At 64.6% G+C, this 57,315-nt stretch carries 47 protein-coding genes and 1 pseudogene (1 of these 48 only partly in view); 30 read left to right on the top strand and 18 right to left on the bottom strand.

All coding sequences use genetic code 11. The features are described from left to right. From AC1RBA_RS25945 to AC1RBA_RS25930, 4 genes are all read right to left on the bottom strand, one after another. Positions 1-1,082: the 5' portion of an ABC transporter ATP-binding protein gene (locus tag AC1RBA_RS25945; protein WP_492420264.1), read on the bottom strand. The gene continues 52 nt to the left of window position 1, outside the view; 1,082 of the gene's 1,134 nt are visible here — the first part of the coding sequence; its start codon is at positions 1,080-1,082; the stop codon falls past the left edge of the window. Positions 1,083-1,092: 10 nt separating this feature from the next. Further along, positions 1,093-1,932: a carbohydrate ABC transporter permease gene (locus tag AC1RBA_RS25940; RefSeq protein ID WP_070218105.1), complete on the bottom strand. Its 840-nt coding sequence runs from the start codon at positions 1,930-1,932 to the stop codon at positions 1,093-1,095. An 8-nt stretch (positions 1,933-1,940) separates the two neighbouring features. After that, positions 1,941-2,855, bottom strand: coding sequence for a carbohydrate ABC transporter permease (locus AC1RBA_RS25935; protein WP_492420262.1), 915 nt, complete (start codon positions 2,853-2,855; stop codon positions 1,941-1,943). A 111-nt stretch (positions 2,856-2,966) separates the two neighbouring features. Further along, complete coding sequence (locus AC1RBA_RS25930; protein ID WP_492420260.1) at positions 2,967-4,229, bottom strand: ABC transporter substrate-binding protein; 1,263 nt, start codon at positions 4,227-4,229, stop codon at positions 2,967-2,969. A 355-nt stretch (positions 4,230-4,584) separates the two neighbouring features. Between AC1RBA_RS25930 and AC1RBA_RS25925 the strand changes: the two genes are divergently transcribed. Genes AC1RBA_RS25925 through AC1RBA_RS25915 form a run of 3 tightly spaced genes read left to right on the top strand, consistent with a single transcriptional unit; the run spans position 4,585 to position 8,057 of the window. Next, the gene (locus tag AC1RBA_RS25925; RefSeq protein ID WP_240453600.1) at positions 4,585-5,913 is read left to right on the top strand and encodes an ABC transporter substrate-binding protein; all 1,329 of its coding nucleotides are present in this window, start codon (positions 4,585-4,587) and stop codon (positions 5,911-5,913) included. Beyond that, complete coding sequence (locus AC1RBA_RS25920) at positions 5,888-6,601, top strand: response regulator (RefSeq protein WP_492420257.1); 714 nt, start codon at positions 5,888-5,890, stop codon at positions 6,599-6,601. The genes AC1RBA_RS25925 and AC1RBA_RS25920 overlap by 26 nt, the downstream gene beginning before the upstream one ends. Next, the gene (locus AC1RBA_RS25915) at positions 6,594-8,057 is read left to right on the top strand and encodes an ATP-binding protein (protein WP_070218101.1); all 1,464 of its coding nucleotides are present in this window, start codon (positions 6,594-6,596) and stop codon (positions 8,055-8,057) included. The genes AC1RBA_RS25920 and AC1RBA_RS25915 overlap by 8 nt, the downstream gene beginning before the upstream one ends. Positions 8,058-8,073: 16 nt before the next feature. Here the strand turns inward: AC1RBA_RS25915 and AC1RBA_RS25910 are convergent, their stop codons facing one another. Next, on the bottom strand, positions 8,074-9,291 hold the full coding sequence (locus tag AC1RBA_RS25910) for a hypothetical protein (RefSeq protein WP_492420255.1): 1,218 nt from the start codon (positions 9,289-9,291) through the stop codon (positions 8,074-8,076). Between the two features lie 237 nt (positions 9,292-9,528). Here AC1RBA_RS25910 and AC1RBA_RS25905 point away from each other — a divergent pair, with 237 nt between their 5' ends. Together AC1RBA_RS25905 and AC1RBA_RS25900 are read left to right on the top strand one after the other, a co-directional pair. Continuing rightward, entirely contained in the window at positions 9,529-9,894 is a 366-nt protein-coding gene (locus tag AC1RBA_RS25905; RefSeq protein WP_492420253.1) for a type II toxin-antitoxin system RelE/ParE family toxin, read from the top strand. Continuing rightward, complete coding sequence (locus AC1RBA_RS25900; RefSeq protein ID WP_099408596.1) at positions 9,851-10,198, top strand: helix-turn-helix domain-containing transcriptional regulator; 348 nt, start codon at positions 9,851-9,853, stop codon at positions 10,196-10,198. The genes AC1RBA_RS25905 and AC1RBA_RS25900 overlap by 44 nt, the downstream gene beginning before the upstream one ends. A 15-nt stretch (positions 10,199-10,213) precedes the next feature. On the opposite strand, the gene AC1RBA_RS25895 is transcribed toward AC1RBA_RS25900, so the two are convergent. From AC1RBA_RS25895 to AC1RBA_RS25885, 3 genes are read right to left on the bottom strand one after another with little or no spacing between them, the layout of a single operon-like run. Continuing rightward, positions 10,214-11,236 (bottom strand): Gfo/Idh/MocA family oxidoreductase, encoded by a 1,023-nt coding sequence (locus AC1RBA_RS25895; RefSeq protein ID WP_492420250.1) that lies wholly within the window; start codon positions 11,234-11,236, stop codon positions 10,214-10,216. A gap of 28 nt (positions 11,237-11,264) precedes the next feature. After that, positions 11,265-12,251 carry an inositol 2-dehydrogenase gene (gene iolG, locus AC1RBA_RS25890; RefSeq protein ID WP_492420373.1) on the bottom strand — a complete coding sequence of 329 codons (987 nt, stop codon included), beginning with the start codon at positions 12,249-12,251 and terminating at the stop codon, positions 11,265-11,267. Beyond that, positions 12,244-13,110 carry a MurR/RpiR family transcriptional regulator gene (locus AC1RBA_RS25885; protein ID WP_326457795.1) on the bottom strand — a complete coding sequence of 289 codons (867 nt, stop codon included), beginning with the start codon at positions 13,108-13,110 and terminating at the stop codon, positions 12,244-12,246. Before AC1RBA_RS25885 ends, iolG begins: the two co-directional genes overlap by 8 nt. A gap of 259 nt (positions 13,111-13,369) precedes the next feature. Here AC1RBA_RS25885 and AC1RBA_RS25880 point away from each other — a divergent pair, with 259 nt between their 5' ends. From AC1RBA_RS25880 to cobA, 11 genes are all read left to right on the top strand, one after another. Continuing rightward, on the top strand, positions 13,370-14,419 hold the full coding sequence (locus AC1RBA_RS25880; protein WP_492420248.1) for a sugar ABC transporter substrate-binding protein: 1,050 nt from the start codon (positions 13,370-13,372) through the stop codon (positions 14,417-14,419). 174 nt (positions 14,420-14,593) lie between these two features. After that, entirely contained in the window at positions 14,594-15,727 is a 1,134-nt protein-coding gene (locus AC1RBA_RS25875) for an ABC transporter permease (protein ID WP_070218115.1), read from the top strand. 3 nt (positions 15,728-15,730) lie between these two features. After that, positions 15,731-16,516 (top strand): ATP-binding cassette domain-containing protein, encoded by a 786-nt coding sequence (locus tag AC1RBA_RS25870; RefSeq protein WP_121669170.1) that lies wholly within the window; start codon positions 15,731-15,733, stop codon positions 16,514-16,516. 8 nt (positions 16,517-16,524) lie between these two features. Continuing rightward, the gene (locus AC1RBA_RS25865) at positions 16,525-18,471 is read left to right on the top strand and encodes a bifunctional 5-dehydro-2-deoxygluconokinase/5-dehydro-2-deoxyphosphogluconate aldolase (protein WP_492420246.1); all 1,947 of its coding nucleotides are present in this window, start codon (positions 16,525-16,527) and stop codon (positions 18,469-18,471) included. Further along, positions 18,468-20,297 carry a 3D-(3,5/4)-trihydroxycyclohexane-1,2-dione acylhydrolase (decyclizing) gene (iolD, locus tag AC1RBA_RS25860; RefSeq protein ID WP_492420244.1) on the top strand — a complete coding sequence of 610 codons (1,830 nt, stop codon included), beginning with the start codon at positions 18,468-18,470 and terminating at the stop codon, positions 20,295-20,297. The genes AC1RBA_RS25865 and iolD overlap by 4 nt, the downstream gene beginning before the upstream one ends. 1 nt (position 20,298) lies before the next feature. After that, a complete protein-coding gene (iolE, locus tag AC1RBA_RS25855) occupies positions 20,299-21,213 on the top strand; it encodes a myo-inosose-2 dehydratase (protein ID WP_492420242.1) in 915 nt (304 codons plus the stop codon). Continuing rightward, the gene (iolB, locus tag AC1RBA_RS25850) at positions 21,210-22,004 is read left to right on the top strand and encodes a 5-deoxy-glucuronate isomerase (protein ID WP_492420240.1); all 795 of its coding nucleotides are present in this window, start codon (positions 21,210-21,212) and stop codon (positions 22,002-22,004) included. The genes iolE and iolB overlap by 4 nt, the downstream gene beginning before the upstream one ends. A gap of 14 nt (positions 22,005-22,018) precedes the next feature. Continuing rightward, positions 22,019-23,518 carry a CoA-acylating methylmalonate-semialdehyde dehydrogenase gene (locus tag AC1RBA_RS25845; protein WP_492420238.1) on the top strand — a complete coding sequence of 500 codons (1,500 nt, stop codon included), beginning with the start codon at positions 22,019-22,021 and terminating at the stop codon, positions 23,516-23,518. Positions 23,519-23,591: 73 nt separating this feature from the next. Beyond that, a complete protein-coding gene (locus tag AC1RBA_RS25840; RefSeq protein WP_070291249.1) occupies positions 23,592-24,230 on the top strand; it encodes an ANTAR domain-containing response regulator in 639 nt (212 codons plus the stop codon). A 157-nt stretch (positions 24,231-24,387) separates the two neighbouring features. Then, on the top strand, positions 24,388-25,566 hold the full coding sequence (locus AC1RBA_RS25835) for a CmpA/NrtA family ABC transporter substrate-binding protein (protein ID WP_492420236.1): 1,179 nt from the start codon (positions 24,388-24,390) through the stop codon (positions 25,564-25,566). A 14-nt stretch (positions 25,567-25,580) separates the two neighbouring features. Beyond that, positions 25,581-26,351 carry a uroporphyrinogen-III C-methyltransferase gene (gene cobA / locus AC1RBA_RS25830; protein WP_492420234.1) on the top strand — a complete coding sequence of 257 codons (771 nt, stop codon included), beginning with the start codon at positions 25,581-25,583 and terminating at the stop codon, positions 26,349-26,351. A 12-nt stretch (positions 26,352-26,363) separates the two neighbouring features. On the opposite strand, the gene AC1RBA_RS25825 is transcribed toward cobA, so the two are convergent. Beyond that, entirely contained in the window at positions 26,364-27,344 is a 981-nt protein-coding gene (locus AC1RBA_RS25825) for a cyclase family protein (RefSeq protein WP_492420232.1), read from the bottom strand. A gap of 108 nt (positions 27,345-27,452) precedes the next feature. On the opposite strand from AC1RBA_RS25825, the gene AC1RBA_RS25820 reads away from it, so the two are divergent. The 6 genes from AC1RBA_RS25820 (at position 27,453) to AC1RBA_RS25795 (ending at position 42,742) form a co-directional block, all read left to right on the top strand. Then, complete coding sequence (locus tag AC1RBA_RS25820) at positions 27,453-28,343, top strand: LysR family transcriptional regulator (protein ID WP_070291252.1); 891 nt, start codon at positions 27,453-27,455, stop codon at positions 28,341-28,343. 143 nt (positions 28,344-28,486) lie between these two features. Beyond that, positions 28,487-31,522, top strand: coding sequence for a CHASE domain-containing protein (locus AC1RBA_RS25815; protein WP_492420230.1), 3,036 nt, complete (start codon positions 28,487-28,489; stop codon positions 31,520-31,522). A 75-nt stretch (positions 31,523-31,597) separates the two neighbouring features. After that, positions 31,598-35,032, top strand: coding sequence for an exodeoxyribonuclease V subunit gamma (gene recC / locus AC1RBA_RS25810; protein WP_492420228.1), 3,435 nt, complete (start codon positions 31,598-31,600; stop codon positions 35,030-35,032). After that, entirely contained in the window at positions 35,029-38,700 is a 3,672-nt protein-coding gene (gene recB, locus AC1RBA_RS25805; protein ID WP_492420226.1) for an exodeoxyribonuclease V subunit beta, read from the top strand. The genes recC and recB overlap by 4 nt, the downstream gene beginning before the upstream one ends. Then, entirely contained in the window at positions 38,690-40,648 is a 1,959-nt protein-coding gene (recD, locus tag AC1RBA_RS25800) for an exodeoxyribonuclease V subunit alpha (RefSeq protein ID WP_492420224.1), read from the top strand. Before recB ends, recD begins: the two co-directional genes overlap by 11 nt. Positions 40,649-40,807: 159 nt before the next feature. Then, positions 40,808-42,742, top strand: coding sequence for a methyl-accepting chemotaxis protein (locus AC1RBA_RS25795; RefSeq protein ID WP_492420222.1), 1,935 nt, complete (start codon positions 40,808-40,810; stop codon positions 42,740-42,742). Positions 42,743-42,745: 3 nt separating this feature from the next. Here AC1RBA_RS25795 and AC1RBA_RS25790 read toward each other — a convergent pair whose 3' ends face one another. Next, entirely contained in the window at positions 42,746-43,645 is a 900-nt protein-coding gene (locus tag AC1RBA_RS25790) for a LysR family transcriptional regulator (RefSeq protein WP_121669182.1), read from the bottom strand. Between the two features lie 120 nt (positions 43,646-43,765). Between AC1RBA_RS25790 and AC1RBA_RS25785 the strand changes: the two genes are divergently transcribed. Continuing rightward, a complete protein-coding gene (locus AC1RBA_RS25785; RefSeq protein ID WP_070224831.1) occupies positions 43,766-44,698 on the top strand; it encodes a DMT family transporter in 933 nt (310 codons plus the stop codon). Between the two features lie 46 nt (positions 44,699-44,744). Here AC1RBA_RS25785 and AC1RBA_RS25780 read toward each other — a convergent pair whose 3' ends face one another. Continuing rightward, entirely contained in the window at positions 44,745-45,623 is an 879-nt protein-coding gene (locus tag AC1RBA_RS25780) for a serine hydrolase (RefSeq protein ID WP_034778183.1), read from the bottom strand. Positions 45,624-46,040: 417 nt separating this feature from the next. Here AC1RBA_RS25780 and AC1RBA_RS25775 point away from each other — a divergent pair, with 417 nt between their 5' ends. Beyond that, positions 46,041-46,271 carry a DsrE family protein gene (locus AC1RBA_RS25775; RefSeq protein ID WP_492420219.1) on the top strand — a complete coding sequence of 77 codons (231 nt, stop codon included), beginning with the start codon at positions 46,041-46,043 and terminating at the stop codon, positions 46,269-46,271. Between the two features lie 52 nt (positions 46,272-46,323). On the opposite strand, the gene AC1RBA_RS25770 is transcribed toward AC1RBA_RS25775, so the two are convergent. Both AC1RBA_RS25770 and AC1RBA_RS25765 read right to left on the bottom strand, forming a co-directional pair. Then, positions 46,324-46,542 carry a TOBE domain-containing protein gene (locus tag AC1RBA_RS25770; protein ID WP_034757699.1) on the bottom strand — a complete coding sequence of 73 codons (219 nt, stop codon included), beginning with the start codon at positions 46,540-46,542 and terminating at the stop codon, positions 46,324-46,326. A gap of 163 nt (positions 46,543-46,705) precedes the next feature. Beyond that, a complete protein-coding gene (locus AC1RBA_RS25765) occupies positions 46,706-47,761 on the bottom strand; it encodes a sulfate ABC transporter substrate-binding protein (RefSeq protein ID WP_492420217.1) in 1,056 nt (351 codons plus the stop codon). Between the two features lie 301 nt (positions 47,762-48,062). Between AC1RBA_RS25765 and AC1RBA_RS25760 the strand changes: the two genes are divergently transcribed. Then, complete coding sequence (locus AC1RBA_RS25760; protein ID WP_070291260.1) at positions 48,063-48,593, top strand: GNAT family N-acetyltransferase; 531 nt, start codon at positions 48,063-48,065, stop codon at positions 48,591-48,593. Positions 48,594-48,670: 77 nt separating this feature from the next. Here the strand turns inward: AC1RBA_RS25760 and AC1RBA_RS25755 are convergent, their stop codons facing one another. Then, complete coding sequence (locus AC1RBA_RS25755) at positions 48,671-49,483, bottom strand: class II glutamine amidotransferase (RefSeq protein ID WP_492420215.1); 813 nt, start codon at positions 49,481-49,483, stop codon at positions 48,671-48,673. Positions 49,484-49,717: 234 nt separating this feature from the next. On the opposite strand from AC1RBA_RS25755, the gene AC1RBA_RS25750 reads away from it, so the two are divergent. Together AC1RBA_RS25750 and AC1RBA_RS25745 are read left to right on the top strand one after the other, a co-directional pair. After that, complete coding sequence (locus AC1RBA_RS25750; protein ID WP_492420213.1) at positions 49,718-50,554, top strand: EAL domain-containing protein; 837 nt, start codon at positions 49,718-49,720, stop codon at positions 50,552-50,554. Positions 50,555-50,653: 99 nt separating this feature from the next. After that, complete coding sequence (locus AC1RBA_RS25745) at positions 50,654-51,403, top strand: YcbK family protein (RefSeq protein ID WP_373633025.1); 750 nt, start codon at positions 50,654-50,656, stop codon at positions 51,401-51,403. A gap of 124 nt (positions 51,404-51,527) precedes the next feature. Here AC1RBA_RS25745 and AC1RBA_RS25740 read toward each other — a convergent pair whose 3' ends face one another. Continuing rightward, positions 51,528-51,731 carry a DUF3460 family protein gene (locus AC1RBA_RS25740; protein WP_070224837.1) on the bottom strand — a complete coding sequence of 68 codons (204 nt, stop codon included), beginning with the start codon at positions 51,729-51,731 and terminating at the stop codon, positions 51,528-51,530. Positions 51,732-51,799: 68 nt separating this feature from the next. Here AC1RBA_RS25740 and AC1RBA_RS25735 point away from each other — a divergent pair, with 68 nt between their 5' ends. Beyond that, a complete protein-coding gene (locus tag AC1RBA_RS25735) occupies positions 51,800-52,681 on the top strand; it encodes a LysR family transcriptional regulator (RefSeq protein WP_070224838.1) in 882 nt (293 codons plus the stop codon). Here the strand turns inward: AC1RBA_RS25735 and AC1RBA_RS25730 are convergent. Beyond that, entirely contained in the window at positions 52,657-53,124 is a 468-nt protein-coding gene (locus AC1RBA_RS25730; RefSeq protein WP_070224839.1) for a PACE efflux transporter, read from the bottom strand. The genes AC1RBA_RS25735 and AC1RBA_RS25730 overlap by 25 nt on opposite strands. A 206-nt stretch (positions 53,125-53,330) precedes the next feature. Between AC1RBA_RS25730 and AC1RBA_RS25725 the strand changes: the two genes are divergently transcribed. Together AC1RBA_RS25725 and AC1RBA_RS25720 are read left to right on the top strand one after the other, a co-directional pair. Next, on the top strand, positions 53,331-53,783 hold the full coding sequence (locus tag AC1RBA_RS25725) for a hypothetical protein (protein WP_492420210.1): 453 nt from the start codon (positions 53,331-53,333) through the stop codon (positions 53,781-53,783). Between the two features lie 117 nt (positions 53,784-53,900). Then, positions 53,901-56,075 carry a putative bifunctional diguanylate cyclase/phosphodiesterase gene (locus AC1RBA_RS25720; RefSeq protein WP_492420209.1) on the top strand — a complete coding sequence of 725 codons (2,175 nt, stop codon included), beginning with the start codon at positions 53,901-53,903 and terminating at the stop codon, positions 56,073-56,075. Here the strand turns inward: AC1RBA_RS25720 and AC1RBA_RS25715 are convergent. Further along, entirely contained in the window at positions 56,060-57,160 is a 1,101-nt protein-coding gene (locus AC1RBA_RS25715) for a glycosyltransferase family 9 protein (protein ID WP_492420207.1), read from the bottom strand. The genes AC1RBA_RS25720 and AC1RBA_RS25715 overlap by 16 nt on opposite strands. A 45-nt stretch (positions 57,161-57,205) precedes the next feature. Further along, positions 57,206-57,315: pseudogene (locus AC1RBA_RS25710) on the bottom strand (IS1595 family transposase); the annotation flags it as partial.

The following is a 57,315-nucleotide window of genomic DNA, read 5'->3' as shown; positions in this document are numbered from 1 at the left end:
GTGCGCGCCACGCCCTGCGCATCGAACAGGTGGAAGGCGCTGCTGGCGGCCGAGACGGTGAACGGCTGGCCCAGCGGCACGCGGTTGTTGCCGTCGCCGCGTATCACCAGTTCCTGGCCGTTGTCCAGGCTCAGGTAGATGAAATTGGCTTCGCCCAGGTGTTCCACCAGGCTGACGACGCCCTGGAAGCGGGCGCTGCCGCCGCCGTTTTCCAGGATATGTTCGGCCCGCAGGCCCGCCGTGACGGCGTCGCCCGCCTGCAGGCCGGCCGGATCGACGAGGGCCGTGATTTCCTGGCCGCTGGCCAGGGCCACGCGCACGCCATCTTCCTCGGCCGCAATGACTGTGCCCTCGAAGAAATTCATCATGGGCGCGCCGATGAAGCCGGCCACGAAGCGGTTCGCCGGCTGCTGGTACAGCTCCAGCGGCGTGCCCGCCTGCTGGATATGGCCGCCATGCATGACGACGATCTTGTCGCCCAGGGTCATCGCCTCGACCTGATCGTGCGTGACGTAGACGATGGTGGCGTTCAGCTGGCGGTGCAGCTTGGCGATTTCCAGCCGCGTCTGCACGCGCAGGGCCGCGTCGAGGTTCGACAGCGGCTCGTCGAACAGGAACAGCTGCGGCTCGCGCACGATGGCGCGGCCGATGGCCACCCTCTGGCGCTGGCCGCCCGACAGTTCGCGCGGCAGGCGCTCGAGCAGATGGTCGATCTTCAGGATGGCGGCCGCGTGGCGCACGCGCAGGGCGATGTCATCCTTGCCGGCGCCGGCGATCTTCAGGCCGAACGCCATGTTGCGGAATACGCTCATGTGCGGATACAGCGCATAGCTCTGGAAGACCATGGCGATGCCCCGCTCGGCGGGCGGCAAGTCGTTGACGACCTTGCCACCGATGGATAGCGTGCCGTGCGAAATGCTTTCCAGACCGCACAGCATGCGCAGCAAGGTCGATTTGCCGCAGCCTGAAGGGCCCACCAGCACGACGAATTCACCGTCGCGGATGTCGAGGTCGATGCCGGCCAGCACGTTCGTGCGGCCGTCGTAGGATTTGCTCAGTTGTTGCAGGCTTACATGGGCCATGGTGCACCTATTATTTGACCGCGCCGGATGTCAGGCCGCGGATCAGTTGACGAGAGAAAATGACGTACATGACGAGCACGGGAATGACGGCCAGCGACAGCGCCGCCAGCACGGAGTTCCAGTCCGTTACGTATTGCCCGATGAATTGCTGTACGCCCAGGGTGACGGTCTTGGTGCGGTCCGACGGCGCCAGGATCAGCGGGAACCACAGGTCGTTCCAGGCGGGAATCATGGTGAACACGGCCACCGTGGCGATGGCGGGGCGGATCAGGGGCAGGATCACCTGGAAGAAGATGGCGAATTCGCCCACGCCGTCGCAGCGCGCCGCATCCTTCAGTTCGCGCGGCACCTGGCGCACGAATTCGGACAGGATCATCACGGCCAGCGGCAAGCCCTGCGCCGTGTACACGAGCACCAGCGCCGTCAGGGTGTTGATCAGGTCGAGCCGCACCACCAGTTCCAGGATGGACACCGTGCCCAGGCGAATGGGGATCATGATGCCCAGCGCCAGGTACAGGGTCAGCAGGCGGTTGCCCGTGAACGTGTATTCGGACAGTGCCCAGGCCGCCATGGCGCCGAACAGCACGATCAGCAGCAGCGACAGCAGGGTGACGAACAGGCTGTTGCCGAAATACAGCAGGAAGTCCGAATTGGCCAGCACCTTGTGAAAGCCCACGAGGGAAAAGGTGGCGGGCGTGGGCAGGGCCAGCGGATTGTCGAAGATGGCGGCCCGCGTCTTGACTGAGTTGATCAGGATCAAGACGATGGGGAACAGCGCGATCAGGGTGTAGCCGGCCAGGATCACGTGCACGGCGGCGCGGCCCAGGGGGCGGGTGGAAACGTTGCGCATGGCGGCCCTTACAGTTCGTAGCGTGTCAGCTTGCGCTGCACGAAAAAGAAATACACGCCGACGCCCGCGAGGATGACGAGGAACATCATGGTGGCCACGGCAGCGCCCATGGTGGGGCTGCCCAGCTGGGCCTGGTAACCGAAGAAGGTGCGGTAGAAGAAGGTGCCGAGGATGTCGGTGGCGTAGTTCGGCCCCGCCAGCGCACCTTTCACGGAGTACACGAGGTCGAAGGCATTGAAGTTGGCGACAAACGTCAGGATGGTCACCAGTCCCAGGGTGGGCCAGATCAGCGGCAGCTTGATTTGCCAGAAGATGCGCATGGCGCTGGCGCCTTCCGCGTGGGCCGCCTCGATGATTTCCTCGGGCACGGCCAGCAGGGCCGCATAGATCAGCATCATGGGAATGCCGATGTATTGCCAAACAGAAATGAGCGCGATGGTCAGCAGGGCCGTCGATTCCTGGCCCAGCCATGGCGCGAAATAGCTGCCGATGCCCACGCCATCCATCAGCGACTGGCCCACGCCCCACAGCGGCGACAGGATCAGCTGCCAGATGAAGCCGATGATCACCACGGACAATAAGGTGGGCAGGAAGATCAGGGTGCGGTAGCTGCGCTCGCCCTTCAATCCCTTGAGGCTGAAGAGGGTGGCCAGCAGCAGGCCGATGGGATTTTGCAGCAGCATGTGGATGAGGAAAAACTTGCAGTTGTTCCACATTGCATTCCAGAAACTTTGCGACCATTGCGGGTCGAACAGGATGGTGGCGTAATTGGCCAGACCGGCAAAATGATGGCGGCCGCCCTCATCGGTCGTGTACAGGCCCAGGCGCAGGGTATCGGCCAGGGGCAGGGCGCTGAACAGCGAGTAGATGAGCAGCGCCGGCGCCAGGAACACGGCCACGTGCCACGGGAAAGCTTTCTTCACGGCGAAACTCCAGACGAATAAAAGCACCGGCGGCGGGGCCGCCGGCAAAACCGCGCCACCGGGCCGCTGCATCGCATTGCTCAGGCCGGTTGCGGGGGGAGGATGGGGGGATTACTGCTGCGGCTTGTACCACTTGGCAAAGCCGGCCTGGATCTGGCGCGCCGCGTCCTTCGGCGCCAGCTTGCCGTTCAGGACTTGGGCGTTGACGTTCCACAGCTCGTTTTCCATGCTCGGTTCGCCCCGGTTGAGGATTTGCGCGTTCAGGCGGATGGTCGAGGCGCAACTGGCGCGCCAGCCGTTCATCTGCTTGGCCAGCGGATCCTTGATGGAAATCAAATGGTTCGACAGCGAGAAGAAGCCCGTCACCTTGTTGGTGTAGATGTCGGCGAATTCCTGCGAACCGAGCCAGGCGAGGAATTTGTAGGCATCTTCCTTGTTCTTCGACTTCTTGTTGACGCTCATGCCGATGTCCGTGTGGTCCGAGATATAGCACTTGTCGCCGGCCTTGCGCACGGGCGGGTTGAAGGCGCCCAGTTCCAGCTCCGGGTCCTGCTTGAAGTAGGCGATGTCCCAGGAGCCGGACGGATAGATGGCGGCCTTGCCCAGCGCGAACTGGTTCTGGCTGTCGCCATAGGTTTGCGCGCTGGCGCCCTTGGACAGATAGCTGCCCAGCCGGGCTTCATATTCCCAGGCGCCGACGAATTGCTGATCGGTAAACTTGGCCTTGCCGGCGATCAGCGCCTTGCGGCCATCCTCGCCCTTCCAGTAATTGGCGCCGATGCTGGTAAACACCACCTGGTTCGCTTCCCACTGGTCGGCCGTGCCCAGCGCCAGCGGCGCATACTTGCCGCTCTTCTTGACCGTTTCGAGCACCTTGAAGAATTCCTCTTCCGTGGCGGGCGGCTGCAGTTTCAGTTCGCGGAAGATTTTCTTGTTGTACAGGAAACCATGTATGACGGAGGCGATCGGCATGCAGAAGGTGTCCTTGCCATCGTCCGTCTGCCACGCCACCTTGGCCGAGGCGGGAAAATTCTCCATGCCGGCCTTGCCGTCGAGCTTTTCCAGCTGGCCCCGTTTGTACAGGGCCAGCGAGACGTCGAACGGGCGGCAAGCGAGCAAGTCGCCTGCCGTGCCGCCGCTCAGGCGCGCGTTCAGCGTGGAATCGTATTCGGTGGGGGCCGTGGGCGAAAACTTGATTTCGATGCCAGGATGCTTTTTCTGGAAGGCGGGGATGAGCACCGTTTCCCACAGGGTCTTGTCGTCCACGCGCCAGCTTTCGATGGTGAGCGTGCCCGCTTGCGCCGTGCCGCTGGCCAGCAGCAGGGCCAGCAATGTGTTGCGCGCGGCCACGCCGCCTTGTGCATGCAATCGCATGATGTCTCCTTGTTGGTGTTGGTCTTGTTTGGCTGCCTGATACGCTGCAGTTGGCGGACAGTAGCATCGGGGGAAATGTGACGCCAGCTCCCGGCATTGCGCTGACGATCATTTCTTATCTTGTTGATTTAAAAGGATAATATTGAAATGCGCAGGTGCGCTTGCTTACCTTTCCTTACCATTGGCCGCTGCCGTGGCGCGCCGTGCGGGGCGTCGGGCGGGCGGGACGCCCCGGGCGCCGTGCAAGATGGCGCAACAAAAGCTCACGTTTCTTTACAAATCAGGTGACTAAATTACCAACCTGCTGTTTTGTAGTTGGGCTATAGTTTGTCGCGACAAGAACAAGGGGACAGCATTGAAGACGCCACCGCGCAGCACCGCCGACCGCCATGCCGGGGCCGCCCGCCGTCGCGGCGTGGCGGCACTGGCACTGCTCTCACTGATGTGGACCGGCGTGCCCGTGCGGGCCGAGCCGCTGCAAGTGCTGCACTGGTGGACCTCGACCGGCGAGCGCCGCGCGGCCGACGTGCTGGTGGCGCGCCTGGCGCAGGAAGGCGTCGAGTGGCGCGACGCGGGTATCGCGGGCGGCGCCGGCGTCGGCGCGGGCAAGGTGCTGAAGAGCCGCGTGCTGGCCGGCAATTCGCCGGAAGTCATGCAGCTGATCGGCTACACGCTGGGCGAGTGGAGCGACCTGGGCCTGCTGCTGCAGCTCGACAGCGTCGCCGCCAGCAACAACTGGCGCGCAACCATGTATCCGACCGTGTGGGGCCTGCTGCAGAACCGCGGCCATACGATGGGCGTGCCGGCCGGCATCCACCGCATCAATACGCTGTTTTACAACCGCAAGATTTTCCAGCGCCTGGGCCTGGCCGTGCCGCGCAGCTGGAGCGACTTCGAGCGCGTGGCCGCCACGCTGCGTCAGGCCGGCATCACGCCGCTGGCGCAAAGCAGCGAGGCGTGGCAAGTGGCCACCCTGTTCGAGACGCTGGTGCTGGCCGAATCGGGGCCTGCCTACTACCGCGCCCTGTTTGTCGACAAGAAAGCCGAGGCGTATGCGGACCCCCGCCTGCGGCACGCCTTGCAGCGCTTGAGGTCGCTCAAGCAATGGATGGCGGCGCCGCTGCGCGAACAGAGCTGGCCCGAGATGGCGCGCCAGGTCGGTGATGGCGAGGCGGCCATGTACATCATGGGCGACTGGGCGAAGGGCGAGCTGAACGCCTGGGGCCGCGCCACGGACGAGGTCTTCGGCTGCGCCGCCGCGCCCGACACGGGCGAATATCACCTGTACAGCATCGATACGCTGGCCATGTTCGCTTCCGACTACACGCACCAGGGCGCGCAGGAAAAGCTGGCGCAGGTGGTCGCTTCGCCGTCCGTGCAGCTCGAGTACAGCCAGGTAAAGGGTTCGATTCCCGCCTTGCGCCAGACCGACCTGTCGCGCCTGGACAGCTGTGGGCGCGCTTCGGCGCAGGCGTTCGCGCGCGGCGCCGCCTTCCAGGCGCCCAGCCTCGTGCACCGCATGGCCACCGATGAAACCAGCAAGGACGCCATCATCGCCGAGGTGCACCGCTATTTCCTGGACGAGACGATCAGCACGGCCGACGCCCAGCGCCGCATCGGCAGCATGTTGCAGGTGCTGAATAAAAAAGGACGAGACCATGTCACGCAAAATCCTGGTCGTTGACGACGATCAAAAGACCCGCATGCTGTTGAAGGCATATTTAGAAAAGAATCAATATGAGGTCAGCCTGGCGCACGATGGCGCCACCTTCCTGGCCGAATTCCACCGCCATGTCGACAGCCTGTCGCTGGTGATCCTCGACGTGATGCTGCCTGACACGGACGGCTTTGCCCTGTGCAAGGTGGTGCGCGCCCGCTCGAACGTGCCCATCATCATGCTGACGGCCAGCTCCGACGAGACGGACCGGGTGGTGGGCCTGGAGCTGGGCGCCGACGACTACATCGCCAAGCCCTACAGTCCGCGTGAATTGCTGGCGCGCATCAAGGCCATCCACCGCCGCACGGGCATCGACGCGGCGCCGCCGCCCCGCTACTACCGCTTCGTGGGCTTTACGCTCGATACGCTGGAGCGCACGGTCACGGACGCGGACGGCGAAGCGCTGCAACTGACGGGCCTCGATTTCCAGCTGCTGCGCTATTTTGTCGAGCATCCGGGCGATATCCTCGACCGCAGCGTGCTGTGCGAACAGACGCGGGGGCGCGACGCGGGGCCGCTCGACCGCTCGCTCGACGTGCAGGTGAGCCGGCTGCGGCTGCGCCTGAAGGATGATGGCAAGCAACCCGTGCTGATCAAGACGGTGCGCGGCGCCGGCTATGTGTTTTCGGCCGACGTCAGCAGTGCGCATGCCTGAGCGGGGCGCGCGCCGCCTGCTCGAGCGCCTGCTGCCGCCATCGCTGCTGGGCCGCCTGTCCGTCGTGATGGTGGCCGGCGTGCTGGCCACGCAACTGGTGGGTAACCTGATCTGGGCCGCGCAACTGCGCCGCGACTCGGCCGTGGAAGCGCGCATGGCTTCGCAGCACCTGGCCCGCAGCGCCAGCAGCACCATCCGCTTCTTTCTCAGCCTGCCCGCCAATTACCGGCCCATCCTGATCCAGCAATTCCGCGAGATGGGCGGCACGCGCTTCTTTGTCAACGTCAACCAGGGCCCGCTGGCCATCCGCGAAATCGCACCGCACGCACTGGCCGACACGGTGGTGGCGACCGTGGGTGCGGCGCTGAAGAGCGACTTGCCGCAGCTGGCCGGCTACCGCGTGGGCTTCGCCTGGCCGGCCGACCTGGTGGTGGCCGACAGCGGCGCGCGCATCGGCGACTTGCCGGAAAACTGGGTCCAGCATATCTTGCTGCTGAAACCGAATCCGGCCCCCGTGCTGGTGATCCAGGCCGAACTGGAACCAGGCAACTGGCTGTACCTGGCGGCGCTGATGCCGAATCCATATTTCTTGCAAAGCAGCAACCCTTGGACCTTGGACCGGGTACTGCTGCAGGCGCTGTCGCTGGCGGCCGTGCTGCTGCTGTCCATCCTCGTCGTGCGCTGGACCACGCGGCCGCTGGCGGCCCTGTCGGATGCGGCCGAGGCCTTTGGCCGCGGCGAGACGCCGCCGCCCCTGCCGCAGACGGGCAGCCGCGAGTTCGTGCAGACGGCGCGCGCCTTTGGCGCCATGCGCGAGCGCATCCAGCGTTATCTGGAAGACCGCGAACGCCTGTTCGTGTCGATTTCGCACGACTTGCGCACGCCCATCACGCGTTTGAAACTGCGCACGGAACTGCTCGACGACGATGTGCAGCGCAATGAATTCCACGACGACCTCGACGAGCTGGACATGATGGTCAAGGGGGCGCTGCAATGCGTGAAGGATAGCGACATCCATGAAAACGCCACCGAGGTGCGGCTCGACGCCTTGCTGCAGCGCATGGTGCGCGGCGCCCAGCTGGCCGGCCACGAAGTGCATTACGTGGAGACGGGCCTGAGCGTGACGGCCAAGCCCCTGGCGCTCAAGCGCGCCATCGGCAACTTGCTCGACAATGCCTTGTTTTACGGCAAGACGGCGCACCTGTCCGCGCGCCGCGAAGGCGAGCACATCGTCATCCGCATCCGCGACGACGGCCCCGGCGTGGCCGAAGAGGCGTTCGCCAGCCTGTTCCAGCCCTATGTGCGCCTGGAACATGGCCGCGAGCAGAATGCGCACGGCATGGGGCTGGGGCTCGGTATTGCGCGCAGCATCGTGCAGGCCCACGGCGGCGAGCTGAGCCTGGCCAACCACCGCGAGGGCGGCCTGGAAGCGACCATCCGCCTGCCGGCGCAGTAAGGCGCCGGCGGCAGCGTCAGGCCAGCAGCGCGCTGGGCACGCGCGGCGAGGACATCAGGTCGCGGAAGGCGCCCCAATGCGCGGCACGCGTCGCGCCCTGGCGCTCGACATAGGCTTTCGCCATGTCCTGGCCCAGGTTGTAATTGATGACGTACGCACCCATGGCATCGTAGAACTGCAGGCGTTGCGCGGATTTCTCGGCCGGATACAGGCGCACGTTGATCAGCCATTCCAGCGCTTCTTCGCGCGTGATGGTGCCTTCGAGGTACTGGCGCGCGATGTCGTTGTCGGCGTAGCTCAGTTTGGCCAGCAAGGCATTGAGTTGCGCATAGCGGGGCGCCAGCGCCGGGTCCAGGCCGGCCAGCGGGTACAACACCTGCTGTTCGAAGTCCAGCCTTTCCGCATCCGTGAAACTCAGTTCGATGCCGTAATTGGCCGTACCTTCGGCGATCAACGATTGCGGCGAATACAGCGGGTAGATGCAGTATTCCATCCAGCCCTTGCCGCGCACCAGGTCGCGTTCCAGCAGCACGTTGTAGACGTGGTGGCCCGGATACGCTTCGTGGCAACCGAGGTCGACGGCGCGATCGATGTACACGGGCAAGTCCGTATTGATCTGGATCACGCTCTGGTAGTTGCCCTTGTACCAGTTGTAGCCGCTCCAGGGCTTGTCGGTGACGAATTCCAATACGAAATCTTCACCGTCGGGCAGCGCGATGTAGCGCAGGGTGCGCTCGCGGCCCATGCGGATGGCCGCGTCCATGACGGCACGCAGCTTGTCGGCGGGAATGACGAGTTGCGCGCGCAAGGCGTTGACACGCGCGCTGACGGTGCCGGGACCGGGCAGCAGGGCGTCGATCTGCGCCACCAGGTCTTCGTAGTACGCACGGCTGTGATGGGGCGAGACGGCGTCGTACAGGCGCGCGCTTTCCGTATCGAAATCGAGGCGTGCGCCTTGCAGCATGTCCGCGCGCGCCAGCACGGCGTGCAACTGCTTGCGCAGGTTAAGGGCGCGCAGGCAAGGTTCGTCGGCCAGCAGGGCCAGCGCCTTGTCAGTCGCGGCTTTGATGTCGCTCAAACTCAATTGCTGTTCTACCGCTTCCTGTTGCCATGCGGGCGGGCCGTAATAGGCGTCCACGTACGAGGCATCGTGCTGGCCCATGGCCAGGACCAGCTTGACGTAGCGTTCGGCCACGTCGGCAAGGGGAGGGGAGTTGCTATCGTTATTCGTCATGGCGGCAGGGTTTTTCGCGGTTGGGCAGCGCTTATTGTATAGCGCAATAGCATGCGCGTGAGGCGTGTACGCGCCACATCATTTCTCTACAGTAACTGGGGAAACGCATCTTGATATACATCAGTGATCCCGGCATTCGGCACCTGCGTCATGCGGTTTCGCCGCAAGATGGCGTGGTCTTCTTTTTTATGCAACCACGTGATTTTTTCCTTGATCTTTCTTCGTTTATGGACGAATATGATGTACGAGATCCGGCACTATCTGACATCATCGGGCAGGGATTTATATACGGAATGGCTGAAACGCCAGCGCGATACTACGGCCAGGGTGGCCATAGCCCGGCGCGTGTTGCGTATGATTCCCGGCAATTTTGGCGACCACAAGTTCTGCCACGATGGCGTGTGGGAATTGCGCATCGACGTGGGGGCCGGTTACCGCGTGTATTACGCCATCGCCGGCGAACAGATCATTTTATTGCTGTGCGGCGGCGACAAGCGCACGCAGCCGAAAGATATCGAATACGCCTGTGCCTGCTGGCACGACTGGAAGGAGAGAGGACATGAAAGAGGAACCAAGCAAACCACCGAGAGACCGCTCGCATGACGATGCGATGGCCGAACTGTACCGCGACGATCCCGCTCTGGCCCTTGAACTGATCAACAATATCCTCGTCGATGGCGACCATGGCGAACTGCTGGCCGTGCTGCGCCAGCTGACGCGCGCCTTTGGCGGCGTGCCCGCCGTGGCGCAGGCGGCCAAGCTCAATCCTACCCAGCTGTACCGTACTTTGTCGCCCGAGGGCAATCCCTCGCTGAGCACCTTGACGGCCATCCTCGATGCCATGGGCTTGCGGCTGGCCGTGGAGCCCAGGCAGCCCGAACGTCCATTTCCCGCGCCGGCCGCCTGAGTCCCCGCCTTTGGTTTAAAACTCGACGGGCCGTGCCTCGCGCATCGCTTGCGTCATGGCCAGGCCGATGCGCGTCGCTTCCGTCGCGTCGTGCAAAGTCAGTGACAAGGTGCGCCGGCCCAGCGCCGCATCCGTGAACTCCTGCGCCTCGATCAAAAAGGCGTCGGCGAAGCGGGCATAGAAGTCCGGCGTGCATTCGTTGCGCACACCGTGCGCATCGGAAATTTCTACCCGGTTCAGGCGCGGATTGCTGCCCACGGCCAGGCGGCCGCTTGTGCCGAACACTTCCGTCAGGGTTTCATGGCCGTGCGCCATGGTGCGCGAAGCCATGAAGCTGGCCATGCTGCCATCGGAAAATTCGACTGTGGCCAGGCCGTTGTCGACGTCGCCGAACGCCTGCAAGCCCGTGTGGATGGCGTTGGTGCCGCTCGCATACACGCGTTTGGGCACGGGATTGCCCAGCAGCCAGCGCGCCAGGTCGATATCGTGCACGCTGCAATCGAGGAAGATGCCGCCGCTGGTGGGGGCGAAGCGCATGAAGGCGCCGCTGGGGTCGTTCTGGTCGCAGGTTTGCGAACGCACGAGATACGGCTTGCCGATGAGCCCTAGTGCGATCTTTTGCTGTGCGTCATGATAGCTGGTGTCGAAACGCCGCACGAAGCCGATCATGATGGTCAGTTGCGGGTGGCGCGCCGCTTCCGCTTCCACCTTCAGGCAGTCGGCCAGGTCCAGCGATAGCGGTTTTTCGCAAAACACGTGCTTGCCGGCGCGCAAGGCGGCGATGATCTGGTCCGCATGCAGCGAGGTGGGCGTGACGAGGAAGACGGCGTCCAGGCCCGGGTGGGCCAGCAGCGCATCGTAGTCGGCATAGCCGGTGGTGATACCGAGCTGGCTGGCGGCCCAGTCCAGTTCAGCCGGCACGGGACTGCAGGCGGCGACTACTTCGGCGTTGGGCACGCGCTGCGCCAGGTTGATGGCGTGGCGCTGGCCCAGCCTTCCCAGGCCGACGATGCCGACTTTTAATGTTGGGGATGACATGTGGTCTCCAGATAGCTTTATTATTGGTTTATACAGTGACGACGCGCTGTTCGCGCCACGACAGCGTTGCCGCCTCGGCCAGTTCCAGCGCCTTCAAGCCATCGTGCACGGTGGTGCGCAGCGGCGTGCCGTGGGTGAGGGCGTCAAAGAAGTGCGCCATTTCCTGCGCGTAAGCCACGCGGTAGCGTTCCAGGAAGAAATCTTCCGGCTTGTCCACGCTGACGTTCACCGAGCCATAGGCTGTCACTTCCGTCGGCTTGTGGTTGCCCGCCTGCAGCATGCCGGCGCTGCCCAGCACTTCGAAGCGCTGGTCGTAGCCGTAGGCGGCGCGGCGCGAGGCATTGATCTGGCACAAGCGGCCCTTGGCCGTGCGGATGGTGACGACGGCCGTATCGAGGTCGCCCGCCTCGCCGATGGCCGGATCGACCAGGCAGCTGCCCGTGGCGTGCACACTGACGGCTTCATCGTCGAGTATCCAGCGGAAGATGTCGAAATCGTGGATCAGCATATCCTTGAAGATGCCGCCCGACACCTTGATGTAGCTCACGGGCGGCGGACCGGGATCGCGGCTGGTGACGACCAGCAATTCCGGCGTACCGATTTCTCCCGCTTCAATCCGTGTCTTGACGGCATGGAAGGTGGGGTCGTAACGGCGCTGGAAGCCCAGCATGCACAGCACCTTGGCTTCCTTGACGGCAGCGGCGCAGGCGCGTGCCCGGTCCAGCGTCAGATCGACGGGCTTTTCGCAAAAGATGGCCTTGCCGGCAGCGGCCGAGCGCAGGATCAGGTCCGCGTGCGTGTCCGTGCTGGAGGCGATGACGACGGCCTTGACGGCAGGGTCGGCCAATGCCGCTTCCACCGTGGCGCTGCTGCCGCCATGCAAGCCGGCCAGCGCGGCCGCCGCTTCCTGGTTGACGTCGACCACGTACTTGAACTGTACGCCGGGCTGGGCAGCCAGGTTGGCCGCGTGGATTTTGCCGATGCGTCCGGCGCCGAACAACGCTACTTCAATCATCATGTTCTCCTGGGGTGTGGATTTCTTCGATGTCGAGCTCTAATTTGTATGCCAGCGCGATGAACAGCGCCTGGCACAGGCAGATGGTGCTGGTCAGCGAGCGGAAGGCGAAGGCGCTGCCCTCGGTGACGGTCAACAACGCGTCGGCGGCCCGCGCGAGCGGCGCCAGTTTGCTGTCGGTAATCACGAGGACCTTGGCACCCTTGTCTTGCGCCGCCTTGATGCACTGCTGGGTTTCCTTGCCGTAAGGCGAGAAACTGATGGCGATCGCCACATCGCGTTCGCGCACGCTGCGCATCTGTTCGCGGTGCATGCCGCCCAGTCCGCTGATCAGGTGCACGCGCTTGTCCGTGTGTTCGAGCGCGTAGGCGATGTAGGAGGCGATCGGAAACGACCGGCGCACGCCGATCACATAGATGTTTTCAGCCTTGAGCAGCAGGTTGACGGCCGCTTCCAGTTGCACGTCGTCGAGCCCGGCGGCCAGATCGTCGAGGCCGGCACGGCTGGCGCCGACGAATTCGCGCGTCAAGTCGCCCGCGCTGAGGGCCGCGTCGCGCGTGGAGATGAGCTTGCGGATGCGCTGCTGGTAGTCGGGCGTGGCGCCGGCCTGGTCCGTGTACGCCTGGCGGAACACATCCTGCATTTCGGAAAAGCCCGTGTAGCCGAAGCGCTGCGCGAAACGCACGATGGCCGACGGCTGCACGTCACAGGCGGCAGCGATGTCGCTGATGCGCTCGAGCATCAGGCTGGCGCGGTGCTTTTCGATGTATTGCGCGATGACTTTCAACTGGCGCGACAGGTTGTCGTACTCGGCGGCAATGTGCTGCATCAGCTGTTCGATGGGGGCGGTGGCTGCCATGGTTTTTTTCCTCGGTATGCTTGCTGGGCCGCGATGACGTATCAATTCCGTGCGGCTGGTTCTGGCGAGAATTATAGGAGGGAATCTTGAAAATAGAAACGAATTTCTATTTAAATTTATTTTGAAAATTTTATTGCATTTGTCTTTTTTGTGGCCTAAGCTGTGCGCAGTGCATCGGTTCGTGTGCCGCAAGGCCAGGCCGGTGACACCCTTCATAAAAGCTCGCAACTATAAAAATTAATCCGTCTAGGAGACATTCATGCATAGCAATAAAAGCAAGGGTTTGATGAAGTGCCTGGCCATCGCCAGCCTGGGCCTGAGCCTGGGTTTGAGCACGGGCGCCAGCCATGCTGCCGGCGAGAAATTCGTCATGGTCAGCCATGCGCCGGACTCCGATTCCTGGTGGAATACCATCAAGAACGCCATCAAGCAAGCCGGTGAAGATTTCAACGTGTCCGTCGACTACCGCAATCCGCCGAATGGCGACCTGGCCGACATGGCGCGCCTGATCGAGCAGTCGGCCGCGCGCAACTATGATGGCTTGATCGCCGACATCGCCGACTTCAGCGTGCTGCAAAAGCCGCTGGGCACGGTCGTGGCGAAGAAAATCATGCTCGTGACCATCAATTCGGGGACCATCGCGCAAAGCGAACAGTTGAAAGCCATCATGCACGTGGGCCAGCCCGAGTATGACGCGGGCCTGGGCGCCGGCAAGCGCGCCAAGGAAGCGGGCATCAAATCGTTCGTGTGCGTGAATCACTATGCGATGAATGCGTCGTCGTTCGAACGCTGCCGCGGTTTTGCCGATGCGCTCGGCGTCGATTTCAAATCGTCCACGCTCGACACCAATGGCGTCGACCCAGGCGTGATCGAAAGCAAGGTCAGCGCCTATCTGCGCAGCAATCCGAAGACCCAGGCCGTGCTGGCGCTGGGACCGGATTCGGCGCCGGCCGCCATGCGCGCCGTCGAAAAGCTGGGTCTGAAAGGCAAGATGTACTTCGCCAGCTTCGATTTGTCGGAAGAAATCGCCAAGGGCATCAAGGATGGCAGCATCCAGTTCGCCATCGACCAGCAGCCCTACCTGCAAGGCTACATTCCCGTTGCCGTGATGGCCATCATGAAACAGCAAAAAATCACTGGCCTGGCCAAGGTCAAGGAAATCCTGATCGCCAATCCGAAATACCAGGCGCGCCTGGCCGAATACGGCCTGACGCCCATCTACGGCCCGCGCCACATCAGCTCCGGCCCCGGTTTCGTGACCAAGGAAAACATCGCCAAGGTCGAAAAATACGCCGGTCAATACCGCTAATCCACACAGTCGCCACCAGGAGTTGCCCAGCGCCGCACCGCCTCCGCGGGCGGCGCATGGGAGGAACACGCCTGGCGCCAGCGATGCTGGCAGGAAAGTAATCGGAATTGGTAACAAGTATCACTGAAAGGAATTCGTATGACTGCGCTCAAATCCAGCCTGGCTAGCCCCGGCATGAATCCTCCTCCGCCTCCCGGCGCCTCCAGCAAGCCAGTTGCCGCCGCCGACGAGCGCGTGGGCACGACCAGCTGGGTCAAACGGTTTTTCGGCCGCCCCGAGTTCGCCTCGATTTCCGGCGCGGTGCTCGTGTTTGCCTTCTTCGTCATCACGGCCGGCGATTCCGGCATGTTCAACCTCGATGGCGTCGTCAACTGGATGCAAGTGGCGTCCTACCTGGGCATCATCGCCATCGGCGCCTGCCTGTTGATGATCGCCGGTGAATTCGACCTGTCGATCGGCTCCATGATCGGCTTTGCCGGCATGATGATCGCCATCCCGACGATTTATTTCCACTGGCCATTGTGGGCCGCGATCCTGTTCGCCTTCGCCGGTTCCATGGCGCTGGGCTGGCTTAACGGCTATATCGTCATCAAGACGCGCTTGCCATCGTTCATCGTGACCCTGGCATTCCTGTTCATCCTGCGCGGCCTGACCCTGGCCCTGTCGATCATGTTCGCCAACCGCACCATCGTCAGCGGCGTGGGCGACCTGGCGGCGCAAGACTGGCTGGCCAGCCTGCTGTTCCACGGCAACGTCGCCACCGGCCTGTTCCAGTGGATGGGCGCGCATGGCTGGATCGCCGTGCTCGACGACGGCTCGCCGCTGGTGAAAGGCGTGCCGAAAGTCATCGCCTGGTGGCTGGTGCTGGCCGCCGGCGCCGCATTCGTCTTGTCGCGTACCCGTTTCGGCAACTGGATGTTTGCCGTCGGCGGCGACGCCAATGCGGCCAAGAATGTGGGCGTGCCGGTGCGCAAGGTCAAGATTTCCCTGTTCGTCTTCACGGCCTTCTGCGCCTGCCTGTTTGCCACCTTGCAAGTCTGCGACGTGGGTTCGGCCGCCGCCGACCGCGGCATGCAAAAGGAATTCGAAGCCATCATCGCGGCCGTCATCGGCGGCGCCTTGCTGACGGGCGGCTACGGTTCCGTCGTCGGCGCCTGCTTCGGCGCGCTGATCTTCGGCGTAGTGCAGATCGGCATCACTTATACCAACATCAATTCGGACTGGTTCCGCGTATTCCTCGGCGTGATGCTGCTGATCGCGGTGCTGTTCAATAACTTTGTACGCTCACGCGTCACGGAAGCGAGATAAATCATGAGCGAATATATTCTTGCCCTGGAAAATGTCAGCAAGCGCTTCGGCTCCGTGCTGGCCTTGCAAAACATCACCATGCGGTTGCGCGAGGGGGAGGTTCATTGTTTGCTGGGCGACAACGGCGCCGGCAAGTCCACCCTGATCAAGACCCTGGCCGGCGTGCACAAGCCCACCGACGGCCAATACCTGGTCGATGGCAAGCCCGTCGTCTTCAATTCGCCCAGCGAAGCGCTGGACATGGGCGTGGCCACCGTCTATCAGGATCTGGCGCTGGTGCCGCTGTTGTCCGTGGCGCGCAATTTCTTCATGGGCCGCGAGCCGATGAAAAAGCTGCTGGGCCTGGTGCCCGTGATGGATATCGACTATGCGGCCGAGACGGCGCGCGACAAGCTGGCCGAGATGGGCATCATGGTGCGCGACCCGCACCAGGCCATCGGCACCATGTCGGGCGGCGAAAAGCAGTGCCTGGCCATCGCCCGCGCCATCCACTTCGGCGCCCGCGTGCTGATCCTCGATGAACCGACGGCCGCCCTGGGCGTGAAACAATCGTTCAATGTGCTGAAACTGATTTACAAGGCGCGCGAGCGGGGCATTTCCGTGATCTTTATTACGCATAATGTGCACCATGCGTATCCGGTCGGCGACTCGTTCACGTTGTTGAACCGGGGCAAGTCGCTGGGCACCTTTACCAAGGATACGGTAAGCAAGGATGCCTTGCTGGACATGATGGCGGGCGGTGCGGAAATGCAAACGCTGATGAGTGAACTCGACGGTGTCACGATTTAAGGATAGCCATGAATAATTCCACACAATTTGCCCAGGGCCGCGCGCTCGACGTGATCTGCCTGGGCCGCCTGGCGGTGGACCTGTACGCGCAGCAGATCGGCAGCACCCTGGAAGACGCGACGAGCTTTGCCAAATACCTGGGCGGCTCGTCGGCGAATATCGCCTTCGGCACGGCCCGGCTGGGCTTGAAATCGGCCATGCTGTCGAAAGTGGGCGACGACCACATGGGCCGTTTCCTCACCGACACCTTGGCGCAGGAGGGCTGCGACGTCAGCCATGTCGGCATCGACCGCGAACGGCTCACGGCCCTCGTCATGCTGGGCATCAAGGACAAGAACACCTTCCCGCTGATCTTTTATCGCGAAAATTGCGCCGACATGGCCATCGACGCATCGTCGGTGGATGCGGCTTTCATTGCATCGAGCAAAGCGTTATTAATCACCGGCACGCATTTCTCGACTAGCGCCATGCACGCCGTCAGCACGCAGGCATTGCAGCTGGCGCGCGCCAATAACGTGCGCACCGTGCTCGACATCGATTACCGGCCCGTGCTGTGGGGCTTGTCCGGCAAGGCGGACGGCGAAACGCGTTTCGTCTCGAACGAAGGCGTGACCCGCCACTTGCAGGCCATCCTGCCGCAGTTCGACCTGATCGTCGGCACGGAAGAGGAATTCATGATCGCCGGCGGCGGTGCCAACATCATGGCGTCCCTGCGCGCCGTGCGGGCCGCCACCCTGGCCACCCTCGTCGTCAAGCGTGGGCCGCTGGGCAGCGCCGTCATCGACAATGTGGTGCCGGCCAGCCTCGATGACGCGTATAACTACCGCGGCGTGCGCGTCGAAGTGCTCAATGTGCTCGGCGCCGGCGACGCCTTTCTTTCCGGTTTCCTGAAAGGCTGGCTGCGCGGCGAGGATTACGAGGCGTGCTGCCGCTATGCGAACGGCTGCGGCGCCCTCGTCGTGTCGCGCCACGGCTGCGCGCCGGCCATGCCGTCGCCCGTCGAGCTCGACTATTTCCTGGCCAATGCGGCCAAGCTGACGCAGCCGGACCAGGACGCGACCTTGTCGCGCCTGCACCGCACGACGGTCGCGCGCAAGGAGTGGAATGAGCTGTGCGTGTTTGCGTTCGACCACCGCACGCAATTTTTTGAGCTGGCGCAACAAACCGGCGCGCCCGAAGCGGCCATTGCGGCCTTGAAGCAATTGATGGTGCAAGCCGTGGCGCAAACGGAAACGGCCTTGCAACTGGCCGGCAAGACTGGCGTGCTGATCGATGGCCGCTATGGCGTCGACGCGCTCAACGATGCGACCGGACGCGGCTGGTGGATAGGCCGTCCCGTGGAATTGCCAGGATCGAACCCGCTGCAATTCGACTGGGGCCGCTCCATCGGCTCGCACCTGCTCAGCTGGCCGAAGGAACACGTGATCAAGTGCCTGGTGCCGCTGCATCCGGACGACGCCGTGGAAAACCGCCTGGAGCAGGAAGCGCAGATCAAGGCCCTGTATGACGCGGCGCAAGTGAGCGGTCACGAACTGTTGCTCGAAGTCATACCGTCGGAAGCCTTGCCGCACGGTGATGATACCGTCTTGCGCGCCGTCAAGCGCCTGTACAATCTGGGCATCTACCCCGAATGGTGGAAACTGGAAAGCATGTCAGCTGCGCAATGGCAAGCCATCGATGCCCTCGTGCACGAGCGCGATCCGTATTGCCGTGGCGTGGTATTACTGGGCCTGAACGCGCCCATCGCCGCCCTGGCCGACAGTTTTGAGCAAGCCAGTGCCAGCACCACCTGCAAGGGTTTCATGGTGGGCCGCACCATCTTCCAGGAACCGAGCCGCCGCTGGCTGGCCGGCGAACTCGACGATGCTGGCCTGATCGCCGCCGTGCGCGCCAATTTCGAGCAGCTGATCAGCTTGTGGCAACGCACGCGCAACCGCCTGGAGCGTGCGGCATGAGCGCCACGATCAGATTGACCATGGCGCAGGCCTTGATCCGCTACCTGTCCGTGCTGCGCACCGAGGACGGCGAACCTTTGTTCGGCGGCGCCTTCGCCATCTTTGGCCACGGCAACGTCGCCGGCATGGGCGAGGCGCTGTACCAGTACCGCGAACAATTTCCCACCTACCGTTCCCACAACGAGCAGGCGATGGCGCACTCGGCCATTGCCTATGCGAAAGCCCACATGCGCCGGCGCATGATGGCCGTGACCAGTTCCATCGGTCCCGGCGCCACCAACCTGCTCACGGCCGCCGCGCTGGCGCACGTGAACCGCCTGCCGGTCTTGCTGTTGCCCGGCGACGTGTTCGTCTCGCGCGCGCCGGACCCCGTCTTGCAGCAGCTGGAAGATGGCACGGACGGCAGCGTCTCGGTCAACGATGCCTTCAAACCGCTGTCGCGCTATTTCGACCGCATCGTCTATCCGGAACAATTGCTCACCGCCTTGCCGCGCGCGATCGCCGCCTTGACGGACGCGGCCGCTTGCGGCCCCGTGACCTTGTCCCTGCCGCAGGACGTGCAGACGATGGCGCATGACTATCCCGTGGATTTCTTTGAACCGAGAGTCGTGCGTTTCCGCGCCGTGCCGCCCGTCGAGCAGGAACTGGAAGAGGCGGCCGTCTTGCTGCAAGCGGCGAAGCAGCCGCTGATCGTCGCCGGCGGCGGCGTGCTGTACGGCCAGGCCGGCGCCGCGCTGCAGGCGTTTGCCGAGCGCCACGGCATTCCCGTGGCGGAAACCCAGGCCGGCAAGAGTTCTTTACCGTGGGACCACCCGTTGCAGCTGGGCGCCATCGGCGTCACCGGTTCGCCCGCCGCCAACGCGCTGGCGGCGGACGCGGACGTGGTGCTGGCCGTCGGCACGCGCCTGCAGGATTTCACGACAGGATCGAACTCCCTGTTTGCGCAGGCGCAACTGGTGAGCCTGAACGTCAACAGTTTTGATGCGCTGAAACGCCGCGGCCTGGGCTTGCAGGCGGACGCGACACTTGGCTTGCAGGGACTGTCGCGGTACTTGCCTAACTGGAACAGCGCAGGCCAGTGGCTGGACCGCGCGCAGCAGGCGGGGAGCGCGTGGCGCGATACCGTGCTGGCCATCACCGGCAAACGCGAGGTGGCCGGCTTGCCGTACGACGGCGAAGTCATCGGCGCCGTGCAGCGTTCCGCACCGGATTCTACTGTGCGCGACATCGTCGTCTGCGCGGCCGGGACTCTGCCGGCCGAGCTGCATAAAATGTGGAGAACATCGACGCCGGGCGGCTACCACATGGAATACGGCTATTCGTGCATGGGCTATGAAATCGCCGGCGGCCTCGGCGTCAAGATGGCCAAGCCGGAAGCCGAAGTCATCGTCATGGTGGGCGACGGCAGCTATCTGATGATGAATTCGGAAATCGCCACCTCCGTCATGCTCGACAAAAAACTCATCATCGTCGTGCTCGACAACCGGGGTTACGGCTGCATCAACCGCCTGCAGCAGGCCTGCGGCAATGCCTCGTTCAACAATATGTTGCCCGACAGCGCCCCCCGCATCGACTTCGCCCTGCATGCGCAATCCCTGGGCGCGCTGTCCGAACACGTTGCCGACATTGGCGAACTCGAGCAAGCGATGCTGCGCGCCCGGGCAGCTTCCCGCACGTATCTGATCTGCATCGACACGGACGACACGCGCACGACGCAGGAGGGCGGCTGCTGGTGGGAAGTGGCCGTACCGGAAGTGTCGACCCAGCCCGGCGTGCAAGCTGCGCGTGCCCGTTATGAAAACGATCGCCTGAAACAAAGGAATTGAAATGACTACCTGGAATGTACGTATCGGCATCAACCCGATCTCGTGGATGAACGACGATTTACCGAGCCTGGGCGGCGAAACGCCGCTGGAAACGGCCTTGAAGGAAGGCGCCGAGATCGGCTACGTGGGGTTTGAACTGGGCAACAAGTTTCCCAAGGATGCTCCGGCCCTGAACGCCGTGCTGGGCAAATATGGTCTGGCGTGCGTCTCGGGCTGGTATTCGGGCCGCCTGGCGCACCGCTCGGTGGAAGAAGAGATCGCTTCTGTTGGCCCGCATTTACGTTTACTTGCCGACAGCGGCGCCACCGTCATGGTGTATGGCGAAGTGGCCGACGCCATCCAGGGCGAAGCGCGCCCCCTGTACAAACGCCCGCGTTTCCAGTCCGCCCAGCAATGGCAGGACTACGCCGATAAATTGACGGCGTTTGCCAAGCATTTGCTGGCGCACGGCGTGCGCCTGGCCTATCACCACCACATGGGCGCCTACGTGGAAACCCCGGCCGACGTGGATCAACTGATGGCCCTGACGGGGCCGGAAGTGGGCTTGTTGTTTGATACGGGTCATATCACCTTTGCCGGCGGCGACGCGCTGGCGGTGCTCAATAAACATATCGACAGGATTTGCCACGTGCATTGCAAGGATGTGCGCCCGAACGTGGTGAAACTGGCCCGCAACGGCCACTGGAGTTTTTTGCAGGCCGTCATCAATGGCGCTTTCAGCGTGCCGGGCGACGGCTGCATCGACTTTCCGGCCATCCTGACGCGGCTGTATCTGCATGGCTACGCGGGCTGGCTGGTGGTGGAGGCGGAGCAAGACCCGGCCGTCGCTCCCAGCTATCAATACGCGAAGATGGGCCACGATTACCTGGCACGCCTGGTCGATGCGATTCCGCGCCTGGGTCGGGAGGCGGCATGAGCCCGCTGCTGGTGAAAGCGGGGCAGGGACAGACCATCGTCGAAGTCACGCCGGAATCGGCCGGCTGGACGCACGTGGGCTTTGCCGCCCACCGCCTGGCGGCGGGCGAGGTCTTGACGCTGGAGACGGGCAGCCGCGAACTGTGTCTCGTCGTGCTGACGGGCACGGTCACGGTGCAGGCGGGCGGGCAGATCTGGGAATCCATCGGCAAGCGCGCCAGCGTCTTCGAGGACGTCTCGCCCTACGCCGTGTATGTACCGCTGGACACCACGGTGCGTATCACGGCCGTGAGCGCCGCCGAGGTCGCCCTGTGCAGCGCACCGGCCACGACCCACCGCCCGGCGCGTCTGATCGAGCCATCGAGCATGACGCGCTCCGTGCGCGGCAAGGGCGCCAACACGCGCTATGTGTGCGACATCCTGCCGCAGACGGAAGAAGCGGACGGCTTGCTGGTGGTGGAAGTCGTCACGCCGTCCGGCCATTCGTCGAGCTATCCGCCGCACAAGCACGACAGCGACAATATTCCAACCGAAAGTTCGCTGGAAGAAACCTATTACCACCGGCTCCATCCCGAGCAGGGCTTTGCCTACCAGCGCGTCTACACGGATGACCGCAGCATCGATGAAGCCATGGCCGTGGAAAACCACGACGTGGTGATGGTGCCGCGCGGCTACCACCCCGTGACCGTGCCGTATGGCTACGACGGCTATTACCTGAACGTGATGGCGGGCCCCAAGCGGGTCTGGCATTTTAAAAACGACCCGGCCCATGACTGGCTGATGACGAAATAACCAAGGACAAGACAATGACGACCCCGATGATCGGCCACTTTATTGGTGGCAACCCGATGGCTTCGCGCACCGAGCGCACGAGCGACGTGTTCAACCCCGCCACGGGCGCCGTGACGGCCAAGGTGGCGCTGGCCACGCCTGCCGAACTGAACGCGGCCGTGGCTGCCGCCCATGCAGCGTTTCCCGCCTGGTCGCAAACGTCGCCCCTGCGCCGCGCACGGGTCATGTTCAAATTCAAGGAGTTGCTGGAGCAAAACGCCGACAAGCTGGCCGCCCTGATTACGGCCGAACACGGCAAGGTCTTCACGGATGCGAAAGGGGAAGTGACGCGCGGCATCGAAGTGGTGGAATTTGCCTGCGGCATCCCGCAGATGATGAAGGGCGAGTATTCGGAACAGGTGGCCGGCGGCATTGACGCCTGGTCGATCCGCCAGGCGCTCGGTGTCTGTGTCGGCATCACGCCGTTCAACTTTCCCGTGATGGTGCCGATGTGGATGTTCCCGATGGCCATTGCCTGCGGCAACACGTTTGTACTGAAACCGTCGGAACGCGACCCGTCGGCCAGCCTGCTCTTGGCGCAGCTGCTGACGGACGCGGGCTTGCCCGACGGCGTCTTCAACGTGCTGCAGGGAGATAAAGAAGCCGTCGACGGCTTGCTGCACCACCCGGACGTGCGCGCCGTCAGCTTCGTCGGTTCCACGCCGATCGCCGAATACATCTATGCGACGGGCTGCGCGCAGGGCAAGCGCGTCCAGGCCCTGGGCGGGGCGAAAAACCATATGGTCGTCATGCCAGACGCGGATATCCCGCAGACGGTCGATGCCCTGATGGGCGCCGCCTTCGGTTCGGCCGGCGAGCGCTGCATGGCCATTTCCGTCGTCGTGGCGGTGGGCAATGTGGCGGACCAGCTGGTGGAAGCCCTGGTGCCGCGCATTGCGGCACTCAAGATTACGCAGGGCATGGATCTGTCGGCCGAGATGGGGCCGGTGGTGACGCAAGTGCACAAGGAGAAGATCGCCGGCTATATCGCGCAAGGTGTGGAAGAGGGCGCCAAGCTCATCTGCGACGGGCGCGGTTTTGTCCTGCCCGGCCATGAGCGCGGCTTTTTCCTCGGCGGCAGCCTGTTCGACCACGTCACGCCCGAGATGACGATCTACAAGGAAGAAATCTTCGGCCCCGTGCTGTGCATCGTGCGCGTGCCCGATTTCACGGCGGCGCTGGACCTGGTCAATGCGCATGAATACGGCAACGGCACGGCCATCTACACGCGCGACGGCAACACGGCGCGCGAATACACGCACCGCGTGCAGGTGGGCATGGTCGGGGTGAACGTGCCGATCCCCGTGCCGATGGCCTTCCACAGCTTCGGCGGCTGGAAGCGCAGCCTGTTCGGCGACCACCATGCGCACGGCCCGGAATCGGTGCGTTTCTATACGAAGCAGAAGGCGGTGACGCAGCGCTGGCCGGCCTCGACGGCGGCCGGGGCCGAGTTTGCCATGCCGACCCTGAAGTAATTCCGCTGTAAAACCGGCTGGTTCGCTTCTTGCTTACTGCAATGGTTGTGTTTAGCCATTGCAGATCGCTCCCATGACGTCCAGCCGTACCCAGCCTTTGCGCATCGTCGTCGTCAACACTATTGTCGAGCACGGCGTGCACGAGAATGCGGCCTTGGCTGCCCAAGTGCAGCGCGGCAATGCCTTGCGCATCGGCTTGCTGGAATCGGGCTACGACATCGTCGCTTCCCTGCCAGCCGACCTCTACCTTCCTGAACGCATCGCCCAACTGCAGCCTGATCTCATCATCATTGACGCGGAATCGGATGCGCGCGACGTGCTCGAGCACATCGTCATCGCCACGCGCGACGAGCGCCGCCCCATCGTATTATTTACGGAAGACGGCGCCACGGCCAGCATCGACGCGGCCATGGCGGCCGGCGTCTCCGCCTACATCGTGGCCGGCTTGCATGCCGAGCGCATCTTGCCCGTGCTGAACGTGGCGCTCGCGCGCTTTCGCCAGGAAGAAAAATTGCGCGCCGAATTGCTCGACACGCGGCACAAGTTGCTGGAGCGCAAGGTGATCGAGCGGGCCAAAGGCCTGCTGATGACGCATCACGGCTTGACGGAAGACCAGGCTTACCAGCGCTTGCGCAGCATGGCCATGAACAAGAAACTCAAGCTGGCAGAGATTGCCCAGCGCATCCTCGACGTGGAGGACTTGTTGGGATGAATCGTCCATTTCCTGACACATGCTGGTGCAGCGCACCATTGCGGTGCGTTTCCTGCCGCCATGAAGCGGGCAGGTACGGGCACGCTCCTTGCTGCTGGAAGGTGAGAGCCTTGCCCACGGTGGCACGGCAAAACAGTATTTATCGGCAAGGAATGGTATGACAGAGAAAATGGCAGACAGCGCCCAGGTGATGCGGACCCTGCAGCCGGAAAGACAGACGATACGCATCGGCTACCTGCCGCTGACCGATTGCGCCTCGCTGGTGATGGCGTCGAAGCTGGGTCTCGATGAAAAATACGGCATCAAGATTGAACTGAGCCGCGAGATGTCGTGGGCCGGTGTGCGCGACAAGCTGAACAATGGCGAACTCGACGCGGCCCATGTGCTGTATGGCCTCGTGTATGGCGTGCAGATGGGCATCGGCGGGCAGCAGCGCGACATGGCTGTATTGATGAATCTCAACCACAGCGGCCAGGCTGTCACCGTGTCGGCGGCGCTGGCGCGCGAGGGCGCCCACGATGGTCCCACCCTGGCGCGGCATATGCGCGCCACGGCGCGGCCGTTTGCGTTCGCGCATACTTTTCCGACCGGCAACCACGCGATGCTGCTGCAATACTGGCTGGCCGCGCATGGCATTGATCCGCTGCGCGACGCGCGCGTGATGACGGTGCCGCCGTCGCAGATGGTGGCCGCCTTGCGCGCCGGCCAGATGGACGGCTTTTGCGCGGGCGAACCGTGGGGCTACAAGGCCATCGTCGATGGCGTGGGCGTGACGGCAGCCGCCAGCGGCGCCATCTGGCCCGACCATCCGGGCAAGGTGCTGGGCACCAGCGCCGCGTTTGCGCAGCAGCATCCGAACAGCTGCCGCGCCCTGATCGCCGCCGTGCTCGAGGCGGGACGCTGGATCGATGCCAGCGATACCAACCGGCTGGCCATGGCGGCCACTCTGGCCGAGCCCGCTTACCTGAACACGCCGCAGGAAACGCTGGCGCCGCGCATTCTCGGCCATTACCAGGATGGGCTGGGCAAGATCTGGGACGAGGCGCACGGCTTGCAGTTCTACGGCGATGGTACCGTGAATTTTCCGTATCTGTCCGACGGCATGTGGTTCATGACCCAGCACCGGCGCTGGGGCTTGCTGCGCGATGAACCCGATTATCTGGCGGTGGCAAGGCAAGTCAACCGCATCGACCTGTACCGCCAGGCGGCGGAGATGACGGCCACGACCGTACCAAAAGCCCCCATGCGCAGCTCGACCCTGTGCGACGGCGTCGTGTGGGACGGCAGCGCGCCGGAAGCGTACGCGGCATCGTTTGCCATCGGCCATTTTTTCTGACTGGAGAGTGCATCATGGCGCAATGTGGAAGTGTGACACTGGTCGGCGCCGGTCCCGGCGACCCGGACCTGCTGACGATCAAGGCAGTAAAGGCCATCGCGCGGGCAGACGTGGTGCTGATCGACGACCTCGTCAATCCGGCCGTCCTTGCCCATGCGGCACAAGGCGTGCGCGTGGTCGAGGTGGGCAAGCGGGGCGGCTGCGCTTCCACGCCGCAAGCGTTTATCGAACGGCTGATGCTGGCCGAAGCGCGCGCCGGCCTGCACGTGGTGCGGCTGAAAGGGGGCGACCCGTATCTGTTCGGGCGCGGCGGCGAAGAGCGCGCTTATTTGCGCAGTCATGGCGTGGCCGTCGAGGTGATCCCCGGCATCAGCAGCGGCCTGGCCGCGCCGTCCGGCATCGGCGTGCCGCTCACGCATCGCGCCTGGAGCCAGGGCGCCATCTTCGTCACGGGCCACGGCAAGGATAGCGCCTCGGAGCCGAACTGGGCGGCCCTGGCGCATAGCAAGCTCACCCTCGTCATCTACATGGGCGTGGCCAGGGTGACGGCCATCCAGGCCGGCTTGCTGGCCGGCGGCATGGCGCCCGGCACGCCCGTGGCCGTGGTGCAATCGGCCAGCCTGCCGGCCCAGCGCCAGTTGCTGAGCACTTTGCAGGAGCTGCCCGACGACTTGCAGGCCAGCGGCCTGGGCAGCCCCAGCATCATCGTCGTGGGCGACGTGGTGCGCTGCGCCGATGCCTGGGATGAGCATGGCGCACAGGGCTTGCACGCCGCCTGCGTCTGAGCCTGTCCGCGCCTAGCGGATCGGCAGGGCCACGGGACGGATGGGCGCCGCGTCGCCGCCACGGAATTTCAAGGAAGCGCCGATGAAGGCGAACTGGTACACCTTGTCGCGCGACAGCGCTTCCAGGTCGACCAGTTCCAGGATGGGCGTGCCCTGCTGCGCCAGCAGATAGGTGTGCACAGGCAGGTAATTGTTCGCCACTTCGGACGGAAACGCCTCGAAACTGAGGTTGTCCGCGCCCACCACCATGGCGCCGCCATCTTCCACGAGGAATTTCGCCGCATCGAGCGACAGGCCTGGCGGATTGGCCATGTAGGTGTGCGCCTGCTCATAATGCTGCATGCGGCCCGTGCGTATCAGCACCACGTCGCCCTTTTCCAGCGTGACCTTCTGTTGCGCCAGCGCCGCGCGCAAGTCTTGCCGCGTCACCCGGTAATTATCGGGCAGTTGTTTGAGACCCTTGGCCACGGCCACGTCGATCAGCACGCCGCGCGCCACGATCGGCGGCAATTTCTCCGCGCCCGTCACGGTCCAGCCCCGGTCACCCAGGTAGTGTTCCTCCGTAAAGCCATTCCATATCTTGCCGTTCAGGCCGAAGTGGTTCAGGGCATCGATATGCGTGCCCATGTGCGCATACATGGACACGGCCGAGCCCGTGTAGCTGACGTGGCGGTTCATCTGTTCGCCCACCTGCATCGAATCGGCCACCACGTTGCCTTTCGGTGTGTGCGTCATCCACATCTGGTAGGGCGGGTCGCCGGCCGCCTGCCAGCTGGGCATGCCGATATAGAAATCGACGGCCAGATCATAGCTCTTGCCGCCGTCGATGCGCGCCAGGATAGCGGCACGCGAGGCCGGCGTCATCAGGTTCAGGCGGCCGATCTCGTCTTTCGGGCCCCAGGGGCTGATGCCCACTTCGGGCAGGGCGGCCTGCACTGTCCCTCCGAGCAGGGCCAGCAGCAGGGCAGTCAGGGTGGCGGATGGGTTGAACATGGGGTACTCCTTGTGTGACATGAATAAAGAAGCCGCCATCATATTGTTTTTTATTTCAATGATAATTAGCGATAAAATAATAAGATATTCAACTGTAGAGAAATAATGATGGATGTCCTGGCGCACATGCGCGTGTTTCGCAAAGTGGTCGAGCGCGACAGCTTCAGCAAGGCGGCGCTGGATTTGAATCAGTCGGCGGCGGCCATCAGCAAGCAGGTGCGCCAGCTCGAAGCGCGCCTGGGCACACTGCTGCTGGTGCGCACGACGCGGCGCATGAGCTTGTCGGACGGCGGGCGTGCCTACTATCTCGAATGCTGCCGCCTGCTCGACGAGGTCGATGCGCTGGAACTGGCCACGCGCGGCTGTACCGGCAAGGTGGCCGGGCGGCTGCGCGTGAATGCGCCGCTGTCGTTCGGCCTGAAGGTGCTGTCGCCCTTGCTGCCGGACTTCATGGCCCGCTATCCGGACGTCAAGATCGAGATGACCCTGGATGACCGCCTGCGCGACGTGGTGGGCGAGGGCTATGACGTGTCGCTGCGCATCCGCGCCGCGCTGGCCGATTCGTCCCTGGTGGCGCGCCGCCTGGGCGACGTCGAGCAGATGATTTGCGCAGCGCCGGCCTACCTGGCGCGGCGCGGCACGCCGCGCCAGGCGCAGGACTTGCACGGCCACGACTGCCTCGCTTACCGCCTGGCCGACAGTCCCGGCGTCTGGCAGCTGGCCGGCCCGGAGGGGCCGAGCAGCATCGTGCTGCCCGTGCGCTTTTCCGCCGACAGCAGCCTGCTGCTGGCCGATATGCTGGTGGCGGGCATCGGTGTGGGGGCGCTGCCGTCGTTCGTCGCCGCGCCGCTGCTGGCCAGCGGCGCCCTGGTGCGCGTACTGCCGTCGCACGGCATGGCCAGGCGCGGCGTGTATGCCTTGACGCCCGACGGACGCCACGTGCAGGAAAAGGTGCGCGCCTTTTGCGACTTCCTGGCCGGGGCGCTGCAGGGGGGCTAGGCACCCGGTGTTTTCCAGTGCAACCATCCTGCGCGCTTTTTTTCTTGCGCAAGCGCGTCGGGCATGAGCTTTGATAGTATCCTCGTACTTGCTGGGCGGCCGGAGCGCCGCACATTCGAGGAAACCGGAATAAGCGATCGACAATGCACACTTTGAGCAAGGGCGGGGCGGTATCGGGCTTCAGGATATGGGCGGGCGGCCTGCTGCTGGCCCTGGCGGTGGGCGGTGCCCTGTATGCGGGCGCGGCGCGCACGGTCAATGATGACGCCGAACAGCGTTTCGACAATCTCACGCATGGCGCCCAGCATAGCCTGATCACGCGCGTAAAAAGCTATTCCGACCTGTTGCGCGGCCTCGAGGCCCTGTTCCGCACCAGCGAGCACCTGACGCGCCGCCAGTTCCACGATTACGTGGCCGGCCTCGATATCGTGCGCCAGTTCCCGGCCATTGAATCGGTCAACTACGCGGCGGCCGTCCCGTCAGTACAGCGCCCCGCCTTCATCGAGGCCGTGCGCCGTGACACCAGCCTGGCGCCGCGCGGCTATCCCGCTTTCACCATCCGGCCTGCGGGCGAGCGGCCTGAATACACGGTGCTCACCTACCTGGAGCCCGATTCCCTGCTGGCCGAACGCATGGGCGTCGATATCGGCGCCAACCCGCTGGTGGCGCAGTCGCTGGCGCAGGCCCGCGACAGCGGCCAGGTCAGCGCATCGGGGCAGGTGATCATGATCAAGGGGCCGCCCGCGCATATCGGCCTGGGCATGCGCCTGCCCGTGTACCGCAATGGCATGCCGCAGGGCAGCGTGGCCGAGCGCCGCGCCGCCTACCAGGGCTCCGTCGGCATCGGCTTTGGCGTGGCGCAGCTGGTGCACAGCGCGCTCGAACGCAGCGCCCTGGAACCGCTGCACCTGACCCTGTACAGCGCGGCCGACCCTTTGACGGCCAGCGGGTCCCTGTCCATCACGCCGCAGGACCGCCTGCTGTTCAACGATGACGGCGACCTGGCGGCGGCGCCGGCGCAACCGGGCAGCGATGCCGACTATTTCGACCAGGTGCTGCCCGTCGCTTACCAGGGCGGCCTGTGGAAAGCCCATTTCCGCGTGCGCAAGGCGGAGCTGTACAGCCCCTTCGACCGCTATTTTCCATGGCTGGCGCTGGGCGTCGGCGTGGCCGGCACCCTGCTCATTTACGGCTATATCTTTACCTTGTACCGGTCGCGCCGCAGCGCGGTGGCGCAGCGCACCCTGCTCGATACGGTGCTCGACAGCGTCGACGCCTACGTCTACATGAAGGATGCCGACCTGCGCTACCGCTACGTCAATGCGCGCACGGCAACCATCCTCGGCCGTCCCGCGGAGCAGCTGATCGGCCGCCAGGATGGCGAGTTGATGCTCGGCGATGCGGCGGCCGCCGCGCAGTTGACGGAGCGCCAGGTCTTCGACAGCGGCGCCAAGTTCGTCGGCGAGGAGCGCTTCGTCGATGCGCAGGGCCAGGTGCATCACCTGTGGAGCGTGAAGGTGCCGCTGGGCTTGCCCGGTCCCGTCACGGGCCTGATCGGCCTGTCCACCGACGTGACGGAACTGCACCGCCTGAAAGAGCAGGCCGACGCGGCCAGCCAGGCCAAGAGCGACTTCCTGTCGAACATGAGCCATGAAATCCGCACGCCGATGAACAGCATTATCGGCATGGCGCACCTGGCGCTGAAATCGGTGGCCGATGCGCGCCAGCGCGACTATCTGCAGAAAATCTTCCATTCGGGCCAGCATTTGCTGGGCCTGATCAACGACATCCTCGATTTTTCCAAGATCGAGGCGGGCAAGCTGGAACTGGAGGTGCTGGACTTCCGTCTCGACACCCTGCTGGCGAACATCGCCAGCCAGCTGGGCGACGCGGCCGCCGTCAAGGGCCTGGCGCTGCAGTTCGATATCGCGTCCGAGCTGCCGCAGCGCTGGCGCGGCGACCCGCTGCGCCTGGAGCAGGTCTTGCTGAACCTGACCAGCAACGCCATCAAGTTTTCCGACAATGGCAGCATCTTCGTGCGCGTGCGCCAGTCCGAGGAGCGCGCCAGCCATGCCATGCTGCGCTTCGAGGTGCAGGACCGGGGCATCGGCATGAACCAGGAAGAGGTGGCGCAGCTGTTCCGCTCCTTCCACCAGGCCGACCCGTCGACCACGCGCAAGTATGGCGGCAGCGGCCTGGGGCTGGTGATCAGCAAGCAGCTGGTGGAGCTCATGGGCGGCAAGGTGGGCGTGTACAGCCAGCCGGGCCTGGGCAGCACCTTCTGGTTCACGGCGCGCCTGGAGAAGAGCGCGCAGGGGGCCGACGAGCGCATCGCCGAAGTGGAGCCGGAAGTGCTGGGGGTGATACGCGGCGCTTCCATCCTGCTGGTGGAAGACAACATCTTCAGCCAGCAGGTGGGCTGCGAGCTGCTGGAAGACGCGGGCGCCACCGTTTGCGTCGCCTGCAATGGCCGCGAGGCGCTGGAATTGCTGGCCCGCCAGCGCTACGACTGCGTGCTGATGGACGTGCAGATGCCGGAGATGGACGGCTTCGAGGCGACGCGCCGCATCCGCGCCGACCCGAAACTTGCCGGCCTGCTGGTGATCGCCATGACGGCCAACGCGGGCAGCGAAGACCGCGCCCGCTGCCTGGAGGCGGGCATGGATGAATTCGTGACCAAGCCGATCGCCCCGAATCTGCTGTTTCACCTGCTGGCGAAATGGTTTCGCCTGCGTGGCGGCATTGGCGGCATCGGCCGCGACAGGCTGGCGGCGGCACCGACACCGCCGACAGCGCCGCCATCGGACGCCGCGCCGGAATCGCGCGACACGGCCATCCTCGATCTGGCCACCCTGGCGCTCACGTTCAGCAATGACGCCGTGAAGATGCGCAAGTACACCCAGCTGTTTCTCGACACGGCGCGCGACGGCATCGCCGAAATGGAGCAAGCCATGGCGCTGGAAGACCTGGGGCGCCTGGCCGACCTGGGCCACCGCAGCAAATCGTCGGCGCTGGCCGTGGGCGCGCACGCTTTCGCCGCCCTGTGCCTGTCGATCGAAGGCTTGCGCCTGGGCGGCGACATGCAGCAGGCGCGCGCCTTGCTGGCGGCGCTCGGGCCGGCGCTGGCGCAGGTGGCGGAACAAATTTCCGTGGAATTTGCCGCCAGCGACGCCCCTTGAGGCAGGCAGCGGCGATAATAGGCGTTTGACGTCTCCGGTCACCCGGCCGCAGACGCGGCAACCCATCGGATCAGCATGCATACACCCGTCACGCCCGGCCTTCTCATCCTGCATGGCAACCAGCTGGAACAGCTGCGCGCCGCCGTCTTCCAGTGGCTGCGCCAGCATCCGCTGGCGCCGCTGGAAACGGACATCTTCCTGGTACAGTCGAACGGCGTGGCCGAATGGCTGAAGATCGCCCTGGCCGAGGAGATGAAAGTGTGCGCCGCCACGCGCATCGCGCTGCCGGCGCGCCTGCTGTGGGAAAGCTACCGGGGCATGCTGGGCCGCGAGCGCGTCCCGCGCGTGTCGCCTTTCGATAAATCCCCGCTGACCTGGCGTCTGATGCGCCTGTTGCCGTCGCTGCTGGCCGACCCGGTGTTTGCGCCGCTGCGCTACTTCCTGGCCGATGGCGATTGCGAACGCCGGCTGCAGCTGGCCGAGCGCCTGGCCGACTTGTTCGACCAGTACCAGGTCTACCGCGCCGACTGGCTGGCCGACTGGGCGGCCGGGCGCGACCAGTTGCGCACGGCGCGCGGCGAGTCCATCGTCTTGAAGGAAGACCAGCGCTGGCAGGCACAGTTGTGGCGCGCCGTGGGCCAGGACGTCGAGGCCTTGGAGCGCGATACGGGCCGCGCCGACATCCATGAGGCCTTCCTGGCGGCGATCGCCGCCGGCGATGCGCCGCTTGGCAAGCTGCCGCGCAGGGTGGTGCTGTTCGGCGTGTCGGCCTTGCCGTACCAGACCTTGCAGGCGCTCGCTGCGCTGGCGCGCCACACGCAGGTGGTGCTGGCCGTGCCCAATCCATGCCAGTTCTACTGGGGCGACATCATCGACGGGCGCGACTTGCTGCGCGCGGAAAACAAGCGCCAGCGGCAGCGCAACGGCACCGACCTGGCGCACATTCCGCTGGAAGAATTGCATGCGCACAGCCATCCGCTGCTGGCCAGCTGGGGCAGGCAAGGGCGCGATTTCATCCGCATGCTTGACGAATTCGACGAACACGCGCAAGCCGAAGGGCGTGACGACAGCCTGCGCATCGACCTGTTCGGCGAGGAGACGGGCGAAACCCTGCTGCAGCAGGTGCAGGTGGCCATCCGCGAACTGCGCCCGCTGGCCGAGCATGAGCAGGTGCCGCCCGAGGCAGGCGACCGCTCGATCGAATTTCACGTGGCGCACAGCGTGCAGCGCGAAGTGGAAGTGCTGCACGACCAGCTGCTGGCCATGTTCGCGCACAGCGCCGAGACGCTCTTGCGTCCGCGCGACGTGGTCGTGATGGTGCCCGATATCGACACGTTTACGGCCGCCATCCACGCCGTTTTCGGCCAGTACCGGCGCAACGACGAGCGTTTCATTCCGTTCGAGATCGGCGACGTGAAGGACCGCAGCGTCAATCCGCTGCTCGTCGCGCTCGAGTGGCTGCTGCAGCTGCCGCAGCAGCGCTGCCGCCAGAGCGAAGTGCGCGACCTGCTCGACGTGCCGGCGCTGGCGGCACGTTTTGGCCTGCAGCCGGACGACCTGGCCACCCTGGGCGCCTGGATCGAAGGGGCGGGCGTACGCTGGGGCCTGGACCAGGAACACCGCGCCGGCCTGGGGCTGGGCGCGGCCGGGGAACAGAATGCGTGGATCTTCGGCGTGCGGCGCATGCTGCTCGGTTACGCCAGCGGCAGTGGCGCCAGCTTCGGCGGCATCGAGCCGTATGCGGAAGTGGGCGGCCTCGATGCGGCGCTGGCGGGTTCGCTGGCGCAGCTGGTCGAGGCGCTGCTGCACTGGCGCACCGTGCTGGCCGGCGCCTGCACCCCCGCCGAGTGGGGCGCGCAGGCGCGCGCGCTGCTGGCCGCCTTCTTTGATGCCGACGACGAGGGCGACCGCCTGACCCTGGCGCAGCTCGAGGGCGCCTTGCAGGGCTGGCTGGAAACCTGCGAGCATGCGGGCTTTGTCGAGCCGGTGCCGCTGTCCGTGCTGCGCGTGGCGTGGCTGGGCGCGCTGGACGAACCGACCCTGAACCACCAGTTCGTCTCCGGCGGCGTCACCTTCTGTACCCTGATGCCGATGCGCGCCGTGCCGTTTCGCGTCGTCTGCCTGCTGGGCATGAACGATGGCGATTTCCCGCGCCGCGCGCAGAAGGCCGATTTCGACCTGCTGGCGCTGCCCGGCATGGCGCGCCCGGGCGACCGCTCACGCCGCGACGACGACCGCTACCTGATGCTCGAAGCCTTGCTGGCCGCGCGCGACAAGCTGTACGTGAGCTGGGTGGGGCGCAATGTGCGCGACAATTCCGAGCAGCCGCCGTCCGTGCTGGTGTCGCAGCTGCGCGACTACCTGGCCGCCGGCTGGTCGCTGGACCGGCACCTGGTGTCGCTGACCACCGAGCACGCGCTGCAGCCGTTCAGCCGCCGCTATTTCGAGGCCGATGGCTTGCTGACCTATGCGCGCGAATGGCGCGTGGTCCATACCAATGCCGATGCGGCCGATGCCGATGCGCAGGCCGCCGCGCTGCCGCTGGGGCCTTACGAACTCGATCCCGGCACGCGTCTGAAGCTGGGCGAGCTGGCCAGCTTTTTGCGCCAGCCCGTCAAGTACTTCTTCCGCCGCCGCCTCAGCGTGTATTTCGCCGACGCCGCCATGCTGGGCGAGGATGAGGAGCCGTTCGGCCTGAATGCGCTCGAACGCTATCTGCTGGAAGACACCATGCTCGATGACGGCGGCGCCGTGGAAGATATCGATGACGTGCGCGCCAGCCTGGAAGCGCGCGCGGCACGCCTGGCGCGCGAAGGCGTGCTGCCCATCGGCCTGATCGGCCGGCAGGTGCAGGCGCAGCTGGTCGAGGCGCTCGTGCCCGTGCGCAGCGCGTGGCTGTCCTTGCGCGCTTCGTTCCCGCTCGCGGCCGACAAGCGCGCCATCAACCTGCCCTACGGCGAAGTGCAGATCGACGACTGGCTCGACAGATTGTGCAGCAACGGGCAGGAGACGGCCTGGCTGATGCAGATTTCCTCGAAGGTGACGGACAAGGGCGGCCAGGCGCGCGGCGACAAGCTGATGCTGATGTGGCTGCGCCAGCTGGCCGCCGCCGCCCTCGGTTTCCCCGTCACCGGCTACCTGGTGGCGCGCGACGCCATCGTCAGCATGGCGCCGCTCGATCCGGCCAGTTCGCGCGACGCGCTGGCGACCCTGCTGGCGCTGTGGCGCGAAGGCATGAACCATCCGCTGCCCACGGCCTGCAAGACGGGCCTGGCGCTGGTGCAGCAGGGCGACCCGCGCGCCGTGTATGACGGCGGCTTCGACATCTCGGGCGAGCGCGAAGAACTGTGCCTGGCGCGCCTGTGGCCCGAGTTTTCCGCCCTGGCCGCCGAGGAAGCGTGGCAGGACTGCACGCGCGAGCTGTATGGCCCGCTGGCCGACTGGCTGCAACAACACATCACGATCGACCCGATCAGCGCGCCCGATGATGGCGCGGGAGAAGAACCATGACGAGCCACCTGCTCAAGCCCCTGGCGTTTCCGCTGCACGGCTCGCGCCTGATCGAGGCGTCCGCCGGCACCGGCAAGACCTGGACCATCGCCGCGCTGTACGTGCGCCTCGTACTGGGCCACGGCGACGATGACAGCCGCTTTACGCGTCCGCTGCTGCCGGCCGACATTTTGGTGATGACGTTTACGCGCGCCGCCACGCGCGAATTGTCGAACCGCGTGCGCGAACGCCTGATCGAGGCGGCCGCGTATTTTCGCCACGAATCTGGCATTGAATCCGGCGGCGGCGACCCGTTTCTCGACGCCTTGCTCGAATCCTATCCTGACGAGAGCGAGCGGCAAAAGGCCGCGCACCGGCTGATGCTGGCCGCCGAGACGATGGATGAAGCGGCCATTTTCACCATCGACGCCTGGTGCCAGCGCATGCTGCGCGAGCACGCGTTCGACAGCGGCAGCCTGTTCGACGAAGAACTGGTCAGCGACGAGCAAGCGCTGTTCGAGGATGCGGCCCACGATTATTGGCGCCAGCAAGTTTATCCCTTGCCGCCGCAGGCGCTCGACGTGCTGCTGGCATGCTGGCCCGACGTCGGCGCGTTGAAGAAGGGCGCGCGCGAGCTGGCGCGCCGCGCCGACATCATGGGCATGGCGGACGAGGAACCGTTGTCCACCCTGATCGCGCGCGAACAGCGGGCGCTGGCCGCGCAGCTGGCCACCCTGAAGGCGGGCTGGGTCGAGCGCGTGGACCTAATGGCCGCCTGGATTAACGACCACCGCGCCATCAATCCCAAGTGTTTTAACGGCGTCAAGATGAAGCCGGAGAACCTGGCGAAGTGGTTCGACGGCTTGCGCCGTTGGGCACAGGACCCGCTGTTGCTGCTGCCCGCCATCACGGCCAAGGCGTGGGAACGATTGACGCCGTTCGGCATCGAGGATGCGTTTGCCAAGAGTTTCACGGCCCAGGTGCCCGAGTGCTTCGCGCATACGGAGGCGCTGTGGAGCGCCCTGGCGGCCATCACGCCGCTGGCGCACAAGCTGCACCTGCATGCGGCGGCGGCCATCGCGCGGCGCATGGATCAGCTAAAACGCCAGTCGCGCCAGTTCGGCTTTGCCGACATGCTGCAGCGCCTGCACGACGCGCTGGCCGGCGAGAATGGTCCGGCCCTGCGCCAGCGCATCATCGACCAGTACCCGCTGGCCATGGTCGATGAATTCCAGGATACGGCGCCCGCGCAGTACCAGATCTTCAATTTGCTGTACCGCATTGCGGACAATGATCCCGCGCAAGGATTGTTCCTGATCGGCGACCCGAAACAGTCGATCTACGGCTTTCGCGGCGCCGACATCCAGAGCTACCTGGCGGCGCGGCGCGCCACGGCAGGGCGCCACTACCAGCTGGGCACCAACTACCGCTCGACGGCGCCCCTGGTGGCGGCCGTCAACCAGCTGTTCCTGCACGCCGAGCGCGACGAGGTGCCGGCCGGCGCCTTCCGCTACCGCAAAAACGGCGAGAATCCGCTGCCGTTCGAGGCCGTCGACGCCAAGGGCCGCGACGAGTACCTGGTGAATGCGGGCGGCCCGCTGCCGGCCCTGCTGGCCGCTTGCGCCAGCGATGAAGGATTGCGCGGCGACGGCTACCGCGAGTATTTCGCCCAGCATTGCGCGGAGCACATCGTCGCCATGCTGGGCGATGTGCAAGCGGGTTTCGATGGCCCCGACGGTTTCACGCGCCTGCAGCCGGCCGACGTGGCCGTGCTGGTGCGCGACCGCAAGGAAGCGGCGGCCATCCGTCGCGCGCTGGCGCGCCGCCGGGTCGCCAGCGTCTACCTGTCCGACAAGGATTCCGTCATCGACAGCGAGGAGGCGCAAGACGTGCTGCGCTGGCTGGCGGCGCTGGCCAACCCGCTCGACGGGGGCCTGGCGCGCGCCGCGCTCGCCACGCGCACGATCGGCCTGTCGCTGGGCGAGCTGGCGCGCCTGTCGAGCGACGAACTGGAATGGGAACGCCGGGTCGAGCAGCTGAAGGCCCTGCACCTGATCTGGCAGCGCCAGGGCGTGCTGGCCATGCTGCGCCGCTTCATCCACGAACTGCAATTGCCCGCCATGCTGTTGCAGCAGACGGGCGGCGAGCGGCGCCTGACGAATCTGCTGCACCTGGCCGAACTGCTGCAATCGGCCAGCCGCCAGCTCGATGGCGAGCAGGCGCTGATACGCTGGCTGGCCGAGCAGATCGCCGGCGAGGGCGACAACGGCGACGAGCGCGTGCTGCGCCTGGAAAGCGATGCGGAACTGGTGAAAGTCATCACCGTGCACAAATCCAAGGGGCTCGAATATCCGCTCGTGTATCTGCCGTTCGCCGTCACGGCGCGCAAGGTGGATAAACGCAACCGCAGCTTCTTCGACTATGCGGGCGACGATGGCGAACGCCGCCTCGACCTGTCCTTGTCCGACGAAGCCATGGCGTTTGTGGAAGAGGCGCGCATCGAGGAAGACTTGCGCCTGCTGTACGTGGCCCTGACGCGCGCGCGCCACTTCCTGTGGCTGGGCGTGGCCGCCCAGGCGGCGCGCAAGGCGGGCGAGAACACCTTGCACGAATCGGCGCTGGGCTACCTGCTGACGGGCGGCGACAAGCTGCCGGCGGAGCAGCTGCTGCTGCGCTGGCAGCAGGTCGCGGGCAGCTGCGACGCCATCTATGTGAGTTCTCTGGCGCAGCCCGACGCCTGCACGGTGCTCGATCGCATCGAGCGCCGTCCCGAATTGCGGCCCGCACCCGTGTTCGTGGGCGAATTCGAGCGCGACTGGTCGGTGGGCAGCTTTACGTCGCTGACGCGCCAGATCGGCGCCGTGGCGGCCGCGCACGTGCCGCAGCGGGCGCTGGAAGAGACCTTGCTGGAAGATGGCACGGCCGTGGCCGTGGCCGCGCCGACGACTATGGGCGACGCGCCATGGCACCGCTTCCCGCGCGGTTCCGTGCCCGGCAATTTCCTGCATGAGCAGCTCGAGTGGATGGGCGGCGAAGGCTTTGACGGCGTCCACGATGCCAATTTCGATGCGCGCCTGGCCGCGCGCTGCGAACGGGCGGGCTGGGGCCACCGCCAGGAAGACGCCATCGCCTGGCTCCGGGAAATCGCCGTCACGCCGCTGCCGCTGCTCGATGCCTCGCTGTCGCAGCTGGACAGCACCCTGTCCGAGATGGAGTTCTGGTTCCCCAGCGAGCATTTGTCCACCGAAGCGCTGGATAAACTGTGCACGCGCTTGCTGCTCGACGGCGCGCCGCGTCCCGCGCTGCCGCGGCGCCAGCTGCACGGCATGCTGAAAGGCTTTGCCGACCTGGTCATCGAACGGGAGGGGCGCTACTGGGTGCTCGACTACAAGTCGAACGCGCTCGGCGCCAACGACGCCGCCTACCACACGCAGGCGCTGGCGGCCGGCATGGCGCAGCACCGCTACGACATCCAGGGCGCCATCTACATGCTGGCCCTGCACCGGCTGCTGAAAAGCCGGCTCGGCGGCGCCTACGACCCGGCCGAACATCTGGGCGGCGCCATCTTCCTGTTCCTGCGCGGCATAGCGAATACGGATACGCATGGCTGCTACTGGCTGGCGCCGCAGCTGGAATTGCTGGACGGCCTCGATCAACTGTTAGAAGAAACGGAACACCATGCAGCATGACGCGCAGATGGACGCATTGTTTACCCATGTCGACGGCGTCGCCGGGGATGGCCATCTGCGCCGCCTGAGCGCCGCCTTTGCCCGCTTCATCGCCAGTCTGGACGGGCATGTGCCGCATGCGCCCGCAGTGGCCGTGGCCTGCGTGGTGCTGTCCGAACTGGAAGGGCGGGGCCACAGCTGTTTGATGCTGGCGGACCTGGCCAGCGAACCGTCGCAGCTGCTGGGCTGGAGCGAGGAGCTGTGGCATGGGGTGCTGGCCGTTGCCGGCCCGCTGCCGGACAGCGCCGTCGGCTGGCGCGCGCTGCTGGCCGGCGCGCCGCAGGTGTGGCAGGTGGGTGCGCCCGATGTGAAACAGCCGCTGGTGCTCGAGGGCGACCGTTTGTACCTGCGCCGCTACTGGCGTGACGAGACCCTGGTGAGCGAGAAAATCGCCCTCCGCGCGCAGGACTTGAGCGAGCCGCCGCTGGCGCAGGTGCGGCAATGGCTCGACATCCTGTTCGACCAGCCCACGCAGGACGGTGGCCCGGACTGGCAAAAGGTGGCCTGCGCCGTCGCATTGCGCGGCAAGGTGGCCATCATCACGGGCGGCCCGGGCACGGGCAAGACGTACACGGTGGCCAGTTTGCTGACCTTGCTGTTTGCCGTCTCGCCGCAGCTGGAGCAGCTGCGCATCGCGCTGGCCGCGCCGACGGGCAAGGCGGCCGCGCGATTAAAACAGTCGATCGACAAGGCGCTCGAAGGGCTGGCGGCGAAGGCCGGCGACGCGCTGCCTCTGCTGGAACTGGCGCGGCGCATGGGCGCGGCGCGCACCCTGCATAGCTTGCTGGGCGCGCGGCCCGATACGCGCGCCTTTGCCCACCACGCGGGCAATCCGCTCGACGTCGACGTGCTGATCGTCGATGAAGCGTCGATGGTGCACCTGGAAATGATGGCCTCCGTGCTCGACGCCTTGCCTTCCACCGCCATCCTGATTCTGCTGGGCGACAAGGATCAATTGGCGTCCGTGGAAGCGGGCGCCGTGCTGGGCGACTTGTGCCACGATGCGCAGGCGGGCGGCTACACGGACGCCACCATCGCCTATGCGCAGGCGGCCAGCGGCGTGGCCATACCTGCCGCCTTCGCGGGAGCGGCCGGCGCGCTGGCCCAGCAGACGGTGATGCTGCGCCACAGCCACCGCTTCAGCGGCCCGATCGGCGAGCTGGCGCTGGCCGTGAATGCCGGCAGGCCCGACCTGGCCAGGGCGTGCTTCGCCGCCGACAGCGGCGGCCAGCTGGCGTGGAGCGTGCCGGCGCAGCAGGAAGACGTGCTGCGCCTGGCCTTGCGCGGGCGGGTGGACGCGCCGGGCGGCTATCAGCCTTACCTGGCGCTGGTGAACGCGGGCGAGGCGGCGTACGCGCAGCATGACGACTGGGTGCGCGCCGTGCTGCATGCTTTTGAAGCGTTCCGCATCCTGTGCGCCGTGCGCGAGGGAGAATGGGGCGTGGCGGGCTTGAACACGGCCATCGAGCTGCGGCTGGAAAAGGACGGGCTGATACGCCGCAGCGAATGGTATGTGGGCCGGCCCGTGATGGTCACGCGCAACGATTACGGTACGGGCGTGTTCAATGGCGACATCGGCCTGACCCTGCGCGACCCTGCGCGGCCCGGCTCCCTGCGCGTGTACTTCCTGGAAGGGGACAATGTGCGCAGCGTGCTGGCCACGCGTTTGCGCCACGTGGAGACGGCGTTTGCCATGACCGTGCATAAATCGCAGGGCTCGGAATTTCGCCACACGGTGCTGGTGCTGCCGCAGGAAGGCGGCGCCATGCTGGCGCGCGAGCTGGTCTACACGGGCATCACGCGCGCGCGCGACTTCTTTACCCTCGTCTCGCCCACGCAGGCCGTACTGTTCGACGCGATTTTGCGCCGCACGCAGCGCGCCAGCGGGCTGAGAGGGTTGATCGCCTGAGGGCTTGATGGGAGGGGGTGCGTTTCCTTGTGGAAATATATGTGTTGTATTCCGAATATTGACGATAATTGTTCCGTTTTTTGTGTGAGAATGCTTGCGTAGGTGAAGTAGTGCAAAAGCACTGTTTCACGCCAATCAAATCGAAACGAGGAGTCCATCATGTTGTCTTCCCTTCGCACGCGCCTGGTGCTCATTTGCGTGGCCATCGTCGTCCTGTCCATGCTGGCCTTGTCGGTCGCCAATTACGTCACCACGCGCAGCAGCATGCTGGCGTCGTCGGACCAGCAGATGCAGCAGCTGCTGCAAAGCCAGTCCGCCGTGCTGGCGCAATGGGTCGATGGCAAGAAGAAAGTCATGGCCTCCGTCGTCATGTCGGCCGAGACGCCCGATCCGCTGCGCGCCTTCCAGATCGCGGAAAAGGCCGGCGATTTTGCGGAAGTGTTCATCGGCTACGCGGACAAGCGTTCCGTGTTTACCCATCCGGGCCGCCCGGCCGATTTCGATCCGACGGCGCGCGCCTGGTACACGGACACCGTCAAGGCGGGCGTGCCGATGCTCACGCCGCCATATGTGGACGCGGCCAGCCACAAGCTGGTGGTGTCGTTCACGGCGCCCGTCGGCCCGAAAGAGGCGCTGCTGGGCGTGGCGGGCGCGGACGTGCTGCTCGATACGGTGATTGCCAACGTGGTGGCGATCAAGCCGACGCCGCACAGCTTTGCCTTCCTCGTCGACCAGAGCGGCACCATCATCGCCCACGCGGACAAGGAACTGAGCCTGCAGCCGGTGACGAAACTCGATGCCGCGCTGTCGGCCGCACAGGTGAACCGCCTGGAAAGCTCGCGCGCGAGCGAGGCCGTGCGCCTCAATGAGCGCGACGGCAAGCTGTACGTGACGCGCGTGGCGGGCACCGACTGGCTGCTGGCCGTGGTGCTCGACCAGCAGGAAGCCATGCAAGCCTTGCAGACGATGCTGACGACGGCCACTGTCACCGCCGCGCTGCTGACCGGGCTGGCCGCGCTGCTGCTGTCGCTGCTGGTGTTCAAAATGCTCAAGCGCCTGGAACTGGTGCGCGACGCGCTCGACGACATCGCCTCGGGCGAGGGCGATTTGACGCGCCGCCTCGACGCTTCCGGCGTGGATGAACTGGCGCAGATCGCGGGCGCCTTCAACCGCTTCATCGACAAGATCGCCGCCGTGCTGGTGAAGATCCGCACGGCCAGCGAATCGGTCAAGGTATCGTCGTCGGAAATCGCCGCCGGCAACCAGGACCTGTCGTCGCGCACGGAACAGCAGGCGAGCTCGCTGGAAGAAACGGCCGCCTCGATGGAGGAGCTGACTTCCACCGTCAAACAAAATGCCGATAATGCGCGCCAGGCCAACCAGATGGCACAATCGGCGTCCGGCGTGGCCAGCAAGGGCGGGCAAGTGGTGGCGCAGGTGGTCGACACCATGGCCTCGATCAATGATTCATCGAAGAAGATCGTCGACATCATCAGCGTCATCGACGGCATCGCCTTCCAGACGAACATCCTGGCCCTGAATGCGGCAGTCGAAGCGGCGCGCGCGGGCGAGCAGGGACGCGGCTTTGCCGTGGTGGCGACGGAAGTGCGCAGCCTGGCGCAACGCTCCGCTGGCGCAGCGAAGGAAATCAAGCTGCTGATCGACGATTCGGTGGGCAAGGTCGATTCGGGCGCGCGCCTGGTCGACGAGGCGGGGGCGACGATGCAGGAAATTGTCGACAGCGTGCGCCGCGTCACCGACATCATGGGCGAAATCACGGCCGCCAGCGTCGAGCAAAGCTCGGGCATCGAACAGGTGAACCAGGCCATTGCGCAGATGGACCAGGTGACGCAGCAGAATGCGGCGCTGGTGGAAGAGGCGGCGGCCGCCGCAGAAAGCCTGCAGGACCAGGCCAGCACCCTGGCGCAGGTGGTGGGCGTGTTCAAGCTCGATGACGGGCAGGCGCCGGCGGCCGTGCCGCATGCCGCAAGGCCCGTGGCGCGCGTGCCCGTCGCGCCGCGCATCGCCAGCCGCCCCGCCACAAAAGCGCCCGTCGCCAAGCAGGAGCGCAGCGACGAGTGGGAGACGTTTTAAACTTTAAGTACGCCGGGGCGCCAGGGTCGGCGCCATCTGCTTTGCGACTTCAAAAAAAGCGTTGGTGGCCGGCGTGTTCTGGCGCCGGTCGCGCACGGCCAGGCCCACCTTGCGGCTGACGGGCGGGTTCAAGGGCAGGGCGACCAGCTCCGGATACTGTTCGCGCAGCCGCTGCGGCAGGGCCAGTTCGGCCACGATGGAGACGCCGTCGCCGCGGCTGACCATGTCGAGGATGGTGATGACCTGGCTGATGCGGTAGGGGACATGTGGCTGCAGCCCCGCGTTGGCGAACAGGGGCTCGATCAGGCAGGCGCAGCCCGCCTCGGACATGATGAACGGCCCTTCGCACAGCTGCGCCAGGGTGATGGCCGTTTCGCTGGCCAGCGGGTGGCTGCGCGGCACCAGCGCCATCATTTGGTCTTCCACCAGCGGCGCCGTATCGAAACGCTCGTCGGGCAGCACGACGAAACCCACGTCGACCCTGCGTTCGCGTATCCACTGCACCACTTCATGGTCGGCCCCTTCGTCGATGCGCAGGGCGATGCCCGGATAGCGCAGGCGGAATTGCGCCGTGATGGCCGGCAGCAGGTTGAGGGACGAAGTAGGGCCGAAGGAGCCGATGCGCAGGCTGCCCTGGCGCTGGCCCAGCACGTCGGCCGCTTCCTGGCGCATGGCTTCCGACAAACCGAGGATTTCGCGCGCGCGCACCAGCAGCTGGCGGCCCACGTCCGTCAGCTCGGCCGATGCCTGGTGGCGCACGATGAGGTCCACGCCCATTTCCTTTTCCAGCGCTTTTAACGCATGCGAGACGGCCGACTGGCTGATGCCCAGTTGCGCGGCGGCGGCGGAAAAACCGTGCAGTTCGGCCACCAGGGTAAAGATTTCCAGTTGCGTGAAGGTCATGCTGTGGTTTTCCTGTTGTATGAGTATTTGCTCATTATTTCATGAGTTGATATTAGTATTAATATATAAGTGTACAGCATGTACGCCACCCGCCGCGCAAGCGGCTTTACAGGAACTCCCATGTCTTCTTCCGCCGTACCTTCAGCCGCCTTGCCTGCCGCGCAATCGCCGCTCGTCTATCTGAAACTGATCTGCGTCGCCCTGTTCTGGGGCGGCACCTTCATCGCGGGCCGCGTGCTGGCGCAGCAGATGCCGCCCATGACGGCCGCCAGCGGGCGCTTCGGCGTGGCCGTGCTGCTGCTCGTCGTGCTGGCATGGAAACTGGAAGGGGGCTTGCCGCGCTTGGACCGCAAGCAGCTGATGACGACGGCGGCGCTGGGCCTGACGGGCATCTTTTTATACAATCTGTGCTTCCTGGCGGCCCTGTCGCGCATGCCGGCGGGGCGCACTGCCCTGTTCGTAGCCTTGAATCCCATCGTCACGGCGCTGGCCTCGGCCATGCTGTTCCGCGAGCGGCTCGGATCGTTCAAATGGCTGGGCATCATGCTGGCATTCTGCGGCACGGCCATCGTCATCACGCGCGGCGACCTGGCCGGCGTGCTGCACGGCACGGGCGGCGGCATCGGCGCCGGCGAAATCTTCATGTTCTGCGGCATTTCCAGCTGGGCCGCCTATACGCTGATCGGCCGGGTCGCGCTGAAGGGCTTGTCGCCCATCGCCGCCACCACGTATGCGGCGATGTGGGGCCTGGCTTTTCTGCTGGTGGGGGCGGCCGTCGAATTCCCCACCGTGCCATGGCACAGCTTCGGCTGGCAAGTGTGGGCCGCCATCGGCTACCTGGGCGTGTTCGGCACGGTGATCGGCTTTGTCTGGTATTACGAGGGCGTCAAGGCGCTGGGCCCGTCGCGCACGGCTGTGTTCAACAACCTCGTGCCCGTGTTCGGCATCGTGCTGGCGGCGGCGCTGCTGGGCGAGCCGGTGCTCGCCTCGATGCTGCTGGGCGGTGCGGTGACGATTGCCGGCGTGGTGATGACCAACCGCCAGGGGAAATAGTTATGGGGTCAGACCCGTCGGGTCTGACCCCGGCATTCAGCCGTGCTTAGCGGGCGCGGCGGCGCTTCGATGGCTTGGCCGGCGCCTTCTTGTGCCGGCTGACGGAAGCGCGCATCACCTTCGGCTCTTCGATGCCGTTCTCGGCCGCAAGCATGCGGCGGATGTTAACGGCGTCCATGGCGCGCACGGAATTGGCGCGCGCGTTGAGCAGGATCATGGTGGCGAACTTGCCGGCCGACTTGATGCGCATGATCAGGCAGCGGCCCGCTTCATTCGTGTAGCCCGTCTTCGACAGACCGATATCCCAGCCCTTGGCGCCCACCAGGCGGTTCGTGTTGTGGTATTCCACGTCGCGGCCCTTGATCTGGATCACGTCCTTCGAATCGGTGGTGATGCGGCTGATTTCCGGGTAGCGCGAGGCGGCCACGGCCATCTTGACGAGATCGGCCGCCGTCGACTGGTTATTCGGCGACAAGCCCGTCGGTTCCTCGATCACGGTCTGGCGCATGCCCAGGGCCTTGATCTTGGCGTTGACGGCCACGGCAAACGCCGTCGGGCCGCCGGGGAAGGTGCGCGCCAGCGAGGCGGCGGCGCGGTTGTCGGACGACATCAGCGCCAGTTGCAGCACGTCGTGGCGGCTCAGGGTGGCGCCCACGGGCACGCGCGAAGTGCTGTGTTTCAAGGTGTCGACGTCTTCGCGGTCGATGCTGATCTCTTCCTGCATATTCGCCTTGGAGTCGAGCACGACCATGGCTGTCATGAGTTTGGTCAGCGAGGCGATCGGCACCACCACGTTGGAATTTTTTTCAAGCAAGACTTTGCCTGTGCCGTCTTCGACCACCAGTATCGACTGGGAACCGAAGGGCACGGCGATGGCCGCTGTCGAAAGCGTCATCAGCACCGCGGCGAACATTTTTTTGAGCATGGGATTGTATGTGGGAAAGCAGTTTTGGGGCGCCATCGTGGGCGCTGCGCGCAAATCCGGAACAGGGCCGCGCGGGGACGCGGCGTGTATCTCGGAGGCAATATTTGCCAAGCTTAAACAATACCATTAAAGATCAAGCGATGTCTACGGTACAAGCCCGCGACAGGCGGCTTTGCGGGCAATTTGGCAAATAAATGGGACTATTCTTGCCGTAGTGAAAATTGTTCCGCACTTATTGATTTCATCTTGGAAACTTCGTATGTATTAAGCAATATTGGTAGTCTTGATCCGGAAGGCGCCGCACGCTTCGCCGTTGATGCCTGTTCCTTCGCGCTTCGTTGCCCCGCGCTGGGCCCCGCAAGCGGGGCGCCGTAGGCATGCGTTCATGCTTGCATCGCGGACTGCAGAGAACGCATCGTGCTAAAAAATATACGGCCTGGTACCGTAGCATCGACCTCGGGGCGCATGCAGGTGCCGGTACGCGAACTGGCCCAGCGCGGCGTGGGCTTTCGCGTCTGCAATAACACCTTGCAAGGACGCAATATCGACCGCCAGCGCGTGCTGCCCGAAGCCGTCATCGTGCCCTCGGGCGTGGCCGAGCTGAGCCGCTTGCAGTGGCAGCAAGGCCATGCGTATATCCAGCCCTGACGCACGCGCCGCTGCCGGACGGCAAGGGCGCGGCGTGAAAGGGGGGCAACGCTTACTGGATCTTGGCGATCGACACTTCAGTCGATTTGACCAGCGCAATGACTTCGCTGCCCACTTTCAGGTCCAGGTCCTTGATCGAGCGCGAGGTGATCACCGAGGTGACGATGCCGTGCGGTGTTTCCACATCCACTTCGGATACCACGGGGCCAAAGATGATTTCCTTGATCTTGCCGCGAAACTGGTTGCGTACATTCACTTCCGAGATAGCCATGCTGTTTCCTTTATGCCCGTAATACGCCGTGCGGCGCGACATGGCCAGAGTACGGCGCGCGCACGCTTTTGACCACGAATCGATGCGCATATCGATATGCGCAAACAGCTGCGGACATGAAAAAACCGGGACATGTCCCGGTTTCTCGTTGATGCAGATCAGATTACTTCTGATAAATCTTGTCGAACTCGCCGCCATCGTCAAAGTGTTTCTTTTGTGCCTGTTTCCAGCCGCCAAACACCTCATCGATGGTGAACAGGGTGATCGGCTTGAAGCTGGCCGCGTATTTCTTTGCTACTGCGGCCGAACGGGGGCGCAGGTAGTGCTTGGCGACCAGTTCCTGGCCCGGCTCCGAGTACAGGTATTGCAGGTAGGCCGTGGCTTCCTTGCGGATGCCGCGGCGGTCGACGACCTTGTCGACGACGGCCACCGGCGACTCGGCCAGGATGGAGATGCTTGGATACACCACTTCGAAGTTGTCGCCGAATTCGGCGCGCACCAGTTGTACTTCATTTTCAAACGTCACCAGCACGTCGCCGATTTCGCGCTGCGTGAAGGTGGTCGTGGCGCCGCGGCCGCCGCCGTCGAGCACGGGCACGTTCTTGAACAGCTTGGCCACCAGGTCGCGCGCCTGCGCTTCGCTGCCGCCTTTTTTCACGGCATAGCCCCAGGCTGCCAGGTAGGTGTAGCGGCCGTTGCCCGAGGTTTTCGGGTTCGGCACGATGACCTTGATGCCGGGCTTGGCCAGATCGTCCCAATCCTTGATGTGTTTCGGGTTGCCTTTGCGCACCAGATATACCATGGTGGAATAGAACGGCGCCGCATTGTTCGGGAATTTCTTGGCCCAGTCGGCCACCACGAGGCCGCGGTCGACGAGGATATCGATGTCATTGGCCTGGTTCATCGTCACGACGGACGCTTCCAGGCCGTCGGCCACGGAGCGCGCCTGCTTGCTCGAGCCGCCGTGCGATTGCTTGATGGTGATGGTTTCGCCCGTTTTGGCTTTCCAATCAGCAATAAATGCGGGATTCACATCCTTGAACAGTTCGCGCATCACGTCGTACGAGGCATTCAGCAAGACCACGGGTTCGGCAGCGCTGGCTGCCAGCGGCAGGCTCATGGCGGCAGCGGAAGCGGCCAGGGCGCTGGCCAGGAACCAGCGGCGCGAGCGTTGGGTGAGTGTCGCTGCGGCAGTCGATACGGCGTTGGAATGGGTCATGTTGAACTCTTGTTGTGAGAATAGACAGACATAGTCTAAAATTCCGGCCGGAAAAGAAACGAATTTTTCGTAATATGCTTAGATACGATTCCCGTTTGCGCTAAAAAACAGATATCGATTTTTGGAAACATTCGTGGGCAAGGCGCGCATCAGCACTTAGTCTGCAGGCATGGCGCCATAGGCAAAACCAGCGCGTGGCGTGCGGCAAAAAACCCGATTGCGCCGCTTGGTGTATAGTCGAATCGCACGATACAGGGGTAAAACCGTCTGCATCGGCAACTGGAATATTTTGTGAGCGTACATGAGTCTTGAAATTCGTATTGCAACATCGACCGACGCTTTCGAGGCGTGCAACGTATTACGACGCTCCATCGTCGAATGCTGCAGCCTCGATCATCGGGACGATCCGGCCATCCTGGAAGCCTGGCTGGGCAATAAAACACCGCAGATGGTGGCGTGCTGGTTTGCGTCGCCCACCAATTTTTCGCTGGTCGCAGTCGAGCAGGGCGCCGTCGTCGGCGTCGGCCTGCTGACGCGCGCCGGCAAGCTGGCCCTGTGCTATCTGCTGCCCGAGGCGCAAGGCCGCGGCGCCGGCAAGGCGCTGGTGGAGCAGCTGGAAGCGCAGGCGCGCGAGTGGGGCATCAAGGCCCTGCAACTGCACAGCACGGCCAGCAGCCAGGCCTTTTTCGTCAAGCAGGGCTACATCGAGGCGGGCAATGTGCGTTCGCCGTATGGCGTGGAAACGATTTTTTGCTGGAAACAGATTGACCCCGCAGGCATCGCCAGCGGCGACCCCAAGCGCAAGCGCTTCTGCAACTGCAATTCGGCCTGACGGCCCGCCAGCATTTCAGCCCGCCCATCCGGCGGCGGGCCTTTCCCTCCCTTTGAATCTTTCCCTTTAGTTTCCGTTCAGTAACTGATCTGGATATACACGCCGTGCGGTACGGCATCGTTTGCCGGCAGCAAGGTACCGTTCGCAAACAGTTTCAGTTCGCCGGGCGCGAACGCCAGCCAGTCCTCGTTTTGCGTCAGCGGATGCGTGGCGATGACGGCGATGCGGTCGTCCAGATGGTTGTGCTGGCGAAAATCGATGCTGCGCTCGCAGTCGATCAGCTGCGCCACGGAAAACGGGTATTCGCGGATCACATAGTGCAGATGCGTGGAACAGTGGGCAAACAGCAGTTCGCCGTCCGACAGGATGAAATTGAAGGTGCCGTGCGCGGCGATGTCCTTGGCGACCTCGGCGATGGCGGCGCGCAGGGCGGCGCGCGCGGGCTCACCGGCGGGAAACTGCGCGCGCAAGCGGGCCAGCAGGTGGCAGAACGCCTGTTCGCTGTCCGTGTCGCCGCTGGCCTGGTAATGCGCATTGGCGGGCGCGCGCCACGTTTTGAGGTCGCCATTGTGGGCGAAGGACCAGGTCTTGCCCCACAGTTCGCGGGCGAACGGGTGGGTGTTTTCCGGCGCGATGCGGCCCTGCGTGGCCTTGCGGATGTGCGCGACGATGTTTCTCGCCTTCACGGGATGTTGCTGCACCTGGGCGGCCAGCGGTGAATCGATGGCCGCCAGGTGATCGGTCAGCAAGGTGCAGCCGCTACTAGAATGATAGGCAATGCCCCAGCCGTCGCGGTGCTCGTCCGTGCGGCCGCCCCGCTCGGCAAAGCCGGCAAAGGAAAATCCCAGCGCGGCCGGCTTGCTGCTGTTCATTGCGAGTAACTGGCACATGGCGGCCCTTCCTGGTGGTATCGGTACACGCCCACAGTAAAGGCCGGGGCAGGGCGCTGGAACGAATGTTTCCGACTATCGATATGCGCCGTCCGTTGTGTCGTCCATATTTGTTGCGCGCATATCAAATGGCGAAACCATTCGTTCTCCTTTGGTTGACACGGCCTTACTCTGCACACTTTGGCGCCGTCGTCCCCATGCGGGACGCCGGCGCAGTCCGATGAAGGAGCACGTATGCCATTTCCCGTCCTGAAGAACTACCTGGCCCGTCTGTCGCATCAAACCCAGGCCGGCACCAGCGTCTGGCTCGACGGCGAAGGCAGGGCGCTGGGGCGCTTCTTCAATTGCACCATGACCAGCGCCTTCCAGCCGCTGCGCGAACTCGACAGCGGCAAGCTGGTGGCGTTCGAGGGACTGGCGCGCAGCGTGTCGAAGGCGGACGAGGGCTTGTCGCTGTGGCGCTTGCTGGACCACGCGGCCAGCGACGACGAATCCGTGGAGCTGGACCGGCTGTGCCGCATGCTGCACGCCATTAATTTTTTCCGCCAGGGCGAAGCGGAGCAGTCGGACCTGTACCTGAACGTGCATGACCGCTTGCTGAGCGCCGTCAGCAGCAACCATGGCCACGCCTTCCAGCGCATCCTCGACGCGCTGGGCTTGCCCATCGAGCGCATCGTGCTGCAATTGCCGGCGGTGACGCCGAACCAGGGCTGGCTGCTCAACTACGTGGCCGACAATTACCGGCGCAACGGTTTCCGCCTGGCCATCAACGTGGCCAGCGTGCACGAGGCAACGGGCATGCTGGAGCGCTTGCACCCGCATGCGTTCAAGCTGGACGCGGGCAACCTCAGCGACGAGCAAGCCGTCGCCAGCTTCGTCACCGTGTGCCATGCGGCGAAGATCCGCGTCATTTTCAAGCGCCTCGACACGCCTGCGGCGCTGGCCGCGCTGCAGCGCGTTGCCGCCATCACGGGCTTGCCCATCGTGGCCCAGGGCTATTTATTGGACAAGCCCCTGACGGCGCTGGCGCTGGCAAACCGCGACGTCGCGGCCAGTGCGGCCGCCGTGTAGGATGCCGAATCCTGAAATGAGGGCGGCACGATAGGCATTGAGGGTTTTTCTTCGCAGCACAATACGCTATAGTATTCCCATCGTTACATTGGACTGACTATGGCATCGCGCAGAAATTTTCTACATCACGGTATGGGCCTGGCCGCGCTGGGCCTGGTAGCCACCCCACTCATCGGCTGCGCTTCGCGCACGGCCGCTCCCGCGTCGGCTTCGGCCAGCGCCAAGCCGCGTGCGCCGCGCACGGGCGTGCCGCCCCAGCCGACGCAACTGGCCAGCGTCGACCGCTCGATCACCTCGCAGTCGCGCCAGGCGATCACGGAGATGGAGCCGCCTCCCGACATCTTCGACGCGCAGGCGCTGGACCTGGAATTCTGGCTCAAGCCCCGCACTCTGGAAGTGGTGCGCCCGGCCAGCAATGAAAAGGCGAAACTGCTGTACTGGAAAGATGGCGAAGTCATCGATTCGGCCTACCAGGAACTGTGCCACTTGCTGCGCGACGTGAACGGCAAGAAGACGGCGCCCATCGACCCGAAACTGCTGGAAACCCTGTGGGGCACGCAAGCGTTCGTGGCCCGCTATGGCATCGAGCAGCCGCTGGAAATCCTGTCGGGCTACCGCACGGCCGAGTCGAACGGCAAGCTGCGCGAAGCGGGCGTGCCGGCCGCGCGCCAGTCGCTGCACATCTCGGGCCGCGCCGCCGATATCCGCGTGGCGAATCTGAACGCGGAAGTGCTCGGTTCGCTCGTGCGCAGCTTCAAGCAGGGCGGCGTGGGCTTCTATTACCGCTCCGGCCCCCGTGGCGGCTGGATCCATGCGGATACGGGATTGCAGCGCGTCTGGAAAGGTTAAACACCTGACCAAACTTCGCTTGGCGCGCTTTGCGGCCTGTGATGCTCGCCGTACCTTGGTACGGCTGCGCGTCTCGACCACAAATCACTGTCGCTCGCTACGGTTTTGTCAGGCGTTTGTTTGATCAGTCATAGTGATACGGCGGCTCCGGCACGCTATCGGTGCCGGCGCGCCGCCATTCGTCGAAATTCACGGGGCGCTCCCAGAAAATGCGCCAGCCCAGGCGCTGGCTGGCCCGCACCTCAGGGTGCGCCTGCAGATAGCCGTCGATGAAACGGGTAAAGTCCGATACGTAACCGCTGCGGCGGTAGGGAAGTCGATGCGGCATGGCTGCTCCTTTCTTGCCTGGCCTGGCTTTTGACCTCTGGCGCACGCAAAAGTGCCGCGCTCTCTTCCATGAAACTCTCCAGCCATAACATCGAACTGTTCCTGGCCGTCGTTGACGGCGGCTCGTTCTCGGCCGCCGCGCGCGCCTTGCGCCGGGCGCCGTCGGCCGTCAGCATGGCGATGGCCAACATCGAGGCGGAACTGGGTATCGCCCTGTTCGACCGGGGCGCGCGCGAAGCCGTGCCCACGCCGGCCGCGATGGCGCTGCTGCCCCACGCGCGCCTGATCGCCGAGCAGCTGAAGCAGTTGCACCTGCACGTGCAGGAATTGTCGCAGGGACTGGAAAGCCGCATTTCGCTCGGTATCGCGGCCGAACTCGACCATGCGCCTTTTCTCGCCGCCGTGCGCGCGCTGTCGCAGCGCCATCCGCTGCTCGACATCGAAGTGCTGACGGCGCCGCAGGACGATGTGCTCGACATGCTGCACCGGGGCCGCATCAGCGCCTGCATGGCCTTTGCCGGCGGGCGCATCAATCACGAGGAACAGTTCCAGCTGGTGGGCAGCGATGCCTTGCTGGCGATTATTTCCACCCAGCATCCACCCGACGTGGCGGGCCGGCCCCTGTATATCGAGGAATTGGTGAATTTGCGCCAGATTATCGTGGCCAGCCGCGAACTCGACCTGGCCGATGCGCGCCCCGTGGTGGGGCTGTCCTACTGGCGCACCGACAGCTTGCCGATGGCGCTGGCGATGGTGGAGGCGGGACTGGGCTGGGGCAACTTTGCCGCCTCGGCCATCAAGGAATCGCTGGCGGCAGGGCGCGTGCGCTGCGTGGCGTTCAAGAATACGGGCAATGGCCTGGTCGTGCCCATCCACCTCGTGTGGATGAAGGACCGGCCGCTGGGCATGGCGGCGCGGTCCTTTCTTCAGTTGCTCAGCGAAGCGGCCTGAGCATCATTGGGCTCTTCCTTCGGCTGTTGCGCCGACAGGGGCACGCCGAACAGGCCGTCGAAGAAGTAATTGAAGATGAAGCTGTAGCAGGGGATGATCAGCATCAGCGCGAAGTCCAGCACGAACGCTTGCCACAGGCTGATGTCGAGCCACCAGGCGATCAGCGGGATCAGGTAGATGACAAGCGTGATCTGGAAGCCGATCGCATGCAGGATGCGGCGCCAGACGGTGCGCGTGCGCGATACTTGCCGGATTTCCCAGTATTCGAACGCCGTGTTGTAGAGCAGGTTCCAGATCACGGCGATGGTGGTGATCATGATGGCCAGCGGACCCGTGCTGGTGGGCGACTCGCCTGAAAGCAGGGTCAGCCAGGCCGTGGAAATGGCCATGCCGATGATTTCAAAGGCGGTGACGTAGACGATTTTGCGTTTGATGCCTTGCATGTAAAACCTGTAAAGAAGAGATGACGCGTATTTTAAGTCAGTCATGCTGATGCTAAAAGTTGATGGCTATCAGTTTTTCTGATGGATGTGACGTGGAATTACCATGCTTGCCGCGAACGAGGGATAATGGAGGCTGTGGGCAAACGCTCCCCTGCATCACGGCAGCACATCACCGCAGTACATCACCGCAGAAAAGGTCAACGAGCATGCAAGGCGCAGCAGACAGCAACATTCCCGATATCCCGGATTCCCCCGCCAGCGCGGACGAACGTCCCCGTTTCCGTCCCCGTCCGTGGGAGCACCTGGAAACGCCATACGACGTGGAAGTGTGGATCGAGGAACATAACCGCAGCATGCAGGACAATATCCGCGCCACGGAAACGGGCGTGGGCATCTGCTTTACCCTGGCCGAAGGGGGCGATATCTATATGCAGACGAGCGCCGACGGCGCCGTCGTGCTCGACGTGACGCCGGACGCGGCCTGGGTTGCTCCCCTGATCAGCGCGGCCACGGGCTGCGAGACGCCGGACTCGTCGCTGTGGATCTTGCCTGACGATAAGCTGATCCAGCTGATCGTGGGGCTATCGAGCCTGGTGGCCAGCACCCTGCTGGTGGTGGGCCACGATTTCGGCCTGCGCCGGCACCGCATGGGCCGCTGATCGGCCTTGTTGCGGAAACGTTATCTGCGGCAGGCATGGCTCGACACTGCGCGTGACGCGTGCTAGTCTCGCTACTGCACCCACCTGTTTGCCAGGGCGGCCGTGCAAAGGACAGCCATGGATACAGCACCGCAAGCGGTACCTGCTCTGGATTCCTCCCCGCTCGGCCGCGACGGCGTGCCGCGCCATGTCGCGCCCCTGCTTGACGATGGCGTCTTCAGTCCGGAACGGATGAAGGCCGAACGCGAACAAGCTTATTTCAACGATTTATACCTGCTGGCGCCCGTCGCCTATTTCGTGCTCGGTCTCGATGGCGTGATCCTGCAGGTCAACCTGGTGGCGGCCGAACTGTTCGGCCTGGCGCGCGGACATCCCGGCCACGCGCTGTTCCGCTCCTATGTGCACGAGGCGTTCCGCCACGATTACGACCAGTTCGTGCAGCGCGTGCTCAACAGTAGCGAGCCCGAGCGCATCCAGCTGCAGGTACAGCTGCCGCCGCCGCGTCCCGGCGCGCGCGAGGCCGGCTTGCCCGTCAGCCTGCTGGGCAGCGCCGATCCGAACGGCCAGGCGCTGCGCCTGGTGCTGGAGCAGGCCGAAGGCAAGCTGGCCGCGCTCGAACGCAGCGAAGAGCGCTTCCGGCGCATCGTGCACAGCGCCGAGGAGGGCATCTGGGAAATCGATGCGCAGGCGCTGACGAGCTTTGTCAATCCGAAGATGGCGCAGATGCTCGATTGCCAGATCGAGGATATGCTGGGCCAGCCGCTGGCCGCCTTCATGGATGAAGAGGGGCGCGCCATCCTGGAGCGCAATATTGCGCGGCGGCAGGACGGCATCGTCGAGCGCCACGAATTCAAGTTCCTGCGGCGTGACGGCAGCACCCTGTGGGCCACCCTGGCCACCAATCCCATCTTCGACTCCGCCGGCACCTACCTGGGCGCGCTGGCGCTGGTCAGCGACATCACGGCGCAGCGCGCGGCGTCCGAGCGCATCTGGCGGCAAGCCAATTTCGACCAGCTGACAGGCTTGCCGAACCGCCACATGTTTCTCGACCGCTTGCAGCACGAGGCGGCTCATGCCAAACGCGAAGGCGCTTGCCTGGCCCTGCTGTTCATCGACCTCGACCATTTCAAGCAGGTGAATGACCGCCTCGGTCACGAGAAGGGCGACATGCTGCTGCGCCAGGCGGCGCACCGCATCAGCGAGCGCGTGCGCGCCACCGATACGGTGGCACGCCTGGGCGGCGACGAATTCACCGTCATCCTGGCCGGCGTGGGGCAGCTGGGCGGCATCGAGCGCGTGCTGCAGGAGCTGACGGCCGCGCTGGCCCTGCCGTTCATGCTCGACGGCGACACGGCGCAAGTGTCGGCCAGCGTGGGCGTGGCCCTGTATCCGGCCGACGCCGAGGCGCCGGACACCTTGCTGCGGCATGCGGACCAGGCCATGTATGCGGCCAAGAGTGCGGGGCGCAACGGCTACAGCTATTTCACGCCGGCCTTGCAGCAGGCGGCCGAATTACGCCGCAGCACGGTGCGCGAGATGCGCCTGGCGCTGGCGCAGGACCAGTTCGAAGTGCATTACCAGCCCATCATCCGCCTGCGCGATGGCGCCATCGAGCGGGCCGAGGCGCTGTTGCGCTGGCGACATCCGCTGCGCGGCTTGCTGGTGCCTGCCGATTTCATCGCCTTTGCCGAGGCGAACGGTCTGATCATCGATATCGGCGAGTGGGTGTTTCGCCAGGTCGTGCGCCAGGCGCGCAAGTGGCAGGACGAGCATGGCGCTCCGTTCCAGATCAGCATCAACAAGTCGGCCATGGAATTTCGCTGCGACGCCGCGCTGTACCAGGACTGGGGCGGGCATCTGGCGCGCCAGGGGCTGGCGCCGGGCGCCATCGTCATCGAGACGAGGGAAGCGGTGCTGCTCGACGAGGGGCGCCAGGTGGTCGACCGGCTGCGCCAGTTCCGCGCCATGGGCCTGGCCCTGGCGCTCGATGATTTCGGCAGCGGCCAGGTGTCGCTTGCGTGCATCAAGAAGGCCGACATCGATTTTCTCAAGATCGGCCGTTCCCTGGTTGGCGAGCTGGGGCGCGATGGCGACGGGCAGGGCCTGTGCGAGGCGATCATCGCGCTGGCGCAGCGGCTGGGGCTGAAAGTCGTGGCCGAAGGCGTGGAGACGGCGTCGCAGCGCGACCTGCTGCGCGCCGCCGGGTGCGACTATGCACAAGGGTACTTTTTTTCGCGCGCGTTGCCGGCGGGACAGATGGACCGCCTGCTGGCGTCTCAGCCGGCGGCCTGAAGCGTTTCCTGCGCCTGCCCGGCGCCTTCCATCAGCTCTTCCACGGCGGCCAGCGTCTCGGCGGCGCTGACCGAGGCCAGCGTCAGGCCCGGTGCCAGAATGACGCGGTAATGGCGGCTGGCCGGATAGAACCAGCGGTAGTTGTCGGTGCGGATGTAGTAGCCGACGATTTTCTTGTCGTATGCCGAGGCGATGTGGATCACCGACGTGTCGGGCGACAGCACCAGTTCGCAGCGGCGGATCAGGGCCGCCAGCTCCAGGATGTGGCCGGTGGGTGGCGCGCTCATCACGTTGGCATGGCCGGCGCCGCGCACGATTTCGGCGGCGCGCGCCTCGGTGCCCGGCGCGGCGATCACCAGCAGCGCATGGCGCGGATAGCGTGCCGCCAGGGCCGCGCAGCAGCGCTGGGCGTCGGCCACGCTGACCGTGCGCTGCGCATTGCTGCCCTGGAAATTGAGGCAGAACAAGCCTTCATGTGTACGCAGCAAGGTGTCGCAGGCGGCGTCGACCCGTGCCGCGTGCGCGTCCACGCCGAACAGTTCATAGCGTATATCGATGTCGCGCAAGCCAAATTGTTCGAAGGTGGCGAAAAAGCTGTGCAGGATGTGGCGGCTGCGGTCGCAAGGCACGGTATGGTCGAACATGCCCAGCTTTGCCGTCGAGGTGCCGTACTTGGGAATGGCAAAGCCCGTCAGATAGCGCGCACCGAGCCATTTGATACGCAGCAGCAAGGGAATCGAAAAGCGGTTGTAGGGATTGAAGATGACGTCGTAGCGGCGCCGGCGCAGCTCGGCGATGGTGCTGCGCAAGTCGCGCAGCAGCGGCTGCTTGTCCCAGATCAGGATCTCGTTCACATGCGGGTTGTCGGCGATGACATCGCGGTTGGCGCTGCTGGCGGCCACGTCGATCTGCCAGTGCGGATAGTTTTTCTTCAGCTCGCGCAGCAGGGCCGAGGTGACGATCATGTCGCCGATCTTGTCGTTGCGCAAAATCAGTACCTTGCGCACCTTGGCGATATCGAGGGGCTGCTTGCCGGATTTGCCCAGCAGGGCATAGCTGATCAGCCGGGCGGCGGTTTTTATCAAGGAAACTCCGGAAGTAGATGGCGACAGCAGCATCTTACGGATTGGCTATGTCACCGTCAAATGTGGGAACTCTCCCAGTGTTGCCTTCAATAATGTTTCTGGGGAGCGGATGCGCCCGGCGTCCAGTATCCAGCGCCAGCCCAGGTAATTCGGCA

This window comes from Janthinobacterium sp. GW823-FHT03B06 (assembly GCF_058796955.1).
The sequence above is the reverse complement of the archived record's forward strand: the minus strand, read 5'-3'. Positions and strand labels throughout refer to the sequence as shown.

Bases quoted from the DNA above. Each gene is read 5' to 3' on its own strand.
- AC1RBA_RS25940 (WP_070218105.1), bottom strand. From the start codon at position 1,932: ATGCGCAACGTTTCCACCCGCCCCCTGGGCCGCGCCGCCGTGCACGTG.
- AC1RBA_RS25930 (WP_492420260.1), bottom strand. From the start codon at position 4,229: ATGCGATTGCATGCACAAGGCGGCGTGGCCGCGCGCAACACATTGCTG.
- AC1RBA_RS25920 (WP_492420257.1), top strand. From the start codon at position 5,888: ATGTCACGCAAAATCCTGGTCGTTGACGACGATCAAAAGACCCGCATG.
- AC1RBA_RS25915 (WP_070218101.1), top strand. From the start codon at position 6,594: ATGCCTGAGCGGGGCGCGCGCCGCCTGCTCGAGCGCCTGCTGCCGCCA.
- AC1RBA_RS25910 (WP_492420255.1), bottom strand. From the start codon at position 9,291: ATGACGAATAACGATAGCAACTCCCCTCCCCTTGCCGACGTGGCCGAA.
- AC1RBA_RS25905 (WP_492420253.1), top strand. From the start codon at position 9,529: ATGATGTACGAGATCCGGCACTATCTGACATCATCGGGCAGGGATTTA.
- AC1RBA_RS25900 (WP_099408596.1), top strand. From the start codon at position 9,851: ATGAAAGAGGAACCAAGCAAACCACCGAGAGACCGCTCGCATGACGAT.
- AC1RBA_RS25895 (WP_492420250.1), bottom strand. From the start codon at position 11,236: ATGTCATCCCCAACATTAAAAGTCGGCATCGTCGGCCTGGGAAGGCTG.
- iolG (WP_492420373.1), bottom strand. From the start codon at position 12,251: ATGATTGAAGTAGCGTTGTTCGGCGCCGGACGCATCGGCAAAATCCAC.
- AC1RBA_RS25885 (WP_326457795.1), bottom strand. From the start codon at position 13,110: ATGGCAGCCACCGCCCCCATCGAACAGCTGATGCAGCACATTGCCGCC.
- AC1RBA_RS25880 (WP_492420248.1), top strand. From the start codon at position 13,370: ATGCATAGCAATAAAAGCAAGGGTTTGATGAAGTGCCTGGCCATCGCC.
- AC1RBA_RS25875 (WP_070218115.1), top strand. From the start codon at position 14,594: ATGAATCCTCCTCCGCCTCCCGGCGCCTCCAGCAAGCCAGTTGCCGCC.
- AC1RBA_RS25870 (WP_121669170.1), top strand. From the start codon at position 15,731: ATGAGCGAATATATTCTTGCCCTGGAAAATGTCAGCAAGCGCTTCGGC.
- AC1RBA_RS25865 (WP_492420246.1), top strand. From the start codon at position 16,525: ATGAATAATTCCACACAATTTGCCCAGGGCCGCGCGCTCGACGTGATC.
- iolD (WP_492420244.1), top strand. From the start codon at position 18,468: ATGAGCGCCACGATCAGATTGACCATGGCGCAGGCCTTGATCCGCTAC.
- iolE (WP_492420242.1), top strand. From the start codon at position 20,299: ATGACTACCTGGAATGTACGTATCGGCATCAACCCGATCTCGTGGATG.
- iolB (WP_492420240.1), top strand. From the start codon at position 21,210: ATGAGCCCGCTGCTGGTGAAAGCGGGGCAGGGACAGACCATCGTCGAA.
- AC1RBA_RS25845 (WP_492420238.1), top strand. From the start codon at position 22,019: ATGACGACCCCGATGATCGGCCACTTTATTGGTGGCAACCCGATGGCT.
- AC1RBA_RS25840 (WP_070291249.1), top strand. From the start codon at position 23,592: ATGACGTCCAGCCGTACCCAGCCTTTGCGCATCGTCGTCGTCAACACT.
- AC1RBA_RS25835 (WP_492420236.1), top strand. From the start codon at position 24,388: ATGACAGAGAAAATGGCAGACAGCGCCCAGGTGATGCGGACCCTGCAG.
- cobA (WP_492420234.1), top strand. From the start codon at position 25,581: ATGGCGCAATGTGGAAGTGTGACACTGGTCGGCGCCGGTCCCGGCGAC.
- AC1RBA_RS25825 (WP_492420232.1), bottom strand. From the start codon at position 27,344: ATGTTCAACCCATCCGCCACCCTGACTGCCCTGCTGCTGGCCCTGCTC.
- AC1RBA_RS25820 (WP_070291252.1), top strand. From the start codon at position 27,453: ATGGATGTCCTGGCGCACATGCGCGTGTTTCGCAAAGTGGTCGAGCGC.
- AC1RBA_RS25815 (WP_492420230.1), top strand. From the start codon at position 28,487: ATGCACACTTTGAGCAAGGGCGGGGCGGTATCGGGCTTCAGGATATGG.
- recC (WP_492420228.1), top strand. From the start codon at position 31,598: ATGCATACACCCGTCACGCCCGGCCTTCTCATCCTGCATGGCAACCAG.
- recB (WP_492420226.1), top strand. From the start codon at position 35,029: ATGACGAGCCACCTGCTCAAGCCCCTGGCGTTTCCGCTGCACGGCTCG.
- recD (WP_492420224.1), top strand. From the start codon at position 38,690: ATGCAGCATGACGCGCAGATGGACGCATTGTTTACCCATGTCGACGGC.
- AC1RBA_RS25795 (WP_492420222.1), top strand. From the start codon at position 40,808: ATGTTGTCTTCCCTTCGCACGCGCCTGGTGCTCATTTGCGTGGCCATC.
- AC1RBA_RS25790 (WP_121669182.1), bottom strand. From the start codon at position 43,645: ATGACCTTCACGCAACTGGAAATCTTTACCCTGGTGGCCGAACTGCAC.
- AC1RBA_RS25785 (WP_070224831.1), top strand. From the start codon at position 43,766: ATGTCTTCTTCCGCCGTACCTTCAGCCGCCTTGCCTGCCGCGCAATCG.
- AC1RBA_RS25780 (WP_034778183.1), bottom strand. From the start codon at position 45,623: ATGCTCAAAAAAATGTTCGCCGCGGTGCTGATGACGCTTTCGACAGCG.
- AC1RBA_RS25770 (WP_034757699.1), bottom strand. From the start codon at position 46,542: ATGGCTATCTCGGAAGTGAATGTACGCAACCAGTTTCGCGGCAAGATC.
- AC1RBA_RS25765 (WP_492420217.1), bottom strand. From the start codon at position 47,761: ATGACCCATTCCAACGCCGTATCGACTGCCGCAGCGACACTCACCCAA.
- AC1RBA_RS25760 (WP_070291260.1), top strand. From the start codon at position 48,063: ATGAGTCTTGAAATTCGTATTGCAACATCGACCGACGCTTTCGAGGCG.
- AC1RBA_RS25755 (WP_492420215.1), bottom strand. From the start codon at position 49,483: ATGTGCCAGTTACTCGCAATGAACAGCAGCAAGCCGGCCGCGCTGGGA.
- AC1RBA_RS25750 (WP_492420213.1), top strand. From the start codon at position 49,718: ATGCCATTTCCCGTCCTGAAGAACTACCTGGCCCGTCTGTCGCATCAA.
- AC1RBA_RS25745 (WP_373633025.1), top strand. From the start codon at position 50,654: ATGGCATCGCGCAGAAATTTTCTACATCACGGTATGGGCCTGGCCGCG.
- AC1RBA_RS25740 (WP_070224837.1), bottom strand. From the start codon at position 51,731: ATGCCGCATCGACTTCCCTACCGCCGCAGCGGTTACGTATCGGACTTT.
- AC1RBA_RS25735 (WP_070224838.1), top strand. From the start codon at position 51,800: ATGAAACTCTCCAGCCATAACATCGAACTGTTCCTGGCCGTCGTTGAC.
- AC1RBA_RS25730 (WP_070224839.1), bottom strand. From the start codon at position 53,124: ATGCAAGGCATCAAACGCAAAATCGTCTACGTCACCGCCTTTGAAATC.
- AC1RBA_RS25725 (WP_492420210.1), top strand. From the start codon at position 53,331: ATGCAAGGCGCAGCAGACAGCAACATTCCCGATATCCCGGATTCCCCC.
- AC1RBA_RS25720 (WP_492420209.1), top strand. From the start codon at position 53,901: ATGGATACAGCACCGCAAGCGGTACCTGCTCTGGATTCCTCCCCGCTC.